General features: G+C 61.4%; 52 protein-coding genes, 1 tRNA gene and 12 pseudogenes (1 of these 65 running past the window's edge). 30 read left to right on the top strand and 35 right to left on the bottom strand.

The genetic code is table 11. The features are described 5' to 3' along the window. The 10 genes and pseudogenes from kdpB to bufA2 form a co-directional block, all read right to left on the bottom strand. On the bottom strand, positions 1–1,829 hold the 5' portion of the coding sequence (gene kdpB / locus BF95_RS10985; protein WP_043151421.1) for a potassium-transporting ATPase subunit KdpB. The gene continues 181 nt to the left of window position 1, outside the view; 1,829 of the gene's 2,010 nt are visible here — the first part of the coding sequence; it begins with the start codon at positions 1,827–1,829; the stop codon falls past the left edge of the window. After that, positions 1,829–1,918 carry a K(+)-transporting ATPase subunit F gene (kdpF, locus tag BF95_RS26370; RefSeq protein ID WP_152542666.1) on the bottom strand — a complete coding sequence of 30 codons (90 nt, stop codon included), beginning with the start codon at positions 1,916–1,918 and terminating at the stop codon, positions 1,829–1,831. Before kdpF ends, kdpB begins: the two co-directional genes overlap by 1 nt. A gap of 254 nt (positions 1,919–2,172) precedes the next feature. Beyond that, complete coding sequence (locus tag BF95_RS10980) at positions 2,173–3,189, bottom strand: metallophosphoesterase (RefSeq protein WP_235209690.1); 1,017 nt, start codon at positions 3,187–3,189, stop codon at positions 2,173–2,175. A 153-nt stretch (positions 3,190–3,342) separates the two neighbouring features. Next, positions 3,343–5,661: a xanthine dehydrogenase family protein molybdopterin-binding subunit gene (locus BF95_RS10975; protein WP_043151418.1), complete on the bottom strand. Its 2,319-nt coding sequence runs from the start codon at positions 5,659–5,661 to the stop codon at positions 3,343–3,345. Then, positions 5,658–6,644, bottom strand: coding sequence for an FAD binding domain-containing protein (locus tag BF95_RS10970; RefSeq protein WP_043151416.1), 987 nt, complete (start codon positions 6,642–6,644; stop codon positions 5,658–5,660). Before BF95_RS10970 ends, BF95_RS10975 begins: the two co-directional genes overlap by 4 nt. A 25-nt stretch (positions 6,645–6,669) precedes the next feature. Continuing rightward, a pseudogene (locus tag BF95_RS10965) lies at positions 6,670–7,146 on the bottom strand (2Fe-2S iron-sulfur cluster-binding protein); the annotation flags it as partial. 70 nt (positions 7,147–7,216) lie between these two features. Continuing rightward, positions 7,217–7,648 carry a MarR family winged helix-turn-helix transcriptional regulator gene (locus tag BF95_RS10960; protein ID WP_043151415.1) on the bottom strand — a complete coding sequence of 144 codons (432 nt, stop codon included), beginning with the start codon at positions 7,646–7,648 and terminating at the stop codon, positions 7,217–7,219. A 225-nt stretch (positions 7,649–7,873) separates the two neighbouring features. Further along, positions 7,874–8,677, bottom strand: a complete 804-nt coding sequence (locus BF95_RS10955) for an HvfC/BufC N-terminal domain-containing protein (protein WP_043151414.1) — start codon at positions 8,675–8,677, stop codon at positions 7,874–7,876. After that, on the bottom strand, positions 8,674–9,510 hold the full coding sequence (bufB, locus tag BF95_RS10950) for an MNIO family bufferin maturase (RefSeq protein WP_043151413.1): 837 nt from the start codon (positions 9,508–9,510) through the stop codon (positions 8,674–8,676). The genes BF95_RS10955 and bufB overlap by 4 nt, the downstream gene beginning before the upstream one ends. 70 nt (positions 9,511–9,580) lie before the next feature. After that, positions 9,581–9,868: a BufA2 family periplasmic bufferin-type metallophore gene (gene bufA2 / locus BF95_RS10945; protein WP_043151411.1), complete on the bottom strand. Its 288-nt coding sequence runs from the start codon at positions 9,866–9,868 to the stop codon at positions 9,581–9,583. Positions 9,869–10,056: 188 nt separating this feature from the next. On the opposite strand from bufA2, the gene BF95_RS10940 reads away from it, so the two are divergent. From BF95_RS10940 to BF95_RS31025, 4 genes and pseudogenes are all read left to right on the top strand, one after another. After that, positions 10,057–10,341, top strand: a complete 285-nt coding sequence (locus BF95_RS10940; protein ID WP_043151410.1) for a BufA1 family periplasmic bufferin-type metallophore — start codon at positions 10,057–10,059, stop codon at positions 10,339–10,341. A gap of 27 nt (positions 10,342–10,368) precedes the next feature. Then, positions 10,369–10,833 carry a DoxX family protein gene (locus BF95_RS10935; protein WP_043151409.1) on the top strand — a complete coding sequence of 155 codons (465 nt, stop codon included), beginning with the start codon at positions 10,369–10,371 and terminating at the stop codon, positions 10,831–10,833. Between the two features lie 25 nt (positions 10,834–10,858). Next, a complete protein-coding gene (locus BF95_RS10930; RefSeq protein ID WP_043151408.1) occupies positions 10,859–11,389 on the top strand; it encodes a sigma-70 family RNA polymerase sigma factor in 531 nt (176 codons plus the stop codon). A gap of 2 nt (positions 11,390–11,391) precedes the next feature. Continuing rightward, positions 11,392–12,032, top strand: a pseudogene (locus tag BF95_RS31025) (NrsF family protein). Positions 12,033–12,331: 299 nt separating this feature from the next. Here the strand turns inward: BF95_RS31025 and BF95_RS27355 are convergent. Next, positions 12,332–12,757, bottom strand: coding sequence for a hypothetical protein (locus BF95_RS27355; RefSeq protein ID WP_152542664.1), 426 nt, complete (start codon positions 12,755–12,757; stop codon positions 12,332–12,334). A gap of 133 nt (positions 12,758–12,890) precedes the next feature. Between BF95_RS27355 and BF95_RS31020 the strand changes: the two are divergent. Continuing rightward, a pseudogene (locus BF95_RS31020) lies at positions 12,891–13,153 on the top strand (DDE-type integrase/transposase/recombinase); the annotation flags it as partial. Here the strand turns inward: BF95_RS31020 and BF95_RS31015 are convergent. Continuing rightward, positions 13,095–13,271, bottom strand: coding sequence for an IS1096 element passenger TnpR family protein (locus tag BF95_RS31015; protein ID WP_443018358.1), 177 nt, complete (start codon positions 13,269–13,271; stop codon positions 13,095–13,097). The pseudogene BF95_RS31020 and the gene BF95_RS31015 sit on opposite strands and share 59 nt — an antisense overlap. A gap of 108 nt (positions 13,272–13,379) precedes the next feature. On the opposite strand from BF95_RS31015, the gene BF95_RS10910 reads away from it, so the two are divergent. From BF95_RS10910 to BF95_RS31010, 4 genes are all read left to right on the top strand, one after another. After that, positions 13,380–14,518, top strand: a protein-coding gene (locus BF95_RS10910) for an IS3 family transposase (RefSeq protein ID WP_152542662.1) whose coding sequence is annotated in 2 segments (ribosomal slippage) — positions 13,380–13,647 and positions 13,647–14,518 — 1,140 coding nt in all. Because the reading frame shifts where the segments join, the coding sequence is not laid out codon by codon here. A gap of 880 nt (positions 14,519–15,398) precedes the next feature. Then, entirely contained in the window at positions 15,399–15,569 is a 171-nt protein-coding gene (locus BF95_RS10905) for a helix-turn-helix domain-containing protein (protein ID WP_043151404.1), read from the top strand. Then, on the top strand, positions 15,566–16,918 hold the full coding sequence (locus BF95_RS10900; RefSeq protein ID WP_235209686.1) for a DUF3631 domain-containing protein: 1,353 nt from the start codon (positions 15,566–15,568) through the stop codon (positions 16,916–16,918). Before BF95_RS10905 ends, BF95_RS10900 begins: the two co-directional genes overlap by 4 nt. 120 nt (positions 16,919–17,038) lie before the next feature. Then, positions 17,039–17,383, top strand: a complete 345-nt coding sequence (locus tag BF95_RS31010; protein ID WP_152542660.1) for an HGGxSTG domain-containing protein — start codon at positions 17,039–17,041, stop codon at positions 17,381–17,383. On the opposite strand, the gene BF95_RS10895 is transcribed toward BF95_RS31010, so the two are convergent. The 5 genes from BF95_RS10895 to BF95_RS27340 form a co-directional block, all read right to left on the bottom strand. Beyond that, on the bottom strand, positions 17,380–17,730 hold the full coding sequence (locus tag BF95_RS10895; RefSeq protein WP_043151403.1) for a hypothetical protein: 351 nt from the start codon (positions 17,728–17,730) through the stop codon (positions 17,380–17,382). The two genes, BF95_RS31010 and BF95_RS10895, sit on opposite strands and share 4 nt — an antisense overlap. Before the next feature lie 609 nt (positions 17,731–18,339). Then, a complete protein-coding gene (drt3b, locus tag BF95_RS26350; RefSeq protein ID WP_081764129.1) occupies positions 18,340–20,313 on the bottom strand; it encodes an antiviral reverse transcriptase Drt3b in 1,974 nt (657 codons plus the stop codon). Continuing rightward, on the bottom strand, positions 20,306–21,070 hold the full coding sequence (drt3a, locus tag BF95_RS31005) for an antiviral reverse transcriptase Drt3a (RefSeq protein WP_081764128.1): 765 nt from the start codon (positions 21,068–21,070) through the stop codon (positions 20,306–20,308). The genes drt3b and drt3a overlap by 8 nt, the downstream gene beginning before the upstream one ends. Next, entirely contained in the window at positions 21,066–21,542 is a 477-nt protein-coding gene (locus tag BF95_RS27345; protein WP_152542658.1) for a hypothetical protein, read from the bottom strand. The genes drt3a and BF95_RS27345 overlap by 5 nt, the downstream gene beginning before the upstream one ends. Positions 21,543–22,091: 549 nt before the next feature. Next, a complete protein-coding gene (locus tag BF95_RS27340; RefSeq protein WP_152542657.1) occupies positions 22,092–22,592 on the bottom strand; it encodes a hypothetical protein in 501 nt (166 codons plus the stop codon). 246 nt (positions 22,593–22,838) lie between these two features. Between BF95_RS27340 and BF95_RS10890 the strand changes: the two genes are divergently transcribed. Then, complete coding sequence (locus BF95_RS10890) at positions 22,839–23,096, top strand: helix-turn-helix domain-containing protein (RefSeq protein WP_235209685.1); 258 nt, start codon at positions 22,839–22,841, stop codon at positions 23,094–23,096. A gap of 36 nt (positions 23,097–23,132) precedes the next feature. On the opposite strand, the gene BF95_RS10885 is transcribed toward BF95_RS10890, so the two are convergent. Both BF95_RS10885 and BF95_RS10880 read right to left on the bottom strand, forming a co-directional pair. After that, a complete protein-coding gene (locus tag BF95_RS10885; protein ID WP_043151440.1) occupies positions 23,133–24,329 on the bottom strand; it encodes a tyrosine-type recombinase/integrase in 1,197 nt (398 codons plus the stop codon). Positions 24,330–24,511: 182 nt separating this feature from the next. Continuing rightward, positions 24,512–24,602 (bottom strand) — tRNA-Ser (locus BF95_RS10880). A gap of 93 nt (positions 24,603–24,695) precedes the next feature. Between BF95_RS10880 and BF95_RS10875 the strand changes: the two genes are divergently transcribed. The 6 genes and pseudogenes from BF95_RS10875 to BF95_RS10850 all read left to right on the top strand — a co-directional run bounded on the left by BF95_RS10875 (position 24,696) and on the right by BF95_RS10850 (position 30,565). Then, on the top strand, positions 24,696–25,586 hold the full coding sequence (locus BF95_RS10875) for a peptidylprolyl isomerase (protein ID WP_043151402.1): 891 nt from the start codon (positions 24,696–24,698) through the stop codon (positions 25,584–25,586). An 84-nt stretch (positions 25,587–25,670) separates the two neighbouring features. Beyond that, positions 25,671–26,788: pseudogene (gene ald / locus BF95_RS10870) on the top strand (alanine dehydrogenase). 229 nt (positions 26,789–27,017) lie between these two features. After that, positions 27,018–27,848, top strand: coding sequence for a sulfite exporter TauE/SafE family protein (locus BF95_RS10865; RefSeq protein WP_043151401.1), 831 nt, complete (start codon positions 27,018–27,020; stop codon positions 27,846–27,848). A 92-nt stretch (positions 27,849–27,940) separates the two neighbouring features. Beyond that, positions 27,941–28,663, top strand: a complete 723-nt coding sequence (locus BF95_RS10860; protein WP_043151400.1) for a response regulator transcription factor — start codon at positions 27,941–27,943, stop codon at positions 28,661–28,663. Continuing rightward, entirely contained in the window at positions 28,656–30,005 is a 1,350-nt protein-coding gene (locus tag BF95_RS10855; protein WP_043151439.1) for a sensor histidine kinase, read from the top strand. The genes BF95_RS10860 and BF95_RS10855 overlap by 8 nt, the downstream gene beginning before the upstream one ends. After that, positions 30,002–30,565, top strand: a complete 564-nt coding sequence (locus BF95_RS10850; protein ID WP_043151399.1) for a hypothetical protein — start codon at positions 30,002–30,004, stop codon at positions 30,563–30,565. Before BF95_RS10855 ends, BF95_RS10850 begins: the two co-directional genes overlap by 4 nt. A 6-nt stretch (positions 30,566–30,571) precedes the next feature. Here BF95_RS10850 and BF95_RS10845 read toward each other — a convergent pair. After that, a pseudogene (locus BF95_RS10845) lies at positions 30,572–31,785 on the bottom strand (phospholipase D-like domain-containing protein). Positions 31,786–31,911: 126 nt separating this feature from the next. Here BF95_RS10845 and rpoZ point away from each other — a divergent pair. Both rpoZ and BF95_RS10835 read left to right on the top strand, forming a co-directional pair. Then, positions 31,912–32,255, top strand: a pseudogene (rpoZ, locus tag BF95_RS10840) (DNA-directed RNA polymerase subunit omega). Positions 32,256–32,385: 130 nt separating this feature from the next. Then, on the top strand, positions 32,386–32,685 hold the full coding sequence (locus tag BF95_RS10835; protein ID WP_043151398.1) for a putative quinol monooxygenase: 300 nt from the start codon (positions 32,386–32,388) through the stop codon (positions 32,683–32,685). 6 nt (positions 32,686–32,691) lie between these two features. Here BF95_RS10835 and BF95_RS10830 read toward each other — a convergent pair whose 3' ends face one another. Together BF95_RS10830 and ung are read right to left on the bottom strand one after the other, a co-directional pair. Next, positions 32,692–32,871 carry a hypothetical protein gene (locus BF95_RS10830; RefSeq protein ID WP_043151397.1) on the bottom strand — a complete coding sequence of 60 codons (180 nt, stop codon included), beginning with the start codon at positions 32,869–32,871 and terminating at the stop codon, positions 32,692–32,694. Beyond that, a pseudogene (ung, locus tag BF95_RS10825) lies at positions 32,868–33,552 on the bottom strand (uracil-DNA glycosylase). Before ung ends, BF95_RS10830 begins: the two are co-directional and overlap by 4 nt. A gap of 94 nt (positions 33,553–33,646) precedes the next feature. Between ung and BF95_RS10820 the strand changes: the two are divergent. The 3 genes from BF95_RS10820 to BF95_RS10810 are packed head-to-tail and all read left to right on the top strand — an operon-like array spanning position 33,647 to position 36,189. Further along, the gene (locus tag BF95_RS10820) at positions 33,647–34,654 is read left to right on the top strand and encodes a serine hydrolase (RefSeq protein ID WP_043151438.1); all 1,008 of its coding nucleotides are present in this window, start codon (positions 33,647–33,649) and stop codon (positions 34,652–34,654) included. A gap of 59 nt (positions 34,655–34,713) precedes the next feature. Then, positions 34,714–35,079 carry a DUF962 domain-containing protein gene (locus BF95_RS10815; RefSeq protein WP_043151396.1) on the top strand — a complete coding sequence of 122 codons (366 nt, stop codon included), beginning with the start codon at positions 34,714–34,716 and terminating at the stop codon, positions 35,077–35,079. A 42-nt stretch (positions 35,080–35,121) separates the two neighbouring features. Next, entirely contained in the window at positions 35,122–36,189 is a 1,068-nt protein-coding gene (locus BF95_RS10810) for a GNAT family N-acetyltransferase (protein ID WP_043151395.1), read from the top strand. Here BF95_RS10810 and BF95_RS10805 read toward each other — a convergent pair. Both BF95_RS10805 and BF95_RS10800 read right to left on the bottom strand, forming a co-directional pair. Further along, positions 36,167–37,036 carry a cupin-like domain-containing protein gene (locus BF95_RS10805; RefSeq protein ID WP_043151394.1) on the bottom strand — a complete coding sequence of 290 codons (870 nt, stop codon included), beginning with the start codon at positions 37,034–37,036 and terminating at the stop codon, positions 36,167–36,169. The two genes, BF95_RS10810 and BF95_RS10805, sit on opposite strands and share 23 nt — an antisense overlap. Then, positions 37,033–38,159, bottom strand: a pseudogene (locus BF95_RS10800) (GNAT family N-acetyltransferase). Before BF95_RS10800 ends, BF95_RS10805 begins: the two are co-directional and overlap by 4 nt. Before the next feature lie 128 nt (positions 38,160–38,287). Between BF95_RS10800 and BF95_RS10795 the strand changes: the two are divergent. The 4 genes and pseudogenes from BF95_RS10795 to BF95_RS10780 all read left to right on the top strand — a co-directional run bounded on the left by BF95_RS10795 (position 38,288) and on the right by BF95_RS10780 (position 41,978). After that, positions 38,288–39,289, top strand: a complete 1,002-nt coding sequence (locus tag BF95_RS10795; protein ID WP_043151393.1) for an NAD-dependent epimerase/dehydratase family protein — start codon at positions 38,288–38,290, stop codon at positions 39,287–39,289. Between the two features lie 341 nt (positions 39,290–39,630). Then, on the top strand, positions 39,631–40,590 hold the full coding sequence (locus tag BF95_RS10790; protein WP_051519968.1) for a KpsF/GutQ family sugar-phosphate isomerase: 960 nt from the start codon (positions 39,631–39,633) through the stop codon (positions 40,588–40,590). A gap of 5 nt (positions 40,591–40,595) precedes the next feature. Further along, a pseudogene (gene kdsB, locus BF95_RS10785) lies at positions 40,596–41,394 on the top strand (3-deoxy-manno-octulosonate cytidylyltransferase). Next, the gene (locus BF95_RS10780; protein ID WP_043151392.1) at positions 41,394–41,978 is read left to right on the top strand and encodes a histidine phosphatase family protein; all 585 of its coding nucleotides are present in this window, start codon (positions 41,394–41,396) and stop codon (positions 41,976–41,978) included. The pseudogene kdsB and the gene BF95_RS10780 overlap by 1 nt, the downstream one beginning before the upstream one ends. Here BF95_RS10780 and BF95_RS10775 read toward each other — a convergent pair. Beyond that, on the bottom strand, positions 41,975–43,012 hold the full coding sequence (locus tag BF95_RS10775; RefSeq protein ID WP_051519963.1) for a S66 peptidase family protein: 1,038 nt from the start codon (positions 43,010–43,012) through the stop codon (positions 41,975–41,977). The two genes, BF95_RS10780 and BF95_RS10775, sit on opposite strands and share 4 nt — an antisense overlap. Positions 43,013–43,014: 2 nt before the next feature. After that, positions 43,015–43,457: pseudogene (locus BF95_RS10770) on the bottom strand (cupin domain-containing protein). A 53-nt stretch (positions 43,458–43,510) separates the two neighbouring features. Between BF95_RS10770 and dapE the strand changes: the two are divergent. Then, positions 43,511–44,653 carry a succinyl-diaminopimelate desuccinylase gene (dapE, locus tag BF95_RS10765; protein ID WP_043151391.1) on the top strand — a complete coding sequence of 381 codons (1,143 nt, stop codon included), beginning with the start codon at positions 43,511–43,513 and terminating at the stop codon, positions 44,651–44,653. A 15-nt stretch (positions 44,654–44,668) separates the two neighbouring features. Here the strand turns inward: dapE and BF95_RS10760 are convergent, their stop codons facing one another. The 4 genes from BF95_RS10760 to BF95_RS10745 all read right to left on the bottom strand — a co-directional run bounded on the left by BF95_RS10760 (position 44,669) and on the right by BF95_RS10745 (position 48,944). Then, entirely contained in the window at positions 44,669–46,381 is a 1,713-nt protein-coding gene (locus BF95_RS10760) for a putative bifunctional diguanylate cyclase/phosphodiesterase (RefSeq protein WP_043151390.1), read from the bottom strand. A 99-nt stretch (positions 46,382–46,480) separates the two neighbouring features. Beyond that, positions 46,481–47,017 (bottom strand): Smr/MutS family protein, encoded by a 537-nt coding sequence (locus BF95_RS10755; RefSeq protein WP_043151388.1) that lies wholly within the window; start codon positions 47,015–47,017, stop codon positions 46,481–46,483. A 12-nt stretch (positions 47,018–47,029) separates the two neighbouring features. Then, complete coding sequence (locus tag BF95_RS10750) at positions 47,030–48,283, bottom strand: murein transglycosylase A (RefSeq protein ID WP_043151387.1); 1,254 nt, start codon at positions 48,281–48,283, stop codon at positions 47,030–47,032. Positions 48,284–48,290: 7 nt separating this feature from the next. Next, positions 48,291–48,944 (bottom strand): Tim44/TimA family putative adaptor protein, encoded by a 654-nt coding sequence (locus BF95_RS10745; protein WP_043151385.1) that lies wholly within the window; start codon positions 48,942–48,944, stop codon positions 48,291–48,293. A gap of 182 nt (positions 48,945–49,126) precedes the next feature. On the opposite strand from BF95_RS10745, the gene secB reads away from it, so the two are divergent. The 4 genes from secB to BF95_RS10725 all read left to right on the top strand — a co-directional run bounded on the left by secB (position 49,127) and on the right by BF95_RS10725 (position 53,174). After that, entirely contained in the window at positions 49,127–49,633 is a 507-nt protein-coding gene (gene secB, locus BF95_RS10740) for a protein-export chaperone SecB (protein WP_043151384.1), read from the top strand. Positions 49,634–49,751: 118 nt separating this feature from the next. Then, complete coding sequence (gene murJ / locus BF95_RS10735) at positions 49,752–51,335, top strand: murein biosynthesis integral membrane protein MurJ (protein WP_043151383.1); 1,584 nt, start codon at positions 49,752–49,754, stop codon at positions 51,333–51,335. 13 nt (positions 51,336–51,348) lie between these two features. Further along, positions 51,349–52,353: a tryptophan--tRNA ligase gene (gene trpS / locus BF95_RS10730; RefSeq protein ID WP_043151382.1), complete on the top strand. Its 1,005-nt coding sequence runs from the start codon at positions 51,349–51,351 to the stop codon at positions 52,351–52,353. 161 nt (positions 52,354–52,514) lie between these two features. Beyond that, positions 52,515–53,174 carry a DUF4136 domain-containing protein gene (locus BF95_RS10725; RefSeq protein ID WP_043151380.1) on the top strand — a complete coding sequence of 220 codons (660 nt, stop codon included), beginning with the start codon at positions 52,515–52,517 and terminating at the stop codon, positions 53,172–53,174. An 87-nt stretch (positions 53,175–53,261) separates the two neighbouring features. Here BF95_RS10725 and BF95_RS10720 read toward each other — a convergent pair whose 3' ends face one another. From BF95_RS10720 to BF95_RS30335, 5 genes and pseudogenes are all read right to left on the bottom strand, one after another. After that, positions 53,262–53,948, bottom strand: coding sequence for a pentapeptide repeat-containing protein (locus BF95_RS10720; protein ID WP_043151379.1), 687 nt, complete (start codon positions 53,946–53,948; stop codon positions 53,262–53,264). Then, positions 53,945–54,495: pseudogene (locus BF95_RS10715) on the bottom strand (LptA/OstA family protein). The gene BF95_RS10720 and the pseudogene BF95_RS10715 overlap by 4 nt, the downstream one beginning before the upstream one ends. Continuing rightward, positions 54,495–55,142: a hypothetical protein gene (locus tag BF95_RS10710; RefSeq protein ID WP_043151377.1), complete on the bottom strand. Its 648-nt coding sequence runs from the start codon at positions 55,140–55,142 to the stop codon at positions 54,495–54,497. Before BF95_RS10710 ends, BF95_RS10715 begins: the two are co-directional and overlap by 1 nt. A gap of 15 nt (positions 55,143–55,157) precedes the next feature. Further along, positions 55,158–55,775: a ribonuclease D gene (locus BF95_RS10705; protein WP_037473566.1), complete on the bottom strand. Its 618-nt coding sequence runs from the start codon at positions 55,773–55,775 to the stop codon at positions 55,158–55,160. Between the two features lie 124 nt (positions 55,776–55,899). After that, a pseudogene (locus tag BF95_RS30335) lies at positions 55,900–56,174 on the bottom strand (hypothetical protein); the annotation flags it as partial.

The raw sequence follows: 56,174 nt of genomic DNA, 5'->3' as shown, positions 1-56,174 counted from the left end.
AAGATGATCGCCGAGAGGATGGCGCTTGACGGGCTGGCCAGCCCCATCAGATTGAGCACGCCAAGCGAGGGGTAGAGCACCACGAAAATGGCGGGCAGGATCGCAAAATATTTGGCGACATCATTGGCGATCGAGAAGGTGGTGAGCGCGCCGCGCGTCATCAACAACTGCTTGCCGATGCCCACCACCTCGATCAGCTTGGTCGGATCGCTGTCCAGGTCGACCATGTTGCCCGCCTCGCGCGCCGCCTGCGTGCCGGTATTCATCGCGACGCCGACATCGGATTGGGCCAGCGCGGGCGCATCATTGGTGCCATCGCCGCACATGGCGACCAGCTTGCCCTCCGCCTGCTCCTTACGGATATAGGCGAGCTTATCCTCCGGCGTCGCTTCGGCCAGGAAGTCATCGACCCCTGCCTCCGCTGCAATGGCGGCCGCCGTCAGTGGATTGTCGCCCGTGATCATGACCGTGCGGATGCCCATGCGCCGCAACTCGCCAAAACGTTCGCGGATGCCCGCTTTGATCACATCCTTGAGGTGCACCGCGCCCAGCAGCCGGTCATTCTCCACGACCGCCAGCGGCGTGCCGCCCGCCTGCGCGATACGGTCGGTAATCTTTCGCAGCGCGCGCACGACATCCTCGGGGAAGTCGCCCAGCTTGAGCACCGCGTCCACCGCGCCCTTGCGGATGCTCCGGCCGGGCAGGTCGATCCCGCTCACCCGCGTTTGCGCGGTAAAGGAGACAGGGACCGCGTCGGCGGATAGGGCGTCGCCGTCCCCCGCCAGCGTCACGATCGACCGACCCTCAGGCGTGGTGTCGGACAGGCTGGCCATCCGCGCGGCGGCAATCAGGTCCGCCTGCGCCACGCCGGGCAGTGGCACGAACTCGCTCGCCTGCCGGTCGCCGATCGTGATCGTGCCGGTCTTGTCGAGCAGCAAGGTGCCGATATCGCCCGCCGCCTCGACAGCCCGGCCCGATTTGGCCAGCACGTTGAAACGGATCAGCCGGTCCATGCCCGCAATGCCGATGGCGGACAGCAGCCCCGATATGGTGGTGGGGATCAGCGCGACGAACAGCGCGATCAGCACCGGCACGGAGAGCACGCCGCCTGCATAAGCGGCAAAGGCCGGGAGTGTCCCGACTGCGACGAGAAAGATCAGCGTCAGTCCCGTGAGCAGGATCGTCAGCGCAATCTCATTGGGCGTCTTCTGACGGCTCGCCCCTTCCACCAGCGCGATCATCCGGTCGAGAAAGCCACTGCCCGGTTCCGCTGTCACCTTGACCCGGATTTCGTCGGACAGGACGGTGGTGCCAGCCGTAACGGCCGACCGGTCGCCGCCTGCCTCGCGGATGACCGGCGCACTTTCGCCCGTGATCGCGGCTTCATTGACGGAGGCGACACCGGCAAAGACTTCGCCATCGGCCGGGATCTGCCTGCCCTGCGTGACCAGCACCACATCGCCTTGCCGCAATTGCGTGGCCGGAACCTCCTCGGTCGCGCCATTTTTCCCGATGCGCAGCGCGACGAGTTGGTCCTTGGTCGCGCGCAAGCTCTGTGCCTGCGCCTTGCCACGCTCCTCTGCCAGCGCTTCGGCGAAATTGCCGAACAACACGGTCAGCCACAACCAGAATATGAGTTGCGCCTCGAACGCCAGATCGCCCGTACCGGCGATCATGTGGCGCAGCAGAATGATGGTCGCGACCATCGCAACGATGGCCGTGGTGAACATCACCGGATTGCGCACGAGCGTCCTGGGATCGAGCTTGATGAACGCATCGCGGACCGCAGGCAGCAGCAGCGCGCGCTCGAACAGCGAGGGGGTGGCCATCAGAAACGCTCCGGCCTGATCAGCACGGCGGTCAGATAGCCCAGCAGGCCCAACGCCACCAGACCAGCAAGGGCAAAGTCGAACGTCATGGAAAGACTCCTTTTCATCGGAGCCGACGATCGTCGCTATGTGCGTGAACTATCGATGGGGGTTTGCACCGCTGGCCATTAAAATGGCGTGAAAAGACTTGATCATGCCGCACTGCCAGAATGACCGATGAATCATTTTCAAGCCATGACGCAGCAGGATCAACAATGGCAGCTTTCGGATGCTGGTTGCAAACAGCGGGTCGAACCTGTTCCTCCAACCGTTTGGGGCTTCCCGCTGCGTTCCATATCGCCGCTCAGATTGTTCGGCGCAGCGTGATCCGTGTCAGTTCGCTGGGACGGCGCAACCGCATGGCAAAGCCGGGCCATATCCCCGTGCCGTTGTTCACATAGAGTACCATGCCATCGACCGTATAGAGGCCCGACACGAACCCGTCATTCCCCAGCGCGACGAGCCGGTCCAACCCAGGCATCAAGCCGCCATGGGTATGCCCGGACAGCTGGAGGGCGACGCCACGCGCGGCCGTCCTTCGCGCCGACCCGGGCTGATGGTCGAGGAGGAGAATGGGCATGGCCTTCGGTGCGTTGGCCAGTGCGGCGGACAAGTCCGGTGGCGGCATACCGGTAGCCGGTGCCGTCACATCCGTCACGCCAGCAAGAAGGACGTGGCTGTGGTCTCGCTCAAGAATAACATGTTTGTTCGCGAGCAGGTGCATGCCCATGGCTGCAAAATGCCGCATCCACTCCTGATAACCGAGGAAATATTCGTGGTTGCCCGGACTCATATAGACCCCGTCGCGTGCGCGCAGGTCGCGCAGCGGCTCGACATCGGCCCGGCGCATGGCGAGGCTGCCGTCGATGACATCGCCGGTGACGACGATCAGGTCGACATTGAGCGCATTGGTGCGATCGACGACGGCACGGGTCCAGGCGGCGGGAAATAGGCGACTGATGTGCAGGTCGGTCAGTTGGACCAGAGTGTAGCCGTCGAACTGCGGCGGTAGCCCTGTAATGCCGATTTCCACATCCTTGAGCGAAGGCACCCGCGTAGCGTTACACACGGCGATGGCGGCAAGGAGAGCGGCGAGCGCAGCCATCATGTAGCGCAGCTCGTCAGCCATCGTTCCTGCTCGCCCTGGAACCAGCCACAGCGCGAACAGGGCGACATCGGCGAGCAACTGCATCAGCGCGAGGAACAGGATGGTCCCGCTCGCCCAGTTGAACAGCAAGATGATGGCGCGGGGGAACTCCGGCGCGAAAACAGAGCCTGACGACAGCTTGCTCCAATATTGGAACTGGGAGGCGGCGAGCATCAGGATGGCAACGACCAGCTTGACCGCCAGCGGCCATGGGAGCGGCCATAGGACATGTGTGATGACCAGGATGGAGGGCAGCGCGAAGATCAGGTGAAAAATGAGGTTGGCTCCAGTGGCGCTGACGAGGATCGGCCTATGTGGCTACGTCCTTCAATCCGGCAACAGTTTGTCCAGCGTGATCGGCAGGTCGCGGATGCGTTTGCCGGTTGCATTGAACACCGCGTTTGCCACCGCTGCAGCGACTCCGGTGATGCCGATCTCGCCGATGCCGCGGGCGCCCAGCGGTGACCGGGGGTCGGGAATGCCGGTCCACATCACGTCGATCTGCGGCACATCGAGATGCGTGGGGATATGATAGTCGGCCAGCGACGCGTTCATGATCCGCCCGCTGCGTTCATCGAACAATGTCTCTTCCGTCAAGGCAAGGCCCAGGCCCATGATCATGCCGCCCCGAAACTGGCTGGCCGCCGTCTTGGGATTGAGGATCGTGCCGCAATCGAAAGAGCCCAACAACCGGTCGACGCGTACCTCCCCGGTGACGTCGCTGACGCGCAGTTCGCAGAATATGGCGGAGGAACTGTGCATGGCGAATTTGAACATTTCCAGCGGCATGCTACCCGCCGCCGTCACTGTCACATCCTCGCGCGCCGCCCGCGTCAGGATGGAGCGATAGCTTTCGCGCCGGGCCGGATCGGCGATGCTGGCGATCCCGCCGTCGGTGAGTTGCACCTCGCCCGCGCGCAGACCCGCAACCGGACTGGCATTTCCCGCCAAGCGCAATAGTTCGCCCGTCAGCTTTTCCGCGCCGGCGATGATTGCCCCGGCAATCGACACAGTCTGCGAGGAACCGCCTGCCATGGGTGCGGCAGGCAAGTCGGAATCGCCCAGTTCGAAATGGATCGCCTCCAGCGGCAGGCCAAGCCGGTCGGCTGCATGTTGCGCCGGAACCGTGGCCGTACCCATGCCCATTTCCTGCGCCGAGCAGGAAATGGTCGCCGATCCGTCGCTGCGCAGCGTGATCCGCACATTGGCACCGGGAATACGCGCATAGGGAAAGCTGCCGGTTGCACAGCCCATGCCGATCCGCCATTCGCCATCGCGCAACTTACCCGGCTCGGCTTGCCGTCGATCCCAACCGAACCGTTCGGCACCATCGGCATAGGCCTGTTTCAGTGCATGCTGGGAAAAGGGCGTGCCGGAGATCGGATGCCGCTGCGCGATGTTGCGCAGACGTAGGTCGAGCGGGTCGATACCCATAGCATGCGCCAGTTCGTCGACTGCGCTCTCGATGGCGAAGGTGCCGATCGCCTCGCCGGGCGCACGCATGAAGGTATTGGGCACGATATCGAGATCGACATGGCGCTGCACGAACTCGAAGCTCTTTGCATCATAGAGCGCGCGCGACCCCAGCGTATATTGTTCGGGGCAGGCACTATAGGGCGGCATCACCGAATAGCCGCTATGGACCAGCGCCGTGAACTTGCCCGCCGCGTCCGCGCCGATGGCCACACGCTGTTCCGACGGTGTGCGACCGCCGATGATACGATAGACACCCTCCCGGCTGAGCGTCAGCCGCACCGGACGACCGATCATCCGGGCCACGGCGATGGCGACAATCTGGTGATCCCACATCCCCTTGCCCCCGAAGCCGCCACCGACGAAGGGGGAGAGGACGCGAACCTGCTCCCTCTTGAGGCCAAACAGCTTGGCGAGCGCCGTGGCGCTCGGCGCGACCATCTGGGTCGTGTCGTGGACCAGCAGGGAACCGCCTTCCCATGCGGCGGTGACGGTATGGAGTTCGATGGCGTTATGATTATGGCCAGGCGTCCGATAGACATTGTCGATGCTGTGGGCCGCGCGCTCCAGTTCGCGCTCGGCATTGCCGACTAAGACATGGTTCTTCTCGATCAGGATCGAAGCGGGTGTCCGGGCGTCTGCTTTGGCTTCCTCCAAGACGGTCTTGGCGGGTTCTTCTGCATAGTCGATCGCGATGAGCGAAGCGGCGTGATCGGCCTGCTCCTGCGTTTCGGCAATCACCGCTGCGACGACCTGCCCATTATAGTGGATCCTTGCGTCCTGCATGATCGGCAGATCGCTGTTCCCGACAGCCGACATATCGGTCATGCCGATGAGGGTCAGCGTCCCGAGGCGTGGCATGGTTTGATGCGTGACTATTTGGATCACGCCTGGTTCTGCCTCCGCCGCGCTGGTATCCAGCCCCGCGATCCGGCCCCGCGTGATGGGACTATGCACCAGCGCGGCATAGGACAGCTGTTCCATGGCGACCTCCGCCGCGAAACGCGCCTCTCCCATGACCTTGAGCGGCCCGTCCAGGCGCGACGCCTGCCGCCCGATCGCGGCGCGGCGTTCGATCAGCGGGTCGGGCGTGCCGCCTGGAAGCCAGCCTGCGGGCACCCAGCCGATGACCGTCCTGACCGAACCGATGACGGCGTTCTGTATCTTGGTCATTGGACGTCTCCCGCCAGGTCTAGGAGCAGGGCGGACAACGTCCGTTTTGCCAGCCCATGTTTGAAGCCATTGCCCGGCAACAGCGCCGCCCCGGCGAACTCCGCCTCGAAGGCCGCCTCAATCGCGGCAGCGGACAACGCCCCGCCGCGCAACGCTGCCTCAATCTGGAAGGCGCGCCATGGCTTGGGGGCGATGCCACCGAACGCGACCCGGATGTCGTCGATGCCGCCCTGATGTATCGTCAACCCCGCAGCGACCGAGACGAGGGCAAAGGCATAGCTCGCCCGGTCCCGCACCTTGCGATAGGTGGATTTGGCAAAAAGCGGGGAAGCCGGAAGCGCGATCGCGACGATGATCTCGGAGGGATCGAGGACCGTTTCGACGTCGGGACGTTCGCCGGGCAGACGGTGCAAGTCGACCAGCGGAACGACACGCGCGCCGTCTGGCCCTGCGATATGGACCTGCGCGTCCAGAGCGGCGAGCGCGACGCACATGTCGGAGGGGTGGGTGGCGATGCAGGCTTCAGACCCCCCCAAGATCGCATGATAGCGGTTGAACCCGCCAATCGCATCGCAGCCGCTGCCCGGCGCCCGCTTGTTGCAGCGCGAGCCGGCGACATCGTTGAAATATAGGCACCGCGTCCGCTGCATCAGGTTGCCGCCGACCGTCGCCATGTTGCGGATCTGCGCAGAAGCACCGGCAAGGATTGCGCGTGCCAGCATCGGATAGTGGCTGCGCACCAGCGGATGCGCGGCGACCGCGCTATTGCTGGCGGCCGCGCCGATCATCAGGCTGCCATCATCCGCCTGCTTGATACTGTCCGACAAGGCGGTGACATCAATTAGTTGCGATGGCTGTTCCACGCCCTTGCGCATCAAATCGACCAGATTGGTGCCGCCACCAAGCAGGCGGGCACCCTGCGCGCCTCCCATCCGCACGGCGTCGCCGACCAACGACGCCCGGGCATAGGTCACAGGGGTCATGGCCGGTGCTCCCCTGCGACGGCATGATCGCATCGATGATCCCGTTGTGGGCGCCGCACCGGCACAGATTGCCGCTCATCCGCTCCTGCACCTCCTCTCGCGTCAGGACGATCCGATCCGTCGCGAGATCCGCCGTTAGGTAGCTTGGGATTCCCCCTGCGGCTTCGTCCAGCATAGCCGCCGCGGCGCAAATCTGGCCCGGGGTGCAATAGCCGCACTGAAAGCCGTCATGTTCGATGAAGGCGGCCTGTAGCGGATGCAAGGAATCCGCTGCGCCCAGCCCCTCGATCGTCGTGACGCACTTCCCATCCGCTTGCACTGCCAGGGTCAGGCAGGCCAACACCCGCTGGCCATCGATCAACACCGTGCAGGCACCACAGGCGCCCTGATTGCAGCCGACCTTAGTGCCAGTCAGGTGCAATTGCTCGCGCAGCAGGTCGGCGAGCGACACCCGCGCATCAAGCGGCACTGGCACTTCATCGCCATTGACCCATATCGTCATTGCGTTTCTCCCGATCCAGCTTCGCCGCTGCGACGTCACTCCCACCAAGATAGAACGAATTTCGTATTATTCAATCATCGTTATATACGATTTTTGCGATCATCGCGATAAACTGGTCCCGCTCGGCGGGCAGCAGCCGGTCCAGCATGAGCCGGTACATGTCGCGGTACATTTGCAGTTGAACTTCGACATAGGCTCGGCCTTCGTCGGACAGCCTTAAAGCCACGGCGCGGCGATCATCCTCCACCCGTTCGCGCTTGAGATAGCCGCGCTTGACCATGCGATCGGTCGCCGAAGAGATTGTCGTGTTTGCCGTGCCAAGGAATCGCGCCACGTCGCTCGGTCCGCAGGCCGGATGCTGGGCGACATAGAATAGGGTCTGTTTGTCGATTTCATTCAGCGGTTTCTCTACGCTAATCGCTTCGGCAAGCTTGTAGCGGCGCGTGAAGGTTTCAAACGCTGCGCCCAATGTGGCGAGTTGGCTATCGGTCGGCTTCGTCATAAGGGGCACATACCGCGCCAAGGCTGGTCCTGGCCAGCCGTCTCTGGAATATCAAAGCGAAGCTGGCGCAAACCAATGGCATAGATTACCCGTCAGCAAGCAGGTCGATCCTCGTTGCGGTGAACGCGAACCTTGACCGAGCCACCGGTTCGTGGCGCGTCAGACTCAACTATGGAGTGGTTGCGCAAAGTCGTCTCTCAGCGCTCTTGATGACGAAAGCGGAAATCACAGTTGATCCTTGCTGGTTGACTGCCGCGAAGAATGTATCCGTCGAACCATCCCGAGTTCGAGCCAGTTCAGCAGCATCGCGCCCGCCTTGGCCGCGGCATCATCAGTTTTGAAATGATTCATAAGAGCGGCGCAAACTTTGCCGAACGTGCCGCCTTGCTGCAGGCCTGCCAATGCTAGCCCTTCTGTTTCGGAAACGAGTCCGAATGTCGGTTGCTCGCCTTCGCGCCACAGTAGCACCCATTTTGGTTCCAGCAGCTTTTCTACTGGCGACGCCAACAATGGATCGGCCAATGCCTCCCACAGCGTAACGAGATCATATGTGATCGGTCGCAAGGCCGTGCCGGGCATAAGTTCGAAGCGAAGTTCATCCCATTGCTCAGCGTCAAAGTCCGCCGTCTCGGCCGCAAAATCAGCTAGCGTCAGAGGCTCTCCATCTGCTGCGGTAAATGCGCAGTGCATTTGCCATTCCAGCCAAGCCACTTCGCCAACGTCGGGATCGTTGGCGAACAGTTGGGCGCAGGTGTGGGGAAATTCCTCACCGGCCAGGTCGATGGTCCAATTTGTGGGCGGATATGTGATAAGATGATGCGTCGCCGCCTGCACGAAGGCATCGTCGCCCACCAGCCGTGCAGTGCGTTCAAATGTGTCGCGCAAGACATCGATCAGCCGCGTTCGATAGGCATTGCGATAGACGGCCATGCCAGATGCTTGCCGGGCATCCCATCCAAATGGCAATGGCGCGTCTTCATCGAGCAGGCAGGCAAGGAAGTCGTTTTGTGTGCGCAAAAGTTGGGTCATACCGCCCACTCAACGCGCGCTGTGGCGGCGATCATGCGTGCACGATCCAGTTCGGTGAGCAGATGCGCCAACGGCGGGATGGCGTCGTCCCGTTCGATCATGACGGCGACCTCTCCCAGCTTGCCAATGGCCGCTTCATAAAGGTGCCAGACGGCGTCGCAGACCGGCCGGTCGTGCGTGTCGATGACGATGTCGCCCGGCGTATGCCCGGCCAGATGCACCTGCCGCACCCGATGGGCCGGAATGCCGGCCAGGTAAGCCACAGGATCGAAACCATGGTTGCAGGCGCTGACGTAGATATTGTTGATGTCGAGCAGCAGATAGCAGCCGGTTCGGCGGCTCATCTCGGCCAGGAATTCCCACTCCGTCATCTCGTCGTCCGGGAATGTCAGATAGCTTGACGGGTTTTCAAACAGCATCGCCCGGCCCAGCGTTTCCTGCGCGCGATCGACGTTGTTGCATACGGCGTCCATCGCCGCGCGGGTTAGCGGTAACGGGAGCAGGTCGTGGCTGTTGTGCGCGCTCGTCCGGGTCCAGCACAGATGATCGGACACCCACAAAGGCTCGATCCGGTCCGCCAATGCCTTGAGCCGGACCAGATGATCGTCATCCAGCCCATGCGCGGAGCCGACGGACAGCGATACGCCATGCAGGATGACTGGAAGTTTGGCGCGCACCTGTTCCAGTACACGCAGCGGTCGTCCACCATCGACCATGAAGTTTTCGGATATGACCTCGACGAAATCGACCGCGACGTCTCCTGTAAGAAAATCCCGGTAGTAATCGCGGCGCAGACCAAGGCCGAACCCGCCGAATGCGGCAACATCTCTCATGGCGAAAGTCTCATGTACCAAAGTTGGTCCGGCAAGCCTGGGGGCGCTGGCCCGCCGGACCAGGGTCGGATCAGCCGAGGTCGCCGATCGTCCCGCCCTTTGTAAGACACTCGCCCGCCTTCAACGCCTTGAAGCCATGACCCTTGCAGGCATTCTGGCCCTTGCATTCATGTTCGGCCGTGGCGCAGTCGGAATTGCCCTTGCAGCTATGCAGGCCATAGCAGTGCACGGTGTCGCTGGTGCCGAGGGCGCGGCCCTTGCTTCCGGTCGGCGCGTCGGCTGCAAAGGCCGAGAATGAGCTGAGCGCGATGGCTGCTGCGGCAGCGGCGATGGATGCGGTGCGGATCTTGGTGGTCATGTCAGCGGCTCCTTGAAAACGATGGTGCGTGATCGCACGCCATGATGTTCGCCTTCGCGTGCTCGCCGGTTACAGCGACAATTATTATTCTCTGCCTGTAACGGGTCCGGCTCGCCCGGCGAAAGAGGGGGCATGCACCGCCCGGACAACCGTTTGGCGCTGCTCCCCCAAAGCTGGAGATTATGTCCATGAAGACCGCCACCATCGCCCGCATCGCCGGGCTTGCCACGACCGCCGCTCTGGCGGCCGGCGTCGCCACCACACCCGTCGCCGCGCAGAAGGCCCCGATGGAGAAATGCTATGGCATCGCCAAGGCGGGACAGAATGATTGCTCCGCTGGGGCTGGCACAAGTTGCGCCGGAACCTCGACCCGCGACTATCAGGGCAACGCTTGGAAGCTGGTCAAGCAGGGCACATGCGTGAAGACATCGACGCCCAAGGGCAATGGCTCGCTCACGCCGCTCAACCGCTGACACGCAGCCATCAGAGGGGGCCAGCACATGCAGCACATCGCCACATTCTATGATCGGATCGTAGCCATTGCCGCCTCGCGCCTGGCCGAGGGCGTTGCGCTGCTGCTGGCCCGGATCGCGCTCGCCGGCATATTCTGGCGATCGGGCCGGAGTAAAGTGACGGAAGGCAGTCTTTTCGAGATCAGCGATTCAACCCGCTATCTGTTCGAAAATGACTATGCCGCCGTTCCGCTGCCAGCCGAGATCGCTGCGCCATTGGCGACGCTGGGCGAGCATCTGTTCCCCGTGCTGCTGGTGATCGGGCTGGCAACCCGGCTCTCGGCGGCAGCGCTGCTCGCAATGACGCTCGTCATCCAGATTTTCGTGTATCCGCAAGCCTGGTGGACGACGCATATGCTGTGGGCCGCGCTGGCTGCGGTGCTAATCGTGCGTGGCGGTGGCGTGCTGTCGCTCGACACGCCGATCGGCTACTGGCGGCACAAGCGCGCGTGAACGGCCACAGGGAGAGGGAACGGCGATGATCGCGGACGAGCCTACCTTTGCTCGGCTCATGATGGCGAGCCAGGGCGGCGACCGGCGCGCCTACACCGTGCTGTTGACCGAGGCGCAGTTCTGGCTCGAACGCTTCTTCCGCCGCCGCGTACCCCCGGCCCAGATTGATGATCTGGTGCAGGACGTGCTGCTTGCCATTCATGCCAAGCGCGCGACCTGGGATCAATCGCGGGCGTTCCTGCCATGGCTCGCGGCCATCGCCCGCTATCGCTGGGTCGATCATTTGCGCCGGGTTTACCGCTCCAGCGAAAGTGAACTCGGCGATCATGATGCTGCCGAGGACAGCGAGGAGGATGCCATATTGGCCCGGATGAGCCTTGACCGGCTGTTCGTGCAACTCTCCCCGGCGCAATGCAGCGCAATCGAACTGGTGAAGATCGAAGGACTTTCGGTTACCGAGGCGGCCAAGCGCACCGGCCAGAGTGAAAGTCTGATCAAAGTGAACATTCATCGCGGCCTCAGGAAACTGTCCGTGCTCGTCGAAGAGGCTGACTGACCATGCCCCCCCGTCCCAATCCCCTAATCGCACAACTCGCAGACGAGCTTGAACCAGTACGCCCATTGCAAATGCGTCATGGCCTGGCGCTGGTAGCGGTTGCAACCGTGCTGACGATCGCCGTGATTGCGCTATGGCAAGGCTTGTGGAGCGGTCCGACGGACGGGCAGGCGACCGCCATCTTCTTCATCGCCAACGGGCTTATCGCGCTGGTCGGGCTCGCCTCAGCGCGGGCGGTAGTGCGCATGGCCGCCCCGCGCGTGGCGTCCGGCAGGATGGGTTGCGCTGGCTGCTGGCGGCGCTTGCGATCCTGCCCGTCACCGCCTTGTTGCTGGCGGCGCTGGAGGGGGCAGTCGGCGGACACGACCACGCGACGGATGGGCTGAACTGCTTCATCGCCGGAACCGCAAGCGGCGTCGGCGTCGCGGCAGCGCTGATCATTTGGCTGCGCCGTGGTGCGCCGGTTGCTCCCAGCCTTGCCGGGTTCTACACCGGCTTAGCGGCAGGGGCGCTGGGCAGTTTTGCCCACGGTCTGTCATGTCCTTTTGATACTATCGGCCACCTGGGTATCTGGCACGTTGCGCCCGTGGCCGTGTCAGCCGCGCTGGGGCGTATTGCCGTACCAGCTTTGATACGATGGTAAGACCTCGCACCCCATGCCGCGCCTCGGACTTCGCCCGATCGCACGGCGGTCAGGATCGCAAAGCGCGGAGCAAGCCGACCGAAGGATTCGCGCTCTGTCAGTTTGGACGAGTTGGCGATAGCAGCACAAATTGGCAGCAACGATATGGTCGAAGTCCTAGAAGGTTTACGTGGGGCATATACGGGTCCGTGCAGTCACAAGCCTATGAAAATAAGTCAGGCTCACACATTACGAATTCTGCTTTCATAGGGCAGATGCCCGCCCATCGACGCTGGTGATGGCGCAGGTCAAATCCAGTATCAGGCTTTCTTACGGATAGAACAGGTTTCTGAATGGGCGAGGAGGGGATAGATTAGATCAACCTCGCGTTTTACTCTTGCACGCATTGCAGACTGGATGGTTTTTGACGCCATACAATACTCTGTCCACCTGGAAGCAATTTCGGGCAAAGACCAAAGGGCGATGTGCTGGATCGATACCAACAGATTTGCCCTCCCTTCGGCCCTAAGCGTCCCGATTGCGGCTTTGATAGTTCCAGAACTGCGTGCAATCAAATCATCATAACTGCTTTCAAGCAGCAACGTCCGCGCTCGGCTCGCGCGAGTGAGAGCGAGCCTAGTAGCAACGAGGCGTCCAACATCTGGTTCGGGAAGCGCAGTTATGTCTTTGATCGCGTCTAAATTTTGTATAATTTCTAAGTGTAACTGACGCAGCTTATCGAGCATTTCCTTCTTCTCCCCTAGCTAAGCCTAGAAGAAGCAAGTTAACAAAAGATACTGGTCCCATTGTTGAAGCCATCGAATGGCTCTGGTAAAGCAAATGCACCAGCTGTTAGGGGGATGGCGATAGGGCGGATCTATGCCCCGCACTCGCACGCCCGCCGGCCCCTTCCGCTATTTCAACTCATCACCGGAGGTATCCTGCTGGTGGTGCTGATGTATGTCCGCTACCCGCTCAGCCGGCGGAACGTAGAAGATCTGCTCTTCGAGCGCGACATCGATATCTGCCATATGAAAGGCTTTTGCCACTGGTGCTGGCACCTTGATGAGATGTACGTCAAGATCAGCGGCGAGATGGTTTACCTCTGGCGCGCCGTTGACCACGAGGGCGAGATACTCGAGAGCTATCACCTACGTCGAACTGGAACAGATGGTAGTTCTCGAACAGCACCGCAGCTTGGATCGCTAGGTGCACCGCCTTTAGGCTGTTTGTTAGAGGCAGTTCTACCCTGCGCCACACAGCAGGATCGCTATCAATAAGGGAGAGGTGGCCTGGGAAATCTGGACATTGAGATGAGTGGATTTTCTGCCTGACGGCGGCCAGGATGGCCGCGTGACAGGAGTAGAAATGAGCAAACGACCACGCCGGAATCACAGCCCGGCTTTCAAGGCGAAGGTAGCATTGGCTGCCGTGAAGGGGGAGAAGACGCTGGCCGAGTTGGCGCAGCAGTTTGACGTGCACCCAAACCAGATCACGACGTGGCGTAGCCAGTTGCTGGAGGGCGCGGCCGGGGTATTTGATTCGGACAATGAGTCGGCAACGGCCGAGCCGGCGATTGACGTGAAGACGCTGCACGCCAAGATCGGCGAGTTGACGCTGGCGAACGATTTTTTGGCCGGCGCGCTCGGGAAGGCCGGTCTGTTGCCGAGCGCAAAGCGATGATCGATCGTTCGCACAGTTTGCCGTTGGCGCGGCAGGCGCGGGAACTGGGGATCAGCCGGGGCAGCGTCTATTACCTGCCCAGACCGGTTTCGGAGGCTGATCTGGCGATCATGCGGCGCATCGACGAGTTGCACCTGGAATTTCCGTTCGCAGGCAGTCGCATGCTGCGCGATCTACTGCGGCAGGAAGGCATGAAGATCGGCCGCCAGCATGTAGCTACGCTGATGAAGAAGATGGCGATCGAGGCGATTTACCGCCGCCCGAACACTTCAAAGCCGACGCCGGGGCACAAGGTATATCCCTATTTGCTGCGCAAGCTGGCGATCGTACGGCCCAATCAGGTATGGGCGACCGACATCAGTTACATTCCGATGGCGAAGGGGTTCGTCTATCTCGTGGCTATCGTCGACTGGTTCAGCCGCAAGGTCCTGGCCTGGCGGGTGTCGATCACGATGGAAGCCGACTTCTGTGTCGAGGCACTGGAGGAAGCTCTGGCGCGCTTCGGCAAACCGGAGATCTTGAACACCGATCAGGGCAGCCAATTTACGAGCATGGCCTTCACCAGCGTGTTGCTCCGCGAAGAAATCGCCATCAGCATGGACGGTCGGGGCGCATGGCGCGACAATGTGATGGTCGAGCGCCTGTGGCGCTCGGTGAAATACGAAGAGGTTTATCTGCACGCCTACGGCGGGGTCAGCGAAGCCCGATCATCGATCGGTCGGTATCTGAGCTTCTACAATAGTAGGAGGCCGCATTCGAGCCTTGCTGCCAAGACGCCGGACCAGACCTATTTTGACAACCTGCCCATGTTGATGGCAGCTTGAATTTGGCCGCCGATATGGGGCGTCACTCTGGTCGGCTACGCCCTCCCGACATGACGCCCCATATCGGCAGTTCGATGAAACCGGCAGACGATCCACTTAACCGTTGCAGATCCCTGTTCAAATCAACCCGGCCACCTCTAGGGTGATGCGAAGGCGGGCAATCTGTTCAGCCATACCGCAGTTTGCCGAGGGGATTAACCTCTGTCCAGCAACAGTGCAAATCGCGATGTGCAGTTCCGATCCGCCGCCTACGACGCACTGGAATCACTTCATCGGCAAAGACCGTCTCACATGTTCCTAAAAAGAATGTGGGGCGAAATGTGGGGTGTCACAAAGGCCGCGCCAGAAAACCCTTTAAAATTATGGGTTTATGAGAGGGCTTGGTGGGGCGGCAGGGAGTATAACTTGCCATCTATGACATTGATATATTTGTATTATTTATAGGGATGAAAATCCCTACCCACATTATTCCCCACACTTTCATGATGTGCGCCCATTTCAGTTTGGAGTGGAAGTGTGGTCAGCGTCGTGGAATGCATCGGCTACTTGGTTCGTCCGGTAAGACTTGACCCCGGTGAACAACGTGCAGCCTCCCCTGATTCGAAAGTCTGCGAAGGCCTTTGGAATGCCATTTTTCCACGCAGTCTGAGACGAAAATAATTTTTTATTATAATTTTTTCGAGGCGGCTGAAAATTCAAAATTTGGAAAATCGCGATTGAGAGGGGATACGTTAAGTGTGTGGGAGTTTTATTGTCATGTTGGTTCTTGAATAAATAGTCATAATTAAGTTGCGTTAAGTATTTGTTATTGAAACATTTTAAATTTTTTGTACATCTCCGGACGCCACCGCATAGGCGTGGTTAATAATGGAGATTTACAATGTTGAGTTCGATTAAGAGTGCGTCGCAAGCTTTGGGAATAGGTAGAACGCTGACCTATAGCCTCATCAAGCAAGGGCGATTGGATACGGTGAAAATCGGCAGCCGAACCTTGGTTAAGGTGGATAGCATAAAAGCGCTAATCGACGGCGCGACTGGCGGTGCCGCATGAACGATGTAACGATAGAAAAAGGGCCAGACGCTGCTGTAACAGCGACCGGCCCGGATGTTGTCATAGCTACGAACCTGACGGCCCTTGATAGTGCAAATATGCATCTGCTGCCAGATGAAAACCTACCTTCTGATGGTGAGTTAATTGATGGAGCGGCCCTGCTGGATCGCATTCATGCTTTTGCTCGTCGGTTCATATGTTACCCCTCCGATATGGCCAGCATTGCGCATGTGTTGTGGATTGCCCACACGCATTTGATGGACGCTTGGTTCTCAACGGGACGCCTAGCCGTCTTGTCGCCGGAGCCGGGAAGCGGGAAATCGAGGGTGTTGGAGATAACGGCGCTGCTGGTGCCTAATGCTCTGTTCTCGGTTAATGCATCTGCTGCATATATCTTGCGGAAAGTTGCCGATCAGGAGAATCGGCCCACTATATTATATGATGAAATTGACACGATCTTTGGTCCTGCGGCTCGTGGAAACGAAGACCTGCGTGGGATGGTCAATGCCGGTTATCGGCGTGGTGCTGTAGTTGGGCGTTGCAATACCGAACGCGGAAAGGTTCAGACAGTCGAACTCGCAACCTATGCCGCTGTCGCCATGGGCGGTCTTGGCAACTTGCCGGATACGATCATGACGCGGTCAGTCATCATCCGTATGCGGAAGAGGGCGGCTGGCGAAAAGGCTGAACCATTCCAGCCGCGTGTTCATGAGCATCAGGCGCTCGCTCTGCAAGATGAATTGGCGGGATGGGCATCCAGCATTTTTAGCATGGCGGAAATGGCTGAACCTGAATTTCCTGACGCCATAGTTGATAGAAATGCTGACGTATGGGGTCCGCTTTTTGTGGTGGCTGATCTGGCGGGCGGTCATTGGCCTCAGTTGGCGAGGCGGGCTGCTATGGATGCTGTCATGTCTGCAAAGGCGAATGAGCGCCCGTCTTTAGGTGTTCAACTGCTGGTCGATATCCGCACATGTTTTGGCACTGCTGACCGCATCACGACGGCCAAACTGATTGAAGGGTTGTTGGCCGATGAGGAGGCACCTTGGGGTGATCTGAAAGGACGGAAAATAGATGCCCGAAAGTTGGGTCAGATGCTCCGTTCCTATGGCATCCGCTCAGTTTCGATCCGTATGCCCGATGGTTCAACGCCGAAAGGCTACAGGCGGGCAGACTTCCTTGATGCATGGGAACGCTATCTGCCTAAGTCGGGATCGAGCGCAACAAACGCAACATCCGCCACAGGTCATGAAAGCCCTGAGAAAACCGGCGGTTCTGGCGTTGCGGATGACATTCCGCTGCCGCCATGTGGCGGTGTGGATCATGGCGTTGCTGATCCAAAAAGTTGAAAAGTGTAGGTAATCCGCCATTGTTGCGCCGTGGCGTTTGTGGCGGACAAGTCAGGAGAGTGGTGAGGGATTTTCAACTTTGCCACTCCCTGATAGCCCAAAGTTGGGACGGAAGTAGAGATGTTGGAAAGTTCAACGGACAATCCCATGCAACCGGAAAATCTGGCTAATGCGCCACGGTGCGGAGCCAAGACACGATCAGGGAAGCCTTGCCAGTCACCTGCCGTAAGAGGACGAAATCGCTGCCGGATGCATGGGGGAACCAATGGTGGTGCGCCCAAAGGCAACCGGAATGCATGGAAGCATGGAAATCGTTCGGCGGAAGCTGAGAGCCAGTTGAAAACCGTGAAGGCCATTGATCGTGATCTTCGATTGTTAGTAAAGATCAGGACGGGGATAAGTCTGCGGTCGGACGAGTTGGATAGACTGATAGAATTATCTATCGGAAAAATTGAATCATATTAAAAAGAATTAGGCGGATTTCTCCGCCTTTTTCTTATCATACTCTTCCAGAAGATCCATTTTCCGTTTGAATGCGGAATTGAATTTTTCGGAATATGAGGGGTTTCTGCAAAGTTGATCGACCTCTTCGAGTAGGTCGCTTCTGCCTTTGCGTTCTGGGTGACAAGTTTCTGACGCCTGTGGTCCTTGTTGATAACTTCGGACTCTTGCAGGTCTTCGAGCCACTGTTCTGCAATGATGTTGAGGCCGGATACGCCTTTGTGAACAAAGTTCACGCTGCCGACGACGGTGGATGAGGATGCAGTGGCGATATTGAGTATGCCGCTAAATGCCTGAGCCATGTTGGCCATGCTGTTCGATCCTTCTGAAATGCCGTGAGGGTATGATGCAGTGAATGCATCCACACGACCGTAAGGTCGTTATCCTTGCTGCCATGGTGGGGGTAGGTGTTTATATATGTTGGGATGACCGGGGGGGGTATGTTTGGATCGCCGGGTGTTGATCCAGTGTTTATCGATGCCGGACATAGTTGGAGCCAGAATGGAAACCTGCCTCCCTTTCGCCTTCGCAACGGCTGCGCTCTGGGCAATGTGTTACGGTAGCGAACATCACGACGAGCAGCCTTGCCGTTGGTCTGGGAAGCGCGACTCCCGCCATGCCATCTAGATATGTGCGCGCATAGGAGCGGACATTCCGCTTATGACGGGGGACCGAGATCTAGCCGACTGACCGCTTCCGATCATTGGTGCGACTTGACTGCTGATGGCCCGCCCCCTGACACGCTTCGCTTCAAAGCAGATACCAGTGCTGTGGGGCTGTCCAACCACATTTGGTGTGTGCACAGAGGCTCATCATCGTCGCCCAACAAACCTCGGCTACGAGGTTAATTTTCGGACGGGAGAATAGAGCAGTAAACTGCTCTCAAGTGGAAGGACAGCGCCCGTAGCCAGATAGTCCTATTAATACACTGCGCTCAACTCTTTTTTTCGCAGAACACTTAGCAAGTCAATTTTATCCCAGCGCACGAACCAAGGGTGGTGCTGAATCTCTTGCACCGTCGATCGAGCATCCACCACCGAAAGCCCGCCTAAGCCGCATCTTGACCGCAAGTTGTTGAACCATGAAGCGCGTCGTTCAATTGTGATGTAGGGGCAGGCTAAAATGTCCAATGCGAGATGAGCCGACTGAGAGTCCACTCGTGGTCCGAGGTCATCTGCTACAATTTGCTTCGCCCGAATAAAGAGCTTTCGGATAAGATCACGGTGTTCCCGCCGCCCCCCTGAAAGAAAGAGAAACGTTACTATTTCAAAATATTCGAATGTTTCAACTGAGTTGCACATGGTAGATATGAGTTCATCTACCAACGGTTCGGTCCGCGCTATCTCCCGCATAGGGATTAAGATGTTCAAAACCTCTACCGGAATTGCCGTTAAATCTTTGTGACGGGAATTTCTGCTGATCGAATTTGCTAAGTCCAGAGTCCATCGTACGATATTTTCCGACAAATAAGGAAGCCTGTCGGAGAAATTTTCTCTAAAAAGTCGCGTCGAAGTGATCGTTGATCGCGCTACATTAAGAGAGGATCTTACCGTTGGATTTACAGTATAGAAAAAGTATATTGTCTCGATAAGAACCATTATCGCTGAAATATACTTCTCATTTTCCGGTCGGTCGCTGTCGCCTAATGCTGCAAACCCGTCGGATAAATCCGTTACGCGTTTGCTACATGCTGCGACAATGTAATCCGATACCGTATCGTATCCAGTACTGTGCAGTAGGCATGTTGCTTTCACAGCACTAACTAACGAACGAATTAAAGAATCCGTTCTCAATACTCGCTTAGGAACAAGTGCAACGTCATCATCAATTGAAACTTCACCAATAAACCGAGCGAAAAATGCTGTGATAGATGCATTTGTATCTGAAATTATTTGGGACTTTTTTGTGAAAAATGGCCTGTAGATCGTCGACATTTTGCTTTCATTGAGGTGAAGATTAAACTCCGCCAGACATGTTTGGGTCGCTGCCGTTACCCGATCTGCTGTTGCTTCATCCTGCGCAAAGACATAGTAATCATCAACATACCGACGAAACTCATAATCTTTGCGAAATATCATATTTTTATCGGCGAGCGTTCGCAATATTCTGCGATCAACCTCAGAAAATATAATCTCCGCAAAGACCCTGCTAATTTCAGGTCCAACACAAATTCCATTCGTCTCATTGTAATTCATCGACTGCATTAAGCGATCAAACTCGTTCGCGAAGCCGGTGGAATTCGTATTGTCCTTTGCAGTTTGAACGTCAGATACCGCCCAAAATAAAGTGTGCGTATATATACTTCCAAAACATTTACTAACATCTAAAGTACGAAATATTTTATATTTTTTCTCCAGATGCAAATATTCGTTGGAATCGAAAAATTCATGTGCACGACTAATTTTGTTATAGGCAAAATATGACGCGGGATTGGATACCGAGTTATCAATTGTTACTGTATCGATACCGCTTCGTCGAAAATGGTTTCGCTGACTGATGGGGCCTCTTACAAAGAAAGTGCTTCCGATTTTCGCCGGTGCGCGCAGAGATGCTTCTGATCGGTTTCCGTAATAGCAGATCAAAGAGTCGTACTTGGAGTAGAAGTGGGCGGTCGCCAGTTGGGCAGATGGGTGGATTAAACTCAAACCCCGCGCCGACTTTGCATCTTTTAGTACGCTGTATCGATACGGCTTTGTGTAAGCCCTTTCTGGGTCGAGAAGAGTCTCGACAAACAGTGCTGCCTGCGCCGACTGTGGGACGCTCTTTGACAAATTGTGATAGAAGCCATCATTCGAGAATATGATTGGAACCTCTTCCGGCAGGGTATCCGTTACGACGGCCCGTAGAAAATCACCACGACGCACATTCCCCTTAGCGATTACTTTTTTACGCATGTGCCCAGCACCCGATGAGATGTTTCAATTGCTCGTCGCTGAAGGTGTAAAATCGGTTCTCGATGAAGCCAGACTTGAAGCCGAAACCAAGCAGCTTGGCCCGTTGCGATTTTGTCAGATCGGGCCGTATTCGGTTGTTTGAATGACGGGATGTGACCACATTAACAAAAAATCGGTCGAGAGAATCTAATTGTGAAGAATTCATCGGATCAATCAGTCCATAATTATAGCGTATCCCTGAATATCGTTGCTGACCTGTTGATTCGTCAATGAATCCGAAATTACTACTCAAAAGCTTAATTCTTCCAAGTAGGTCATTGAATGTTCCGCCATTGTTATATTCAAGCAATGACTTACAAATGCGTCTCTTTAGCTTATAAATTTTAGATTGCGCGATATCGACTTGAACGTTTCTAGTGTATTTGTTGTTCAATCGTATAATTTCACTGATATTCAGGGAGTATCCGAGGAACTGTAACATGTGATCGGTAATGCCAGAGGCTCCACGCGCATATGAGCCAAAGAGACAATGAGTCGTTTTTGAACGATTAAGATTGAGACCGGATGGCAGGATTTTCTCGATAAATGCCTTCAGTTTTGGAAGATCTACCTTGTCTGATGTGACAATTATTCCGTCATCGACATATCTACTATAAAAGCGCACGCCGGGATAATTTGCAACTTCGTAATCAAAAGATCGGAGAACATATTCCGCGAGCGTGGCGCTGAGACCTATTCCTCTTGGTAGTCCTTCAATGCCTTGCGACCGTAAAGACGAAAAAAAATGTGTCTACAAGCGATATTGATTGACGAGAAAACGCTGAATCTCGTTGCAAAGCCTCGATAAGATTATCTGTATTTACGGTCTCGTAGAAAGATTTAATATCGAACTTCAGTACCCCAAACGGAACCCCTTCACTCGTCAGCGCTTTAAGGGATTTTACGATTGATTTTCTGTCAGACTGCTTGACACCTGTTATCCGTCGAAGCCCTTCCGATATATGCCGTGTTAACAGGGCTTCACTTAATGATGAGTGCCGATATACTGGCTTACCTGCGAGAGTATTCCGCCTCAGAGAAATCGCTCCGAAACCGTTGGCCGCAATGCGGACGGCTTCGGCGACGATTTCATCCTTGTCTTCTGCGGAGATTCCCCAAGACCCATCGCGAAAATCGCTTCTACGAAATTGCCTTGATATCGTTTTTGCATGGATTGTGGTGTCCAACAACGAACTGTCTCCGCTCGCTTTTCCAATAGCGTTACGCGAACATAACGGTTTCTGATGCCCCGTGAAGTGCCCGTGGCAATTTTACCAAGGCCAACGGACGTCGGTTCTTTATGCTTTGGTCGGCTAGAAACTGACAGTCTGTTTTCGGCCCGCTTTGACCACCCACAGCGGGAATGCTCTGTGTCCGAAAAATGGTGTCGGCTGTGCGCGCAGTTTGGAAGTAATCGGTCGGTTCCTTCCCACTTCTGTTGTGCAGGCTTCGACCCGTTCGTAACGGAGGCTGCCCAGAGGCCCGCAGCGCAGCGAGGACCGATAGGGCAAAGCGAGAGTGGAGGGCGGGGAAGGAGCCATGGAGCGAAATATAAATTACTCATTAAATTCAAAACATGGTGCTTAGGTGATTCCGAATTTCTTATCTCTGGTTCGGAAGTCGGCTGCTGGCTTGGTTCAAATGTTGACCGGCTGGCTCCATCCTTCTCCACTCCTGCCCCACCGCCTGCGGCGGATGTGTTGGGTGGTCGGTTGGAGCCTGCCAGTCGGATGCTCGATCTACCGGCAGATTATGTTCTGGCCTGCAATCTGGCACTTGGTTCCGTCGGAACCGAGAATGGAGTTTCCTGTCTGACGGTAGGTAACGCCGTTTGAGCCAATGAGGGAATTGCCCACCTGCCGATAGGTAATTCCCTTGGAGTAGCCGTTCGGTGCCAAAGCTGGTGTTTGAGGTATGGAATATTGCTGACTGTTTTGAAGTGCTTGGAATCCAATGTTTCGAGAGTCCTGCCCTACCTGCTGCATCTGCTGAACTGCCATTTGATTTTGCTGCATTCGCCACTGCCACATCTGTAAATCTTGCTGCGACATCGCGCTCCGCAGTTCTGTTTTTCTGCCATTTTTATTAAAACATCGTACCAAAGTTGCTGAAACTGACACTAGTGATTTACAGTTATTATCTCCAGACATGTAATAGCTGCCATTGAATAAATTGGGTATGGCTGTGCTGGCGCAACCGGATATCATAAATGCACTCACGATAGAGAATATGTATTTCATGGTTCCCCTTTCTTTATCTAGATTTGATTTGAAATTTAGTGATGAGTAGAAATAGACTGAGATTTTAGAATTAGTTCTGAATCGTTTCTCAAAAATGGATGGTATTTATATGGCGATACTCTTGTCAGAGCGGTTCTCACATTTGAGTGAATCACACTTAGCGTAATATATACGAAATTTTGACACCTATAAGTGTGACTTGGCAAAAATGCATCGTAAAAGCGTTAATCACACTTATGAGATGTGGTGCTTTTTGGGCGCGGCGACGACGCATCATGCGTGGTTGTCGATCAAGACCTTGTTCCCTTGGGGGAAGCCGTCAGGCGGCTGCGGAAGACGCGTGGTCTGACGCAGGAAGATTTGTCAGGTCTGACTGAACTGCATCGCAATCACATTGGCGGCATTGAGCGTGGTGAACGAAATATCACCATCAAAACCATATTGGCATTGGCTCAGGCATTGGAAATACGGCCAGCGGATTTGCTGGCGGATTATTCATTGTGAGTGTGGGCGGGGAAAATTGATCTCGCCGCCCACATGCTATCCTGCCTGCTTGAACGGCACCACGTTCGCCAAAGTGGTATCATTGGAGCAATAGGCACCCCACGCTTCCATCAGCGTTCGGCGTTTATCGAGTAGGTCGCCGCGTTGATATGCTCGTTCAACTTCATTGGGATTTTGATGGGCCAATGCGGCTTCTGCCACTTCGCCGGGGAAATTAGTTTTCTCCGCTACCCAAGTGCGGAATGATGAACGGAAGCCATGAACTGTCACTGGCTCCTTCATGCGACGGATAACGGCCAGCAATGTCATATCAGACATTGTGCCCCCGTTTGCTCCGGGGAATACGAGGTCCGTTCCTGTCAGTCGGACAGCCGATGCGCTTTGCAATACAGCCAACGCTTCTGGCGAGAGTGGAACAGTGTGTTCCCGCTTCATCTTCATGTGATCGGCTGGAACGGTCCAAAGTGCGGTTTCAAGGTTGAACTCGCCCCAAGTCGCCTTCCGCACTTCCTGCGATCTGGCCGCTGTCAGAATAGCAAATTCCAGAGCCAGCCTTCCCCACACTCCACCTGACGCTTTGAGGCGGGTCAGGAAGATGGGAACATCCGCATACTGCATGGCGGCGTGATGTTTTCCGCGCTGCTGCTTGGGTAGTCCTTTACCTACGGCCAGCGCCTTATGCGGGGCTTCGGTCGCCCGCCAGCCACGCGCATGAGCATAGTCTAATATGGTGCATATCCGCTGCTTCACTCGCCGTCCGGTTTCAGGCGTTTTTGTCCACGCTCCCATGATTGCGTTGATAATCTCGCCTGCGGTGATATCGCCGACTGGTTTTGAACCAAGGGCGGGAAAGGCATAGGTTTCAAGCGTACTCAGCCACTGGCCCTTATGTTTATCGTTGGCCCACTGGTGTTTGTGCGTATCGAGGTAAGTGAGGGTGGCTTCCTTGAAGGTGACAGCCTCCGCTTTCGCCTTACGCTTTTCCGCGACAAGATCGCGTCCGTCTTCACGGATCGCTCTACGGGCTTCTGCTGCCTTGGCTCGCACTCCGGCCAACGTCACCAATTTGGCGCTGCCCAGTCCAATATCCCGGCGTTTGCCATCGTGTTGGACACGCAGGAGCCAACTTGCACCGCCAGTCTTGCTAACTTTTAGAAAAAGGCCGTCGCCGTCGCTGTAGGTTCCGGGCTTTGAAAGTGCAGCCTTAACTTCGTTAGCTGTCAGCTTTCCCATGCTGGTTCTCCATGTGTTGAGGGTGGCCTTCCCCACACTCGGAAATTTCCCCACACTGTTCCCCACATAATAGCGCGATTGCTGGTGAACGCAAACGAACCGCCACGGTCTGAAATGGTCAGATTATCCGCAGAAATCCGCGACTTTGCGCGGTCATGGGTGAACATGTCTGAATGGGGAAATGGCGGAGCGGCAGGGATTCGAACCCTGGATACGCTTTTGGCGTATACTCACTTTCCAGGCGAGCGCCTTCGACCACTCGGCCACCGCTCCGCATTGCACTGGAAGTCGCGCTCCCTATCGTGGCGCGGGCGGCTAGGCAAGGGGATGCTTTACTTTCCTGTGCGGCCGCGCTCTGATTACGGCATGATCCGTTTTTTCGCGCCCGCGCTGTTCGCTTCCCTCCTTGCCTCCACCGCCGTCGCGGCTGATCCGCCGCCGACGCCCGCTGCCGCCGTGGCGGCCGCGCCCGCCGATGCCTGGCGCGCCATTGCGGCCGAAGACCTGCTCGTCATGACGATCGAAGGGGACAAGCGCGTCGTGATCCAGCTCGCCCCCGCCTTCGCGCCGCGCCATGTCGGCAATATCCGCACGCTGGCGCGCGCGCACTGGTGGGATGGAACCAGCATCAACCGGGTGCAGGACAATTATGTCACCCAATGGGGCGACGCGACCGAGAAGAAGCCGATGCCGCCCGGCATGATGCCCACCAGTCCGGCCGACTATGTCCGCTCGCTCGCCAATGTGCGGCTTGCGATTACGCCCTTGTCCTATCCCGATGCCTATGCGCCCGCGACCGGCTATGTCGATGGCTGGCCGATGGCGATGAACGGCGACGCCGCCTGGCTGCCCCATTGCTATGGCTATGTCGGCGTCGGCCGCAACCTGTCGCCCGATGCAGGCACGGGAGCCGAACTCTATACCGTCATCGGCCACGCTCCGCGTCAGCTCGATCGCAATATCGCCGTCGTCGGCCGCGTGATCGATGGTATGGCCCATTTGTCCAGCCTGCCGCGCGGCAGCGGCGAGCTTGGTTTCTACACCGCCACCGAACATCCGGTGCCGATCCTCTCGGTCCGCCTCGCCAGCGACCTGGCTCCGGCGGACCAGCCCCGTTTTCAGGCGATGGACGTCGCCTCGCCCAGTTTTGCCGCTTATTTGCGCCTGCGGGCCAATCGGAAGGATGATTTCTACGATCTGCCTGCGGGCGGCGTCGACATCTGCAATGCGCCGGTGCCGGTCCGTCCCGTGCCCTAAAGGGAACATTCGCGACCGCCGCCGCGCTATGTCATCCTGTAGGAAAGCGGCCCCGTCACGCGCCGCGCCATCAGGAGATACGGCATGATCGTCGGCACCGTCAGGGAAATCAAGAACCATGAATATCGCGTCGGCCTGACCCCCGAAAGCGTCCATGAACTCACCGCGCATGGCCATGACGTGCTGGTCGAAAGCGGGGCAGGGGAGGGGATCGGCGCGCACGACGCCCTGTATGAAAAGGCGGGCGCGCAGATCGTGACCACCGCCGCCGCCATCTTTGCCCGCGCCGAAATGATCGTGAAGGTGAAGGAGCCGCAGGCTGTCGAACGCGCCATGCTGCGGCCCGACCAGATCCTCTACACCTATCTCCACCTCGCCCCCGATCCCGATCAGACGCGCGACCTGATCGCCAGCGGCGCGATCGGCATCGCCTATGAAACCGTGACCGATGCGCATGGTGGCCTGCCCTTGCTCAAGCCGATGAGCCAGGTCGCGGGCCGCATGGCGATCCAGGCGGGCGCGACGGCGCTGGAAAAGGCGCATGGCGGGCGCGGCGTCTTGCTGGGCGGCGTCCCCGGCGTCCTGCCGGCCAAGGTCGCGGTGATCGGCGGCGGCGTCGTTGGCTTCAACGCGGCGCAGATGGCGGCGGGGGCTGGGCGCGGACGTCACCATCCTCGACCGCAGCCCCCGAAGTGCTGGAAAAGCTCGGCATGTATTTCGAGGCGCGGGCCAAGACGCGCTTTTCCAACCGCGCCAACCTCGCCGACTGTGTGGCCGACGCGGACCTGGTGATTGGCGCGGTGCTGATCCCCGGTGCGGCCGCGCCCAAGCTGGTCAGCGCCGCGATGCTCAAGACGATGAAGAAGGGCGCGGTGCTGGTCGATGTCGCGATCGATCAGGGCGGATGTTTTGAAACCAGCCACGCCACCACCCATGCCGACCCCACCTATATCATCGACGGCATCGTCCATTATTGCGTCGCCAACATGCCCGGCGCCGTGGCGCGCACCAGCACCTATGCGCTCAACAATGTGACGCTGCCCCATGCGCTGCGCATCGCCGAACTGGGCTGGAAGGGCGCGCTGCGGGCCGATCCGCATTTGCGCGCGGGCCTTAATGTCGCGCAGGGAAAATTGACCTATCGCGCCGTCGCCGATGCGCTCGACCTGCCCTACACCCCGGCCGAAGATTTGCTCGACTGACCAAGCCTGCCAAAGCAACCTTGTCCGACTTGTGTCGGACAAGGTGCGGATTTGGCGACCTTGTTCGTCTAGCCAGCCAAGGGACCTGTCCTGTCAGCCCCTTGCTCTGGTTCCGCCGAAGAGAGGCATGGTTTTACGACATGGTCGATCTAGTTTCATTCGCCGCCTTGATTGTCCGCGGCACCGACAGCCTGGCCACCGGCCTGACGCCAGCCATGGGAGCGCGCTGATGAACGGCGATGTCATGACCTGGCTGGTGCCGCTCCTCTCCATGTTGGCCGCTGGCCTGTTCGCGGGTTTTGCAGCGGGCATTTTCGGCATTGGCGGCGGCTTCGTCGTCGTGCCTGCGCTGTTCGTCGTTCTGCCGCTGCTGGGCGGCACGCCCGAAGCGATCGCGCATGTCGCGATCGGCACGTCGGCCGCCACCATCATCGTCACCTCGATCCGGTCGCTCCTTTCCCATGCCAAGCGCGGCGCGGTCGAGTTTGAAATCCTCAAATCCTGGGCACCCTGGATCATCCTGGGCGACGGCGTCGGCGTCTTGCTCGCGGGCCATGTCGATGGCCATATCCTGACGATGATCTTTGCAGGCGGCGTCTTCCTGATGTCGCTCAATTTCCTGCTGCCCAAGGTCGGCGACAAGGTGATCAGCCAGGATATGCCATCGGGCATCGCCCGTGTCGGCATTGCCGGTGGGCTTGGCACCTTTTCCGCGCTGCTCGGCATTGGCGGCGGCACGATCGCGATCATGGTGATGACGCTGTGCGGCCGCTCCATTCACCGCGCCATCGCCACCGCATCGGGCGTCGGCACATTGATCGCGATCCCCAGTGCCATCGGCTTCGCGCTCATCGGGCTCAAGGAAAGCGGCCTGCCCTGGGGATCGCTCGGCTATGTCAACGTGCCAGCGACCCTGGCCATAGCCTCCATGTCGGTGCTGACCGCACCGCTCGGCGTGGCGGTCGCCCATGCGCTGCCTGCCAAGCCACTCAAGAAGATCTTCGGTGTCTATCTGATCGTCATCGCCTTCGTCATGTTCCGCAACGCGCTCAAGATCTGACCGGCGCGCCTGATCTGACGCAGCCGTAACAACCCCCATAACAGGCTTTGTAACTGGCGGCTTTTACCGTTATTTGCGAGGCGGGGGGCTGTATGGCGCAACAGGAATCGATCAATGTGCTGGTGGTGGAGGATGATGCCGCAGCGCGCGCCAACATCGCCGCCATCCTCACCGGCGCGGGCATGGTCGTCGATCAGGCGGAGGATGGCCGCATTGGCCTGCATCGCGCGGGCAGCAGCGGTCATGACGTCATCATTCTCGACCGGATGCTCCCGCATCTGACCGGTATCGACATCGTCACTCGCCTGCGCGTCGCCGGCGTGGGTGCGCCCGTCCTGATGCTCTCGGCGCTCGGCCGCAGCGAACATCGGGTCGAAGGGCTCGAAAGCGGCGTCGATGATTATCTTGCCAAGCCGTTCGAACCCGACGAACTGGTCGCCCGCGTCCGCGCGCTCTGGCGCAGGGCCAGCCGCACCACCCATGATCCTGTACTGCTGTTCGGCGACCTCGAATGCCATGTGAAGGCGCGCACCGCCTTTCGTCAGGGTCGCCACCTCGCGCTCTCGCCCAAGGAGTTCGAGCTGTTTCGCTATTTGATGGACCATGCAGGCGAAGTGGTGACGCGCGAAATGCTGCTGCGTCAGGTCTGGAAATTGAGTTTCGATCCCCAGACCAATGTCGTTGACGTCAATGTCGGCCGCCTGCGCCGCAAATTGGAGGAGGGGTTTGACGGTCCCGTTCTCGAAACCGTGTGGGGCACCGGCTATCGCCTGATCGCCGCCGGGCGTCAGGCGAGTGGGTCGCCGGGTGGCTAGACCCGACCTGTTCCGCTCGGTCTTCGGCCGGGTGATGCTTTCGTCCCTGTTCGTCAGCCTGTTGTCGACCCTGGCCCTGTTCCTGGTGGTGCGAAACATCGTGGCGACCGACGGACGGGCGATGCTGGCGCATGAAGTGGATACGGACCTGGCGGGCCTGGCCGACATTCATGTCAGCGGCGGTGCGGACGAACTGCGCGCCCGTATCGCCGATCGGCTGGCGGTGGAGCGCGAGGATGGCGAGCGCGGCTGGTATCTCCTCATCGATGGGGGCGGGCGTCGCCTGGCGGGCAATCTCGACCGCTGGCCCGCCATCGCGCCTGAAGTGTCGGAGGCGCGCTTCGTCGCGCTGCCCAATGGCGAACCGATGTTCGCGCGGGCGACCCGGCTGGACGGCGACACGCGGTTGCTCGTTGGGCGCAGCAATTATCGGGGGCAGGCGCTGCTGGCCCGGCTTGCCATCGCCTTTGCCGGCGCGGGTGCGCTCATCGCGCTGCTCAGTCTTGCCGCCGGGCATTTCGCCGCCCGCCGCCTGCGCCGCCGGGTGGAAGCGGTCAATGCGACCTTCGACGCCATCCGCGCCGGTCGCATCACCGCGCGTGCGCCGGGCGCTGGCAGCAGCGATGAACTGGCCGAACTGGCCGCCAACACCAATGCGATGCTCGACCAGGTCGAACGGCTGATCGAGGCGCAGCGCGCCGTGTCGGACCAGACCGCGCATGAAATTCGCACCCCGTTGATGCATCTCGACACCCGCATCCTCAAAGCCATGCACGGGACGCAGGACGAGGCCTTGCTTCGCACGCTCGAACAATCCCGCGCCGAGATACGCAGCGTCGTGCGCCTGCTCGATTCGCTGCTCGATATTGCGGGGACGCAGGCGATGCGCGGCGACCTGCGCGGCCTTGTCGACACCAATCTCAGCGACATTGCCGACAATCTGGCTGATCTCTATGGCGCCAGCGCGGAGGAGTTGGGGATCGGCTTCCACGCCCGCATCGCGCCGGGCGTCACGCTCCGCGCCGATCCGATGCAGATGACGCGCCTGCTCTCCAACCTGCTCGACAATGCGTTCAAATATGTGCCGAGCGGCGGCACCGTGTCGCTGACGCTGTCGGCCGGGCCGCATATCGTCGTGCAGGATGATGGACCCGGCATCCCGCACACCGACCGGGATCGGGTGTTCGAACGCTATGTCCGGCTCGACGGTGCGCAGGGTGGGGGGCATGGCCTTGGCTTGTCGCTTGCCAGGGCGATCGCGCAGCGGCATGACCTTTCCCTTCATGTGGAGGACGCCGCGCCCGGCGCGCGCTTCGTCGTCCAGCCGGAGGATGACCGATGATCAGGCTGTTGCTGCCCGCCTTGCTTGTAAGCGCTGCACCCGCCGCGCCTGCAGCGGACATGCGGCCTGCCGATCCGGTGTTGCGGACTTTGCTGGAGGGCGACGCCGCCCATGCCAGCGGCAATCACGCGGCGCTTCTAAACAGCGTGCAGGCTTTGAAGGCGCTCGGTGCCACCCCGGCCGAAGGGCAGGAAGATCTCGCCGCCCGCTGGACCAGCGACGCCAAGGCCCATGGCGCGACCCCGTCCACGCTCGCCTTTCGCGGTCGCGCGCTTGGCCCGGCCTATCGGCGCGGGTCGCTGGTGCCGGGCGCCAGCATGACGATGCGTCAGCTATTTCTGGGCGGACAACGCGCCCAAATATCGGTCGCTCCGGCAAGTGGCGATGCGGCAAACCTTTCGATCCGCGTCCATGGCGCGGACGGCAAAACACTCTGTGCCAAGCCCGTCGGTGGGCCGCAGGTTGATTGCGCCTGGCTGCCGATCTTTACCGATCGCTATGACATCGTGATCGAAAATGGCGGCAAGGCGGCAGTTGGATTCTACCTTATCCTGCGTTGAGGCCGGTCAATCCGCGTCGGGATCGCGGAAATTGAGCCGCCGCGTGACCGTATAGTCCAGCACCCCTACCAACAGATAGCTGATCCATTGCTTGATCAGTGTCAGCGGCGTGCGGCTGGCGCGATGCGCCTCCAGCGTAATCGTCCGGCTCTGCGCTGCCTGCCGGTCGATCATGCCGCGCACCGCCGTCGCAAAATCCTGATCCTCGATCCGCAGCATCACCTCCAGATTGAGGAACAGGCTGCGCATGTCGAAATTGGCCGAGCCGATAAAGACGCATCGTCGATGACGAACAGCTTCATATGCAGCTTATGCGGTTGATATTCGGCGATCTCCACGCGGCGTTTGAGCAGCGGGCCATATAATAAGCGGGAAGCGGCGACCGTCGCGCCATTATCCGACCGCGCGGGCACGATGATCCGCGCGCCGCCTCGCTGCGCCGCGCGGCCGATACGCTTGAGCATGCCCCGGCCCGGCGAAAAATAGGCCGCGACCATATCCACCCGCCGCGCCTGTTCCATGTCATGCTTGACCACCTTCGCCCAGGGGCTCAGCCGCCGGGTGGGGCCGCCGATCAGCCAGTGGAACGGATCGTCCGCCTTGCGGTGCAACAATTCCTGCCCGCCGCGCACCATCCGCCGCAACGTGCGGAACCGCTGCTTGCGGGTCGATACCCAGCGCCACAACTGCCCATACCAGCGGGTCATCGCCTCGACCTGATCGCCCTCGATCATCAGCCCCAGGTCGCACCAGCAATCGTCGGCCGGGATGCCGAAATAGCCATCCTCGATATTGAAGCCGCCGATCATCAACCGCCGGTCGTCGGCGATCGCCATCTTCTGGTGATTGCGGATCAGGTAGCGGGTCGACCGCCTTGTGCCAAAGCGTTCAAAATGCGCTCCCGCCGCGACCAACGGCGCGAAGAAGGCGTCGGGCGTCTTGCCCGATCCAAAGCCATCGACCATCAACGTCACGGCGACCCCGCGCCCGCGCGCCGCGACCAGCGCATCGCGGACCAACTGCCCGCTGCCATCCGCGCTAAAAATATAATAATAGAGTTTAAGGCTATTACGCGCACCCTCGATCAGGTCGATCAGCGCCTCGCGCAACGCTGTCCCTTGCGTGATGAGCCGCAGCCGGTTGCCCGCCAGCATCATGCTGATATCGTCCGTTTCGCTGTCCGCCTGGGGCGGTGCCGGGGCTTGCTCGTTGATCGCCATCCGCGTCTCATGCCCCTTTGCCCCATGATTTGCCAAGGCCTTATGCCCTTTTCATTGACTCACGTGGGTCATGCTGCTAGGCGACGAATTCGAAATTTTCCCTTCGCTGTATTCAGGAGGCCCTGTTTGGCCCGCGTCACCGTCGAAGATTGCGTCGACAAAGTTACAAACCGTTTTGACCTCGTCCTTCTCGCCGCTCAGCGCGCGCGGAAATTTCCGGCGGGGCTGAACTGACGGTCGATCGCGACCGCGACAAGAATCCCGTCGTTGCTCTGCGCGAAATCGCGGAAGAGACCGTTATGCCCGACGAACTGCACGACTCGCTTGTCGCGTCGCTGCAAAAGGTGCAGATTGACGATGATGATACACCCGATGAAATTGGCTCGATCGCCCAATCGGCGGAGGCCCTGCGCCTGACCGCCGCCGCGCCGCCGCGCAACCAGAATATCGGCGGCGACTACGACGGCTGATCGCCCTACGAGTTTGGAGAGGGAAAGAGGCCCGGCCTGCGCAAGCAGGACCGGGCCTCGACCTTTTTCAGGCCAAGTTTCCGTCGATTGATCTCTTTCCGATCCTCCCCGGCATCGTTACGCTGCGCTGATGCTGCTGATCGTCGGAACCATTCGCCTGCCTGCCCAAAATCTTGGCGCCGCGCGCCCTGCCATGCAACAGATGGTGGAGGCCAGCCGAGCGGAAAGCGGCTGCGTCGAATATAGCTATGCCGAGGATGTGCTCGATCCGGGCCTCATCCATATCAAGGAACTATGGACCGATCAGGATGCGCTCGATCGGCATTTTACGATGGCCCACATCGCGCAATGGCGGGCCGCCTGGCCTGCACTGGGGATCGGCGATCGTGACCTGCGTGTCTATGATGTGAATGAACCGCGCCGGACATGACGCACGTCACGCCACCGGCCGCGGGATCCGCTTGCCCTTGGTGCGGCTGGTCAGGTGAAACAGCCCGCACCGGTCGCAGCGATAGGGTCGCACTATAATCGCGGCGCGCACCATGGCCTCCCGCGCATCCTCTTCCGACCCATAGCGCCGCTTGCGCGCGCAGATGCTCAGCCGGGTGCGCTTCATAGCGGCGGCAGCGCCCAGTCGATGCCGCCGCGGCCCTGGGCTTCCAGAAACGCATTGGCCTGGGAAAAGGGGCGCGATCCCAGAAAGCCATTATGCGCCGACAGCGGGGAAGGGTGGGCGGATTTCAGGATCAGATGGTGGCTCTGATCGACGAAGCCCGCCTTGCGCTGGGCATAGGCCCCCCACAGCAGGAACACGACCGGCTCGTCCTTCTGCGCCACCACCCGCACGATCGCATCGGTGAAGAGCTCCCAGCCCTTGCCTGATGCGATGCCGCCCGGCCCATCTCGACCGTCAGCACGCTGTTGAGCAGCAGCACCCCCTGCCGCGCCCAATGTTCCAGAAAGCCGTGCCCGGCCCGCGCAACGCCCAAGTCGCTCTCCATCTCCTTATAGATGTTGACCAGCGAAGGCGGCGTCCGCACGCCGGGCTGCACCGAAAAGCACAGGCCATGCGCCTGCCCCTCGCCATGATAGGGGTCTTGCCCCAATATCACGACCTTGACCGCATCCAAAGGGGTGAGGTCGAGCGCGCGGAAATACTCGCTGCCCTTGGGGAAGATGCGTTTCCCCGCCGCCTTCTCCGCCTTCAGAAAGGCTTTCAGCCCCTGCATATGCGGGGCGGCGAACTGGTCGGCCAAGGCTCGCGCCAGCTTTCGTGCAGCTTGATGGTTCCGCTCATGCCGCCTGATGGCCCGGCGCGCAAAGTCCTGTCAATCGCGTCCGACCGGGTAAATGCGCTTGCGCACCACCACCACATCCGCAAAACAGACGCCATGCGCTTCCATCGCCCGATCGCCCTTGCCGCCGCCTTCGGCCTGTTCCTGGCCCCGCTGCCCAGCGCCGACGCCTTCGGCCCCGTCAAATCGAGCGTGCAGCAAACCGCCGAGACCCGCCTGATCGCGCAGTTTCAGCGGTTCGCCACTCTCACTGATGGCACGGTGGGCATCACCGTGCGCGACCTTGCCAGCGGCGAAAGCCTCTCGCTCAACGGCGACACACTCTTCCCGATGGCCAGCGCCTATAAGGTCGCGGTGGCAGGCAAGATCTTCGCCATGATCGACGCCGGACAATTGGCGCTGACGGACATCGTATCGCGCGACGTCGCCACCATGGGGCCGGGCGCCCCGCTGCCGGTGGCGCAATTGCTCGACCTGATGCTGACCCGCAGCGATAACAATGCGACCGACATGCTTGTCGCGCGCGCCGGTGGCCCAAGTGCGGTCAATGCCTGGGTCGCGGGGCTGGGGATCAAGGGGCTGCGCGTCGACAGCAACACCGCCGACCTGCTTTACCGCGCCATGGACCTTGCGCCCCGTCCAGGGAATTTCAACCGCAACGTCGCCGCCGCGCTCGCCGCCGATCCGGCGCTGCGCACCCGAGACATACGCGACCTGCCCAATATCGCCTTCGCCCGCGACCCCCGCGACAGCGCGACGCCGACCGCCATGACCGACCTGATCGCTGCGATCCGCACCGGCAAGGCGCTTTCGCCCGCCAGCACACACGCCTTCATCACCATCATGGAACGCTGCCGCACCGGCAAGGCGCGCCTGTCCGGGATGCTACCACCCGGCACGACGATCGCGCACAAGACCGGCACGATCAACGGCACCGGCAACGATACGGGCGTCGTCACCCTGCCCGATGGGCGGATGTTCGCCATCACCGTCTTCGTCATGCAAGATCATCGCGGCCGGGTGATGCGCGACCGGATCATGGCGGAGGCCGCCCGCGCCGCCTATGATTATTTCCTGTTCGCGCCGGATCGGGCCACGGCCTGACGCATAGGGCTTAACAGCGATCCCGGAAGGCTTTAAAGTCTTTCATCGAGAGGATTGCCATGACCCGCCTGACCCGCTTCCGCGATTTCTGGCCCCATTATCTGCGCGAACATGCGCGCCCCGGCACGCGCGCGCTGCATTATGCGGGGACCAGCCTGGTCGTGCTGCTGGCGGCGGCGGCCCCGGTCGCCGGACGCTGGTGGATGGCGGCGGCGCTGCCGGTCGTCGGCTATGGCTTTGCCTGGGTTGGTCATGGCCTGATCGAACGCAACCGGCCCGCTACCTTCCGTTATCCGCTCTGGTCGCTGCGCGCCGATTTCGTGATGTGGCAGCGGTTCCTGACCGGCCATATCGGCCGTGATCTCGCCCGCGCTGGAGTGCGCCCCGATGGCACGGTCGATCCCGATCGGCGCACGGTAGCCTAGCGGCGGCTTGACCAAGCCGGACGCTCTGCCACAAGGAGCGCGATGGCTCTCACCGCATCCTTTTCGCTGCCCGATCGCGCGGCGCTGGCGACCCGTTGGCAGGCGCTCGAAGCGCGCGCCGATGCTTCCTTCTTCCTCGGCTGGACATGGACCGGAGCGTGGCTCGACAACTATGCCATCCGCCCTGAATTGCTCGCCATCACGGACGATGGCGGCAACGACGTCGCCCTCGCGCTGGTCGGCCACGCCATGCAGTCACGCCTGCTGGGCGGCGTCGCCACGCTTAGCCTCAATCAGTCGGGCGATCCCGCTGCCGACCGCCCCTATGTCGAATATAATGGCCTTCTGGTAGAGGCAGGCTGCGAGGCGGAAGCCGGAACCGCTGCGATCGAAGCGCTCACCCGCCGCCGCGACTGGCGCGCGCTCCGCCTGAGCGGTATCGCGCCGGACTCGCCGCTGCTCAACCTGCCCGCCCGCCGCAAGACGCGCCGTGACGTGTCGCCTGTCTATCAGGTCGATCTCGCCGTCGTGCGCGCGGCAAATGGCGATTATCTGTCGCTGCTCAGCGCCAACACCCGCAGCCAGATCCGCCGCGCGATGAAGGATCATGGCGGCCCGCTGCCCGACGTCGCGGTGGCGGGCCTCGATGATATCACTCCCTGGCTGGACGAGATGGCGGCGCTCAACAGCGGTCGCCATGCCGACAATGCCTGGGACGATGCGGGCTTTCGCGCCTTCGTCGCCACCATCGCTGCGCGCGGCCTGCCCGGCGGCTCCGTCGAACTGCTGCGCTTCACCGATTCAGGCGGGGTGGTCGGCCTGCTCGTCAATTTCATCCATCGCGGCGTGGCGATGAACTATCAGTCCGCCTTCGCCGAGCCGCGCACGGCCAAGGACAAGCCTGGCCTGCTGTGCCATGCCGCCGCCGTCACCCATTATGCCGCACGCGACCTGTCGCTCTATTCGCTGCTCGCGGGCAAGGATCGCTACAAGCAGAGCCTCTCCACCTGCGAAGAAAGCCTGGAATGGTGGATGATCGAACGGTTCAGCCCGCGCCTTGAAGCGGAAGCGCTGCTGCGCCGCGTCCTTAAACGCCCAGCTTCCGCATGACCCGATAGAGGAGGCGGCGCAGCCCCTGCCGTTCCGGCTGGGCGCTGACCGTGCCGGTGGGCAGGCCGCGCTTGCGCAGCAACGCGTTGAAACTGTGCAACTCGCCCTCCGCTACGCTGCGTTCGGATCGCCATGTCACGGACAGGCTGATCGACACGGCTGGGCCGTTCTCGACGAAATGGGGCGCCTTTACCGGCACATGGATCGCTTCGCCCGGTGCGAGCGGAAAGGCGGTGCCGCGCGCTTTGTACCCGTCCTGCCACACCAGATTGCGATGCCCGCCACCGTGGAAATCTTCGCTCTTCTGCGCGGGGACCAGCGCTTCGTCGCGCGCGGGAAAGACGGTCATCACCTTATTGCCCATAATCTGGAGCAGGATATTATGCTCCGGGTCCATATGGAACGGCGTGACGCTGCCCGGAGAGGTCAGGAAGATGAAGGCCTCGCGATGCAGCATCGGCCCGGTCGCGGCACGAACGATCGGCTCCAGATCGGCGAGCGCCGCATCCAGCAGCGCGCCATAGGCCGGGTCGCGCTCGACATTCTTCAGCACCGCCCAGCTGCCATTGGTTTCGATCGTGCGGATCGTCTCGCCCAGCGTCAGCCCGTTGGACGGCGTATCCTCCGGCCGCACGCCGAGCGGCAGCTTGCCCAGATTATATTCCACCGACGATGCAGGCATCCGCTCCGCCAGCGTCGCGAGCGCGTCCAGCGTGAGCAAGCCATGGCCGACCAGATCATGCGTCAGCTTGACCGGCGCATCGGGATAGGCCGCGGCGAAGGTCGCGCGCGCGCTGTCGGGGAAGGTGGCAGCCCTGGCGGTCGCAATCGGGCTATGGGCGGTCATCCCTGTCCTTTCAAAAGTCTGACGGCGCTTTCGACGCCGTTGGCGATGGCAAAGACGGCCGCGCGTTGCCATTGTGCTGCGCCCCGACCGTGAAGCGCGATGCGATATTGGACGATGGTGCGTCGTTCGGCCCACAGGCTGTCGATCATCGGATGGTCGGGTGCCGCGCAACTGTCCATCCAGCCGATTGCCGGATCATCCTGCACCGCATGCAGGTTGGCGATCTCGATCAGGACACCGGGCGAAAAGCGGCCAAATTCCTCGTCGATCGCGATCTTGAAGGAAAAGGCACCCGCCCCATGGCGGAAATTGACCAGCATCGCGATGGGTCGGCCGTCAAGGTCGAGCCGCAGCATGTGCAGCCGCCCAGCATCGAAGCCAGCGGCGCAGGCCGCGCGGAAGAAGGCCGCGTCGGCAGGCTTGCAGTCCAGCGCCGTGCCCTCGCGGCCCTTCCAGCCCGATGCTTCGAGCGCGAGAAACGCGCCGCACCAATGCGCAACGTCGCTCCTATCGGTCAGCAACCGGCTTTCGACTAGGCCAAGGTCCGCCAGCCGCTTTTGCAGGCGGCGCAATTCCTTGCGCTTCTTGGCGCGGACCTGGCTGTCCCAATAGGCGTCTGCGGTCAGGTCCGACCGCAGCATCGCCCGGTCATAGCGATGAATTTCGCGCCGCCCCCGTCGCTGCTCGACGCATACCGCTTCGATGGCGGCGGCATTGGCCCCTGCCGCGTCGAGCGCTTCGAGATGCAGGAAGCCGCGCGCCCAGGGGGCGTCGTCCAGCTGCGTCAGAAAGCTGCGCCATGCGGCCGCCTCCTGTCCTCGCGCAATCATCGGCGCGCCGAAAAAACAATGGTCGTGAATCCAGTTGGCAACGCAGCCGATCGGCAATCGCCCATGGCGTGATCGTATCGTAACGGGCAGCAGGCCGATAAGCCGCTCGCGTCGTGCGCCTCGATCAGGCGGACGTCGCGGTCCGCCGCCAGATGGTCGATCGCCGCAGCCAGCATGTCGGGCGCATAAAAGGCATTGGCCTCCGCCGCATGGACGGCCAGTTCCTCCCAGCGCGCACGCTGCTTCGCCGCCGGATCGGTATAAGGGGGCAGGGGATGGGATGCCATGTCCATATTTTCGCCATTAGAGGGGAAAGATTAGGGAAAGGCTAAATCCTCCCTGCTAGGACGCGACCTGACGGCGCTTTGCATATAAGGGCGGATCGTCGGACATGGATAGCCGATAGGTGTGGAGAAATGGCATGACTATTCTGGTCACCGGGGCTGCGGGCTTCATCGGCATGCATGTCGCTGATCGTCTGATGGCGCAGGGTCATGCCGTGGTCGGCATCGACAATCTCAACGACTATTATCCGGTGTCGCTCAAGCAGGCCCGGCTCGACAGTCTGCGGGCCGCGCATGGCAAGCTGTTCACCTTCCACCAGCTGGATTTCGCAGACATGGATGCGCTCAATGCGACGCTCCATGATCAGGTGATCGAATCGATCGTCCATCTGGGGGCGCAGGCGGGGGTGCGCTATTCGCTCGTCAATCCGCACGCCTATGTCCGCTCCAACCTGGCCGGGCATGTCAACATGCTCGAACTGGCGCGCGAACGGCGGGTGCGGCATCTGGTCTATGCGTCCTCTTCCTCGGTCTATGGCGGCAATGACACGCTGCCCTTCCGTGTTGAGGATCGCGCCGATCATCCCGTATCGCTCTATGCCGCTACCAAGCGCGCCGATGAACTGATGAGCGAGACCTACGCCCATCTTTTCCGTATCCCGATGACGGGCCTACGCTTTTTCACCGTCTATGGTCCCTGGGGCCGCCCCGACATGGCGATGTGGATCTTCACCTCGAAGATACTCGCGGGCCAGCCGATCCCGGTGTTCAACCATGGCCGGATGCAGCGCGACTTCACCTATATCGACGACATCGTCACCGGCATTTTGGGCTGCCTCGATCATCCCCCGGCAGACGATGGCGCGCTCAAGGCTGGCGGCAGCCGCGCGCCGCACCGGCTCTACAATATCGGGAACAACCGCCCCGAAGAATTGATGCATCTGATCGCCGTGCTGGAAGAGGCGATCGGGATGAAGGCGCAGATCGACTTTCAACCGATCCAGCCGGGCGACGTTCATGCCACGTTCGCCGACATCAGCGCCATTGCGGGCGACATCGGTTTCGCGCCCTCGGTCGGTATCGAGTCCGGCGTGCCGCGATTTGTGCAATGGTATCGTGATTACCATGGCGTTACCTAAAGTTGCACGTTTGAGAACGAAAATGGCTGCGCAACTGATCGTGAAAAGGCGTCGTTTCAACGAGTTTAATGCGAAGCAAATGCAGTCTTTTTGTCATATTGATCTTTTCGCAGTCGCAAAAATGATTGCCATAAGTGTCTGAAACGGCGTAGACAGTCGAACTCGATTGGATAAATCGTCCGGTTGTAGGTCGCGGAACAAGGAAAGACAGCACGCCGAAATCGGCGGTTCGTCACCGTCTCCGCCAGTGAGACAAGCTCGCGGCGGAGCGCGGAAAAAAGGGCAAACGCGTGTCAACATCAGCATCCAAGATCGTGCCGTTCGGCTCCGGTGGCCGCATCGTGGAGACGGCGTGCAGAAGCCTCTCCATCGCTGCGACCGGCCTCAACGAACTGGAAGCCCGCTTCAGCCAGCGGGAATTTGCCGCCACGTTCCTCCGCCTCGTCGGCGTCCTGATGCAGGTGCGCGGCCGGGTGATCGTCACTGGCATCGGCAAGAGTGGCATCGTGGCGCGCAAGATGACCGCGACACTGACCTCCACCGGCACACCGGCCATCTTCCTGCATCCCGCCGATGCCGGCCATGGCGACCTTGGCATGGTCACGCCCGACGACGTGGTGCTGATGTTGTCCCATTCGGGTGAATCGACCGAACTTGGTCCCATCATCCAATATTGCAAACGCTTCGCGATTCCACTGCTGGGGATGACCGCCCGGGCGCAGAGCACCGTCGCGCAGGCCGCCGACATCTGCATACTGATGCCCGAAGTGCAGGAATCCTGCCCTAACGCTCTGGCACCGACCACCTCGACCACGGTTCAGATGGCGTTCGGCGATGCCCTGGCGATTTCGCTGATGGAAATGCGCGGTTTTTCCGCCGATGATTTCCACAAATTTCACCCCAATGGCCGACTGGGCGCGCAACTGCTCAAGGTGCGCGAACTGATGTCGAAGGGTGGCGATGTGCCCCAGGTGCGCCAGGACGCCTCGCTGCTCGACGCGACCATCGAAATGACGCGCGCGCGCCTTGGCGGCACGGCAATCACGGATCATGACGGGCATCTGATCGGTGCCTTTACCGATGGCGACCTGCGCCGCGCCGTCACCGCCAAGCAAAATCTGACCGAACCGGTCGGACGCTTCATGACCGTGACGCCCCAGGCAATCACGCCTGACGATCTGGCGCATGAGGCGCTGCATGTGATGCATGAACGCAACATCATGCTGCTGTTCGTCTGCGACAAAGGCCGCCTTGTGGGCGCCGTCCATATGCACGACTTGCTGCACGCCGGGGTCGCCTGACTCACCTGGTCGTCATTCCCGCGCGGGCGGGGTCTTCCCGTCTGCCGCGCAAGCCGCTGCGCCTGATTGCCGGGCGCACCTTGCTGCATCGTACCATCGCCATGGCCCGTGCGGCGATCGGCGATCGGGCGGAGATCGCGCTGACCGTCGCTACCGATGACGTGGAGATTGCGGACCATGCCCGCGCTGTGGGCTGCGACGCGGTGATGACCGACAGCGCAATTGCCACCGGGTCGGGCCGTGCGCTGGCCGCGGCGCTTGCCCAGCCAGTCGCCCCGCGCTTCGTCATCAACCTTCAAGGCGATTCGCCCTTCCAGCCCCGGGGTGCCCTGGGCTCCGTCATCGCCGCGCTGGAAGCGGGCGCACAGGTCGCCACTCCCGTCATCGCACTCGACTGGCCCGCGCTCGACGCCCTGCGCGATCATAAGACCCGCTCGCCCTTCAGCGGCACCACCTGCGCCCGCGCGCCCGACGGCCATGCCTATTGGTTTTCCAAAGCGATCATTCCCGCCATCCGCAACGAAGACAGCCTGCGCGCCACCCTGCCGCGCTCGCCGGTCTGGCGGCATGTCGGCCTCTATGGCTATGCCCTGGACGCATTGCGCCGGTTTGAGGCCTGCCCGCCCACCGCCCTGGAAAATCTCGAAGGCTGGAGCAGCTCCGCCTCCTCGAACTCGGCATCCCGATCATGACCGTCCCGGTCGATCCCCCTTCCTTCGACAGTTCGGGCATCGATACCGAAGCCGATATCAGCCGGGTCGAAGCGCTGATCGCCCAGCATGCGACCCTACGCCCTCGCTCTGATGCGCCGCCTCTTCATCATCCGCCACGGCAACACCTTTGCAAACAGCGCCGATGCCTGCCGCATCGGATCACGCACGGACATCCCCCTGGTCGAGAGCGGCCACGCGCAGGCGCAACGTCTCGGCGCCTGGTTCGCGCAGCAGGCGCTCCCCATCCACCACCTGTTCAGCAGCCCGCTCGTCCGCGCGCGCCAGACCGCCGCTGCGATCACGGACGCCACAGGGCATGATCTGGACGGTACGCGCGACTGGCTCGGCGAGATCGACCATGGCCCGGACGAAGGTCAGCCCGAAGCCGATGTCCTCGCCCGCATCGGCGCGCAAGCCTTGGCGGACTGGGAAGAACGCGGCATTGCACCCGATGGCTGGATCGTCGATGCCGAAGCCCGCATCGCGGCCTGGCGCGCCTTTTTCGCGCAAGCCGGGGAGGGGGCCGACCTGCTCGTCACCTCCAACGGCGCGGCGCGCTTCGCGCTGCTGGCGCTGGGCTTGCCGCCCCGCAAGCTGCGCACCGGGGCGTTCGGCGAACTGGCCACCGGCCCCGACGGCGCGGTCACGCTGGTCCGCTGGGACGAGCGGCCTTAACTTACCGCTGGCTCCAGCAAACGGATCGTCCCCGCGTCGGCATCCATCTCCGCCCGCACGCCCACCGGCAGGCTGAATTGGTTGGCGACATGGCCGAATTGCGCGCCTTGAAAGGCGGGGATGCCGAGCGGCGCAAAATGCTGCTGCAGCACTTCCGACAGGGTGAATCCGCCATAGGATGGCCCGCTTGCCCCGCAATCGGTGCATTGGCCGAACACCACGCCCGCCAGCCGCCCCAGCACGCCGCCGAGCGCCAACTGGGTCAGCATCCGGTCGATGCGATAGGGCGCTTCGCCGATATCCTCGATGAACAAAATCGCGCCGCTGAAATCGGGTAGCCACCCGGTGCCCATCAACGCTGCCAGCACGGTCAGGTTGCCGCCCAGCAATCGCCCGCTCGCCTTGCCGGGATGGAAGGTGCGGATGCGCCCGGCGCGCGGGACCAGCCGGTCCTCATTGCCCATCGGGTTGGCAAAGGTCAGCATCGCCCCGTCGAACGCGACCGCGCGAAATCCATCCCAGGAAAATCGTCCCCAACTGCTCGACGCATTGGGGCCATGGATGGTGGTGAAACCCGCCCGCGCGGCAAAGGCCATGTGCAGCGCCGTAATGTCGGAAAAACCGATCAGCAGCTTGGGATTGGCGCGGATGGTCGTGAAATCGAGCATCGGCAGGATACGCGCGCACCCCCATCCGCCACGCACCGCAAACACCGCGCGCACCTGCGGATCGGCGAACATCGCATTGACGTCGGCGGCGCGGTCCTTGTCGGTCCCGGCCAGATAGCCATAGCGTGTGGCCAGATGTGGCGCAGGCCGGGGCACCAGCCCCATCGCCACGATCGTCTCCTTGACCAGATCCAGGTCGAACGCATCATCGGAGAAACCCGCCGGTTCGATCAGCCCAACCACATCGCCGAGCCGCAGGCGTGGTGGTTTCACCAGCGTCGCAGGCAAGGGCGCAACCGGCGGGGCCTTGGCCGCCACCAGCATCGCGCCCATGCCGGTCATCAGCGCGCGCCGATCCATCCACATCGTCAAAAGCCGCTCCCATCCTTGTGGCGATACGCGCCGCCCGACCATCGCAGGTCTATATCGGCATAATGGCAATCCCCGGCCGGCGGTCGCCCGAAGGCCAGGAAGGCGCAATCGACGTCGCTCTCATTGACCAGGTGATGCCCATTCGGCTCCCCCTTGGGAAAGGCGGCCATGTCGCCCGCGCGCATCGGCGTGCGCCCATCCTCCTCGACCAGAACGGCTTCGCCCGCCAGCATCACGACGAACTCGTCCTCATCCTCATGCCAATGCCGGTGGGACGACGCCGCGCCGGGTTTCAGCACGACATGCTGACGCCGAAATCAGTGAGATCCGTCGCTGACCCGAGCCGCCTGACCCATCGCCCCGCAACGATATCGGCATAGGCCGCGGGATAGCCCGTCGCGTTGGTCTGCGCGATGGTGTCAAGGTTGATCCGGGGCATAGCCTTGTCTCCTCCTGCTGGCCAAGCGGCCCGGCTTTCGCTAACGCCTGGGTATGACCAGCACCAGAGCCAATCATGATGTCGTGGCGCTCGCCGAGCAACTGCTTGCCTGCCCCTCTGTAACACCTGCAACCGGCGCCGTCTTTACCGCGCTGGAGGCTATGCTGCAGCCGCTGGGCTTTACCACTGACCGTTTCGTCACCGGAGAGGCACCGGATGGCCCGGTCGAAAACCTCCTGGCCTGGCGCACCACGGGTGGCGGCCGGCACTTCGCCTTTGCAGGGCATCTTGACGTCGTGCCGCCGGGGCCGGGCTGGACCAGCGATCCCTTCGTGCCCGAACAGCGTGGCGACCTGCTCTATGGACGCGGCGCGGTGGACATGAAGGGGTCGATCGCCGCCTTCGTCGCGGCGCTTCAGGATTTGCCCGACGATCTGCCCGGTACGATCAGCCTGATCATCACTGGCGATGAGGAAGGCCCCGCCATTCATGGCACCTTGGCACTGATGGAGCGCATGGCCGCGCGCGAACTACGCCCCGACCTTTGCCTCGTCGGTGAACCGACATCCTCGGCGCAACTGGGCGATGTGGTCAAGATCGGGCGGCGCGGTTCGGTCAATATGTGGATCAGCGTGACGGGTAGCCAAGGCCATGTCGCCTATCCCCATCTGGCCGACAATCCGATCTCGAAGCTGGTCCGCATCCTGTCCGCCATAGAGGCGGAAAGACTGGACGAAGGCACCGACTGGTTCCAACCCAGCAATATCGAGATCACGGACCTCGACGTCGGCAATCCGGCGCATAATGTCATCCCCGGCCTCGCAACCGCGCGTATCTCGATCCGCTTCAACGACCAGCATAGCGGTGCGTCGCTGATCGAACGGATCACCGCCATCGCCGCGACTGAGGGCGGTACGGTGGAGGCTAAGATCAGCGGCGAACCCTTCCTGACCCCGCCGGGCGCGTTCAGCGATTTGGTCAGCGGCGCGATCCGCGACGTCACGGGCCTTGCCACCGATCTGTCGACAACGGGTGGCACGTCCGACGCCCGCTTCCTGTCGCGCCTTTGTCCGGTGGTGGAATTCGGCCTCAACAATGCGACGATGCACAAGCTAGACGAAGCGGTCGCGGTGCAGGATCTGCGCGACCTCCAGCGCATCTACGGCCTGATCGTGGAACGCGCGCTACAGACCTGACCAGCGTCGGCGCGGTTAGGATTGGCGCAGGAAAAGTAGGTGGCTCTGCCTCTCGGGTCCAACGCTGGTGATCGTCCCGGCAAAACGGTCGAGATAATCCAGCTCCCCCGTCGGCATGGCCAGATGATAGCCCTGAAACTGGGTGCAGCCGATGATGCGCAGCATGTCGATCTGCGCCTCGTTCTCGATGCCCTCAACCACCACTTCCAGGCCTAGCCCCTGGATCAGGCCAACGACCGCCGAACAGATGGTCCGCGCTTCGGCCGATGTCGCAATGTCGCGCACCAGGCTGCGGTCGATCTTGATCCGATCGACAGGCAATTCCTTCAACCGCGACAGGTTGGAATAGCCGGTGCCGAAATCGTCGATCGCCACGCGCACCCCATCGCGCCGCAGCGCGGCCAATTGGTTCAATATGCGCTGCTCCATTTCCATCGCCAGCGACTCGCTGATCTCCAGCTCCAGCATGGCAGGTGGCGTCTTGTGGGTAGCGATGGCGTGACGCAGGCGCAGGAAGAAATCGGCTTGGCCCAGTTCGCGGGTAGAAATATTGATGGCGATGCGTTGCGAAATGCCGATTGCGGCCCAGCGCGCGGCGGTTTCGCACACTTTGTCCATCACCCAGTCGCCCAGCGCGACGATGACGCCGCTTTCCTCCGCGACCGGCACGAAAGATCCGGGCATGATCAGGTCGCGCTCGGGATGTGCCCAGCGCACCAGCGCTTCGGCGGCCACCGCGCTGCCCTTGCCGATGTCGATCTGCGGCTGAAACTCCAGCAAAAATTCGTTGCGTTGCAGCGCCAGCACCAACTCGCGCTCCAGGTCGGCGCGGTCCGCCGCCTCCAGTGCCAGTTGGGCCGTGTACATTTCCGCCCGGCCGCGTCCGTTATGCTTGGCATGATACATGGCAACGTCGGCGGCGCGCAACAAGGCCGTCAGCGTGTCGCCATGATCGGGATAGCAGGCGATGCCGATCGACGCGCCCAGATCGACATGCTGACTGCCCAGGTCAAAGCGTTCGCCCAGGGCGAACTGTATCGCGCGCGCAATGCGCGCTGCGGCGCTCTGGCCGGGCAGGTTGGGGAAGAACATGGTGAATTCGTCGCCTGCCAGCCGCCCGATCACGGCATCGCCTGATCCCGCACTGACTTGCGCCATCACCACTTCGCGCAGCCGACCCGCGACCCGCGCCAGCAACTGATCGCCCGCCGCATGGCCCAGCGTGTCGTTGACGCTCTTGAACCCGTCCAGGTCGATGAAGAACAAGGCCGCCTTGCCCTCTTCGACGCGCTCGGCCAGATGGCGCTCGACCTGTCGACAGAAACTGGTGCGGTTGGCCAGGCCGGTAATCTGATCGAACAGGGCAAGGGTCTGGACATGGTCCAGATTGGTGCGGACCTGACTGAACAGGCTTTCCATCGCCACGGCGAGGTCGGGCAGTTCATGGGCAATGTCGGCGGGCACCGGCGATTGCAGGTCGCCATGCGCAGCGGACAAGAGCCGATCGGTCGCTGTATCGATCGCGGTCGCGGTCGTCGCAACCGTTTGGCGGGCCGAGGCCCAGCTCATCGTGCCGCACAATATGGCGATGATCAAAGCGCGACTGATATGTCCGATATCGTCGGGTTGGTCCGGCGTATATCCCAGCACCAGCGAAAGGATGAAGACGAGCGCGCCTGCCGAACAGGCGAACGCAGTAGCGCGGCTTTTTAATGTCACCCCCCGCATATATGCCCCTGTCCTGATGCTTGCTCCGCATTTGAGCTTCGATGAAAGGGGTATGAAGGACGGTGGTTAAAAAAGGGTCAGCGCGCGGTTGACGATCTGTTATTTTTTGCGCCGCAATATCAAATAGAGCGCGCCGTCGCCGCCATGGCGGGGATGGGCGACCCGGACGCTGGCGATCCGGTCGGCATAGGCGCTGGTTTCCAGCCAATGGCCAATTTCGGCCCGGATCGCGCCGCGCCGCGCTGCGCTGTCCGACAGCGCGCCCTTGGGGGGCTTGCCCGTCACCACCAGGATGACCCGCACCCCCTGCGCCAGCGCCGCGCCCAGCGCCTGATGCAACCGCGCATGCGCCGCCGACAGGCTATGGCCGTGCAGGTCGATACTCATGTCGGGGCTGACCGCGCCATTACGGATGCGCTTTTCCCACCCCGTGTCCAACACGGCGGCGGGTGTGCGGACCGGCGCAGGCGGGATCGGGCGGGCAGGGGGCGGCGTGAACCCCTTCTGCGCTGGCGGGTCGATAGTCACCACGGGCAGAGGGACAGGCGCGCGGCCTTGGGGACGAAGCGGCCGCACCGTCCGGGCGAGCGCGCTCCACAGTGCCTGCTCATCCGTGGAAAGATACCGCCGGGCCATTCCCACCCCCGGTCAGGGTCGGGTGAGGCGGGCGACCGACCCGATCGGCAGCAGAATGAGCGCGCTGCCGCGCGCCGACATGCCCCCTGCAATGCCCCGCGCCCGTGCGCCCGCACCCCAGAAGCTGTCGAAGCGATTGGCGCCCTTGATCGCGCCGCCCGTATCCTGGGCGATCCACATGCCATTGGGCTCGGCCCGGTCGAGCGAGAGCAGCACCGGCGCGCCCAACGGCACATATTTGGGATCTGCGGCGACCGTTCCCTCCGCCGTTACCGGCACACCCAGCGCCCCGATCGGCCCCGCGCCGGTTAACTCGCGGAAAAAGACGAAGCTCTTATTGTCGTTCATGATCGCCGCACCCTCGACCGGGTTGGCGCGCAGATATTGCATGATGTCCTGCATCGACCCGGCCTTGATCAGCCCGCGATCCTTCATCAGCTTGCCGATGCCGGTATAATCGCGACCATTTTGACCGTCATAACCGATGCGCATGACGCTGCCGTCAGGCAGGTTCAGCCGCCCGCTGCCCTGCACCTGCAGGAAGAAGAACTCGACCGGATCGGCCGCATAAGCAAGTTCCAGCCCGCGCCCGTTCAACGCCCCGGCCACGATTTGCTGGCGCTCATCATAGGGCACGAACTTCGTGCCCGCGACCTTGCCACGGATCGTGCGGCCTTTCAGCGCTTCGCTGAACTGGCCGAGATCAACGTCGATCAGGTCGGCCGGACGGCGATAGATCGGCACGTCATAGCCTGGCTGGCGCGTGCGTGATCCCGCGATCTCCGGCTCATAATAGCCCGTAACGAAGGCCGCGCCATCGCCGACCTGGACCGCTTCGAAATAACGGGAGAAAAATTCGCTGGCGCTGGTCTCCGGCCAGCTCGACGCCGCCGCGCAGGCATTGTTCCAATCCGAACCCCTGGTCAGCCCGCTCGCATCAGTGCGCCGCATCAGCGTGGGGCAGGATATGCGAAACGCCTGCAACGCCAGCCGCGATCGCTCACCTGATGGGATCAGGCTGCCGACCTCCGGTCCGCGCGTCACGCCCAAAGCGGCGGCGGTGCCCAGCACCAGCGCCGGGTCGGTCGGCATCTCGACGGGAAGGGTGGGACGTGGCGTTGCCGGGGTAGGGCGGGTAGCGACTTCCCCAGATGGCCCAGGCCGCGACGGCGCAGGACCAGTCGCGGACGGCGGGATCATGCTACCCGAACAGGCCGACAGCAGCAGGGCGGCGGCCAGCGCGCCCGCCCTCGAACGCAGCATCATGCGCCGATCACGCTTCGTCGGTTTCGCTGAGCTTCCAGTTGGGATCGGCACTGCGAATATCGCGGGTGAAGGTCCAGATATCGTTGGTGCCAACCGCATCGGTCATCGATCCGGCGACGACATTGCCGTCCTGGTCGCGCGTAACGGCGGCGATGTCGGCCTCAAACCGCAGCGCGATCTGGGCGACGCCGCCATTGACGGACGCCTCGACGATCTGCGCCTTTTCGATCCGCACCAGGCGATTGTCGAGCACATGGCCCTCAGCCTCGCGCGCGGCGATTGCCGATTCAAAGGACGCGCGCACATCATCGTCGCACAGCCAGGCCAATTCGTCCCGGTCGCCACGCCAGAAGGCTTCCAGCACCATGCGATAGGCGCTCTTGGCCCCATCCACGAATTGCGGCACGTCGAAGCCGCGGTCGGCGGCGATCAGGGCGCGGACGCCATTTTCTGCGCCCGGCGCGATCAGCCCTTCGGCCAGACGCACCGAATCGCCGGAGCCATCCGCCATTTGCCGGGGCTGCAGCACCGTGACCTTGGCCCGATCTTCGGCAGGACGGAGCGCAGGCTCCTGTTCGTGCCCGGTACGTTTACCAAGTACGGAATACAGCCGGAGCGCCAGAAAACCGGCTATCATGGCGAGGATGACGATCACATACACGGAAATCTATACCCTTTGCGCGGGGACAATGTTCCAACCAACATAGGCATGTTTGCGCCCAACTTCAAATAGCCCCTTCGTCCCGGTGCCATTGCCCTGCTCCGCGCCCCCTGCTAAGCGCGCGGGTCACATCGCGGGGGGTTGCGGCCCACCGGACATTATTGACCATATAAGGACGGACCATGGCCGACGAAGCCGATACCAACCCCTATATCAACACCCAGGGCAACGGCGCGGATACCGCACCCCAGATCGCGCTGATCAGCCAATATGTGAAGGACTTGTCCTTCGAAAATCCCAATGCGCCGGCCGTCTATCAGTGGCCCGATCAGCCGCAGATCGATGTTCAGTTCAACATCGGCGCGGATCGCGTCGGTGAAGAAGTGATGGAAATCTCGCTCAAGATCGACGTCAAAGCCGTCGCACCGCAGGGCACCGCCTTCGCCGTCGATCTGCTCTACGCCGCGATCTTCGGCATGCGCAACGTGCCCGAAGATCAGATCCAGCCCTTCATGCTGGCCGAAGCACCCCGCCTCATCTTCCCCTTCGCCCGCCGCGTGCTGGCCGACGCGATCCGCGACGGCGGCTTCCCGCCGCTGCTGCTCGACCCCATCGATTTCGGCGCGCTCTACCTGCAACAGGCCCAGGCGCTGGAACAGACCGCAGGCGAACCGGCCGGCCACGCCTGACACGCAGGATGACCCCTATTCCCGTTCGCCCTGAGCTTGTCGAAGGGCTGCACTTTTCTTTGAAGAGGAAGTGTGGGGCTTCGACAGGCTCAGCCCGAACGGGCACGGGGGTAATGCCATGAAACTCATCCGCGCTCTGGGATCAGTCGGCGGGCTGACGCTCGTCAGCCGCATCCTGGCGCTGGTGCGCGATTCCCTCGCGGCCCGTTACGTCGGCGCAGGATTCGCGTCGGACGCCTTCAACGGCGTCGCCTTCCGCCTCCCCAACATGTTCCGCGCGCTCTTTGCGGAAGGGGCCTTTTCCGCCGCCTTCATCCCGCTGTTCAACAAGAAGGCGGCAGGCGACGGCGGGCTTCCGGCGGGCTATGATTTCGCGCAGCGCGCGCTTGCGGTACTGCTGCCGGTCCTCATCCTCTTCACCCTGGCGCTGATCGCCGCCGCCTGGCCCATCACCTGGGCACTGTCGGGCGGCTTCGCGCGGCAGAACCCGACCCCGGACCAGTTCGCCTTCGCGGTTACGCTCTCGCGCATCACCATTCCCTATCTGGCGCTCATATCCATCGCCTCGCTGCTGGGCGGCATCCTCAATTCGCTCGACAAATTCTGGGTCAACGCCGCCGCGCCGATCCTGCTCAACGTCGCGATGATCAGCGGGCTGTGGTTCTTTCACGGCGCGGACGAATATGAAACCGCGCGGGTGCAGGCAATCTCGGTGACGGTGGGCGGCGCGTTACAACTGCTCTGGCTGATCTGGGCCTGCCGCCGCGCGGGCGTCTCGCTCAAGCTCCAGCGCCCCCGCCTCGACAAGGATGTGCGCGAACTCCTCCGCCTCATCGTGCCCGCAGCAGCCGGGGCCGGGGCGCAGCAGGTCAATCTGCTCGTCTCCACCGCCTTGTCGGGCTGGCTGCTCGCCTCCGGCTCGATCACCTATATTTATTATGCAGACCGGCTGAACCAACTGCCCTTGGGCCTGATCGGCATCGGTCTTGGCACCATCCTGCTCCCCACCATCTCGCGGATGCTGTCAAAGGGGGAGGACGCAGCGGCGATGGAGACGCAGAACCGGGGCATAGAACTTGCCCTGTTCCTGACGCTGCCTGCCACCATCGCCTTCCTGACCGTTGCTGAACCGATCGTGCGCGGGCTGTTCCAATATGGCCGCTTCACGGCCGAAGACGCGATGCGCTGCGGCTGGGCGCTGTCGGCCTTCTCGGTTGGCCTTCCCGCCTATGTTCTCGTCAAGGTGCTGACGCCGGGCTATTATGCGCGCGGCGATACGCGGACGCCGGTGCGCTACGCCATGCTCTCCATCCTGATCAACATCATTGGCAATATCGCGCTCATCCCGACGCTTGGCCATGTCGGGCCGCCGCTTGCCACCGCGCTCGCCTCCACCGTCAATGTGGCGATGCTCTATCACACCTTGGTCAAGCGCGGGCATTTTGCGGCCGATGCGGGGCTGCGCCGTCGCCTGCCGCGTCTCGCGCTGGCCGCCCTCATCATGGGTGGCGCGCTGATCGCGGGGGCCAGCCTGTTTGATCCCTGGCTTACAGGCGCCATGGTCCAACGCTATATCGCGCTCGCCATACTTGTCGGCGCGGGCGTCACGCTCTACGGGCTGGCCTGCTTCGTCACCGGCGCTTACCGGCTGTCCGATATCAAGGCGCTGATGCGTCGGCGCGGCACGACCACAACGCAATAGAACGGATCATCCCATGCGCGTCCTTTCCGGCATCCAGCCCACCGGCAATCTGCACCTTGGCAATTATCTCGGCGCAATCCGCAACTGGGTGAAGATGCAGGACGAGATGGACGCGGATAGCCAGTGCTTCTTCTTTCTCGCCGACATGCACTCCATCACGGTGCATGAAGCGCGCGAACAGCGTATCCGCAACGTGCGCGACATGGCCGCCGCCCTGGTCGCCGCCGGGATCGACCCCGATCGCAGCGTCCTCTTCAACCAGGCCCGCGTCCCCGCCCATGCCGAACTCTGCTGGTTGCTGAACGGCACCGCGCGCATCGGCTGGCTCAATCGCATGACCCAGTTCAAGGACAAGGCGGGCAAGGATCGCGAAGGCGCATCGGTCGGCCTGTTCGTCTATCCCGTGCTGCAGGCCGCCGACATCCTCGCCTATAACGCCACCCATGTGCCCGTGGGCGAGGACCAGAAACAGCATCTGGAACTGGCGCGCGACATCGCCGCCAAGTTCAACAGCGATTTCGGCGTCGATCTCTTCACCCTGCCGGACCCGATCATCCCCAAGGAATCGGCGCGCATCATGTCGCTGCGCGATGGCAGTGCGAAAATGTCCAAATCCGATCCGTCGGACATGAGCCGCATCAACCTGACCGATGATGACGATGCGATCATGGCGAAGGTGAAGAAGGCCAAGAGCGATCAGGAAATGCTGCCCGAAACGGCCGCGAGCCTGACTGATCGGCCAGAGGCGCGCAACCTCGTCGGCATCCTCGCAACGCTGACCGGCCGCACGCCCGATGCCGTCTGTGCCGAATTTGCGGGCCGGGGCTTCGGCGCGTTCAAACCGGCGCTGGGGGAAGTGCTCGTCGAAACGCTGCGCCCGATTCGCCAGCGCTTCCTTGAACTGCGCACAGACGATGCCGCGCTCGACGCGATTCTCGACAAGGGCGCGGCCAAGGCGGCGGCGGCGGCCGAACCGACATTGCGCGCGGCCTATGATGCGATGGGGCTGATGCGCTGATCGGCCTACGGGTTATGATCGGCCGTGGCGTCCTTGGGGTGACAGGACATGCTTTGCGCCCGTTCGGTTTTCTCGTGCGTTCAAATGATGTTCAGTTGCGGCTTGCTAGAACCGGCCTCAATGATGCACAAAGATTCATGCCTGATACAGGACGCAGAAAAATGACCCGTTTCAAAAAGTTCGGTCTGTTCGCAGCGCCTGCCCTAGCGCTGGTTGCGCTGTCGGGCTGCGCGACGCCATTCAAGGCCGATGTCGCCCGTTTCCAGCAGCTCCCGGCCCCCGCAGGCCAGAGCTATACCATCGTCGCCGACAATCCGCAGCTCGCGGGCGGCCTCGAATTTGCCCATTATGCCGACATGGTCGGCCAGCGATTGGCGCAGACCGGCTATGTCGCGGCCAGCGATCCGGCGCGCGCCGACCTCATCGTCCGCGTCGCCTATGATGTTGACAATGGGCGCGAGAAGGTCCGCTCGACGGGCTTTGGTGGTCCCTATGGCGCAGGCTTTGGTGGACCATGGGGCGGCGGCTTTGGCGGTCGCTGGGGTCGCCCTTGGGGCTATGGCTTCTATGATCCCTGGTTGTTCGGTGGCGGCGGCTATAACGACGTGTCCAGCTACACCGTCTATACCAGCGATCTCAGCATGAAGATCGACCGTGCCGCCGATAATCTCCGCCTGTTCGAAGGCAAGGCGAGCGCCCAGTCGCTGTCCAACAAGCTGACCTATTTGGTCCCGAACCTGATCGACGCGATGTTCACCAACTTCCCCGGCCAGAATGGCGAGGATGTGAAGATCACTCTGCCGCCCGAAAAGAAGGGCTGACACAGCACACTCTCGGGTCGGCTCCCAGCCATAGGCCCTAATCCTGCCCGGTGCCTCGAAAGAGCGCCGGGCTTGTTTTTGTGGGGCTTACAGGACTTTGAGCCCCAGCTCGCCCAGCAACTGGCTCGCCTGCGCGCGCGATATCGTCGCGCCGCGAAAACGGCTGGCATCGCCCAGCCGTAATCCACCCAGATCCGCCCCGCGCAAATCCGCGCCATCGAACCTGGCATCGACCAGATGCGCCTCGCGCAGGCTGCAATCCTCGAACCGGGCATCGCGAAAATCGCATTGGCGCAGATCCGCCGCACTGAAATCGATGCGTTGCAGCACTTGCTTGCGAAAGGAAAAGCCAGGCAATTTTGCGTTGATCAGCAGCGTCTCGTCAAAGCGCAGGTCGAACGCCTTGATCTCCGACAGGTCGGCTCCGGTCAGCTTGCACCGTTCGAACAACGCCGCGCCCAACCGCGCCCCGCGCCACTGGCTGTTATTGAGGTCACAGGCGGCAAAGCGCGCTTCATTGAGGTCCGCCCCCACGAAATTCGCGAACGCCCCGCGGCAGGACCGCCACACCGTCCCCTCCAGCCGCGCCCCGGTCCAATCTACGCGCCGCAACTGGCAAGTCTCGAACGTCCAGCCGGGCAGGGCGAGGCCACTCAAGTCCGCACCCTCCAGATCGCAGTCGATAAGGTGCCGGGGCGACGCCCCCGCCAGCAACGCCTCGACCTCTACCCGACCCAGCACCCGGTCGCGCACAGCCCGCTCGGCGGGCGTCAATTCTTCCGCTGCGGCACCGTGAAGGTGCCCGACACGCGCCCGCTCGGGCTGGTCGCCGCACCCGGCACGCCGCCCGAAGACCGCCCGTCCACGGTCGATCGCCCGCTATTGAGGTCCATCACCAGCCGCCCACCGGTCAGCCGGTTGCCGCCCTGCGTCAGCGCGACATCGCCCAACATCGTGATCAGCTTGCTGTTGAGGTCGTAGATGGCGACATTGCCGCGCGCGTCTGGTCACCCTTGGTCACCACGACATTGCCCGATGCGTCGATCCGGTCGATCTCCACGCCACCCGCGCCGCTGCCCGGCTGGTTGCGATAGGCCACCGTCATGCGCGCGGCGTTCAGCGTCATGCCCGCCTGCGTCACTTCGACATTGCCCGACACCACGACGCGGTCGGCGCGGTCCTGCACCTCGATCCGGTCGGCGTTGAAGTTGACGGGCGCATTGCTGTCATGATTTTGCATCACCTGCGCGCCTGCGCCCGCGATCATCATCCCGGCGGTGCCCACAGCGCCGATCGTCAGCAAAAGGAAGGAGCGTGTCATCAATTGCGCCCTTTGAGACCATTTTGTTCGATACGCAAGCGTGCCCGGCCATTCAACGTCACCGTGCGCGCGTTCAGGTCGGCTTCCAGATGGTCGGCGCTGAACGTGCCGATCGGGATGCGCCCGTCGACCCGGCCCGCGCTCTGCATCCGCCGCGATTTGAGGTCGATGCCGACATCGCGCGTGGTCAGCCTGTATCCGCCCGCCGCCTCGAACTGCACTGGCCCTTCGATGCCGACCCGCTCGCTGTCCATATCATAGCGGCCCTTCTGCGCGCTAAGCACGGCCGGGCCATCGGACAGTAGGATGCGCGCCGACATGCTGTTCAAATCCACGATCGGCTCGCGCGAGCTTTTCTGTACCGCCGACCCCGCGCGCAGCGAAAAGGGCTGCCCCTTGCTGTCCTCGCCGCGATAGAGCGCTTCGGTCACCCGCATCCGCTCCTTCGCCACATCGACCTTATTCTTGTCGAGCACGAAGCTCACCTTGTCCCCGCCCGTAAACGGCGCAGTCGCCAGCAGCGCGCTCAGCACGCCCACGGCAACAGGCAGCCAGTTTTTGAGCAGCTTGACCATGCGGTCATGGCTGCCCCCCGGCTGCGCCCATTGGCGGCGCACATCGCGTTGCTGATCGGCCTGGACGGACACGGCGCTTCGACTTCCTCACATATGCGCGAAAATGTCGATCTCCGGCCACCCGGCCAGGTCGAGCGCGGCGCGGTGCGGCAGGAAGTCGAAACAGGCCTGCGCCAATTCCATCCGCCCTTCGCGCACCAGCCTTTTGTCCAGCTCGGCGCGCAACGCATGCAGGTAACGCACGTCGGACGCCGCATAATCCTTCTGCGCGTCGCTCAGTACCGGATTGCCCCAGTCGCTCGACTGCTGCTGCTTGCTGATGTCCTGGCCCAGCAATTCGCGCACCAGTTCCTTCAGCCCATGGCGGTCGGTATAGGTGCGGATCAGCCGCGACGCGATCTTGGTGCAATAGACGGGCGCGGCCACCACGCCCAGATAATGCTGGATCGCGGCGATATCGAACCGCCCGAAATGATAGAGTTTGAGCCGCTCAGGGTCGGCCAGCACCGCGCGCAGGTTCGGCGCGGCATAGTCGCTGCCCGGCTTGAACCGCACCAGATGCTCGTCGCCCTGGCCATCGCTTATCTGGACGACGCACAGGCGGTCGCGCGGGGTGATCAACCCCATGGTTTCGGTATCGACGGCGATCGGGCCGGGGGCAAGCACGCCCGCGGGCAGATCTTCTTCATGGAAATGGACGGTCATACGCCTCCCTCTATGGCTAAAGTGGGCATATCGCAATCGACGCTTTGCGGCGGCGGAAAGAAGGGGAATATTACCCGCAAAGCACAGCCATTTGCGCAAAAGGAACGGAACGGGACCGCTCCTGTTAAAATCGTTCGCGCTCCCTTGAAAATTTGATATAGTGATTCCCAAACCCGCCTTTGCGGTGGATTTTGCATGTCATTCGCCCGACATGCGTGTCCGAATGGTCTTGGGGCGAAGCGAAAGTGACTAACAGGGCATGAGTTTTGACAGAGGTCGCCGCGGCGGGCGCGGCAAGGACAAGCGCGACGGTTTCGGCGACGACAATTTCTACGATCAGGGTGCCGGTGGCGGCGGCGGTGGTCGCGGTGGTTTTGGCGGCGGCTTCGGCGGCGGCGG

Origin of the sequence: Sphingobium sp. Ant17, from assembly GCF_000588875.1 — a bacterium.
In the GTDB taxonomy this organism is placed as follows: Bacteria; Pseudomonadota; Alphaproteobacteria; order Sphingomonadales; family Sphingomonadaceae; genus Sphingobium.
Note: the sequence above shows the minus strand (reverse complement) of the source record. Positions and strands in the feature narration are given on the sequence as shown.

Coding starts and splice junctions, on each gene's coding strand:
- kdpF (WP_152542666.1), bottom strand. CDS start 1,918: ATGACGTTCGACTTTGCCCTTGCTGGTCTGGTGGCGTTGGGCCTGCTG.
- BF95_RS10980 (WP_235209690.1), bottom strand. CDS start 3,189: ATGCTCGCCGCCTCCCAGTTCCAATATTGGAGCAAGCTGTCGTCAGGC.
- BF95_RS10975 (WP_043151418.1), bottom strand. CDS start 5,661: ATGACCAAGATACAGAACGCCGTCATCGGTTCGGTCAGGACGGTCATC.
- BF95_RS10970 (WP_043151416.1), bottom strand. CDS start 6,644: ATGACCCCTGTGACCTATGCCCGGGCGTCGTTGGTCGGCGACGCCGTG.
- BF95_RS10960 (WP_043151415.1), bottom strand. CDS start 7,648: ATGACGAAGCCGACCGATAGCCAACTCGCCACATTGGGCGCAGCGTTT.
- BF95_RS10955 (WP_043151414.1), bottom strand. CDS start 8,677: ATGACCCAACTTTTGCGCACACAAAACGACTTCCTTGCCTGCCTGCTC.
- bufB (WP_043151413.1), bottom strand. CDS start 9,510: ATGAGAGATGTTGCCGCATTCGGCGGGTTCGGCCTTGGTCTGCGCCGC.
- bufA2 (WP_043151411.1), bottom strand. CDS start 9,868: ATGACCACCAAGATCCGCACCGCATCCATCGCCGCTGCCGCAGCAGCC.
- BF95_RS10940 (WP_043151410.1), top strand. CDS start 10,057: ATGAAGACCGCCACCATCGCCCGCATCGCCGGGCTTGCCACGACCGCC.
- BF95_RS10935 (WP_043151409.1), top strand. CDS start 10,369: ATGCAGCACATCGCCACATTCTATGATCGGATCGTAGCCATTGCCGCC.
- BF95_RS10930 (WP_043151408.1), top strand. CDS start 10,859: ATGATCGCGGACGAGCCTACCTTTGCTCGGCTCATGATGGCGAGCCAG.
- BF95_RS27355 (WP_152542664.1), bottom strand. CDS start 12,757: ATGCTCGATAAGCTGCGTCAGTTACACTTAGAAATTATACAAAATTTA.
- BF95_RS10905 (WP_043151404.1), top strand. CDS start 15,399: ATGTTGAGTTCGATTAAGAGTGCGTCGCAAGCTTTGGGAATAGGTAGA.
- BF95_RS10900 (WP_235209686.1), top strand. CDS start 15,566: ATGAACGATGTAACGATAGAAAAAGGGCCAGACGCTGCTGTAACAGCG.
- BF95_RS31010 (WP_152542660.1), top strand. CDS start 17,039: ATGTTGGAAAGTTCAACGGACAATCCCATGCAACCGGAAAATCTGGCT.
- BF95_RS10895 (WP_043151403.1), bottom strand. CDS start 17,730: ATGGCCAACATGGCTCAGGCATTTAGCGGCATACTCAATATCGCCACT.
- drt3b (WP_081764129.1), bottom strand. CDS start 20,313: ATGCGTAAAAAAGTAATCGCTAAGGGGAATGTGCGTCGTGGTGATTTT.
- BF95_RS27340 (WP_152542657.1), bottom strand. CDS start 22,592: ATGAAATACATATTCTCTATCGTGAGTGCATTTATGATATCCGGTTGC.
- BF95_RS10885 (WP_043151440.1), bottom strand. CDS start 24,329: ATGGGAAAGCTGACAGCTAACGAAGTTAAGGCTGCACTTTCAAAGCCC.
- BF95_RS10875 (WP_043151402.1), top strand. CDS start 24,696: ATGATCCGTTTTTTCGCGCCCGCGCTGTTCGCTTCCCTCCTTGCCTCC.
- BF95_RS10865 (WP_043151401.1), top strand. CDS start 27,018: ATGAACGGCGATGTCATGACCTGGCTGGTGCCGCTCCTCTCCATGTTG.
- BF95_RS10860 (WP_043151400.1), top strand. CDS start 27,941: ATGGCGCAACAGGAATCGATCAATGTGCTGGTGGTGGAGGATGATGCC.
- BF95_RS10850 (WP_043151399.1), top strand. CDS start 30,002: ATGATCAGGCTGTTGCTGCCCGCCTTGCTTGTAAGCGCTGCACCCGCC.
- BF95_RS10835 (WP_043151398.1), top strand. CDS start 32,386: ATGCTGCTGATCGTCGGAACCATTCGCCTGCCTGCCCAAAATCTTGGC.
- BF95_RS10830 (WP_043151397.1), bottom strand. CDS start 32,871: ATGAAGCGCACCCGGCTGAGCATCTGCGCGCGCAAGCGGCGCTATGGG.
- BF95_RS10820 (WP_043151438.1), top strand. CDS start 33,647: ATGCGCTTCCATCGCCCGATCGCCCTTGCCGCCGCCTTCGGCCTGTTC.
- BF95_RS10815 (WP_043151396.1), top strand. CDS start 34,714: ATGACCCGCCTGACCCGCTTCCGCGATTTCTGGCCCCATTATCTGCGC.
- BF95_RS10810 (WP_043151395.1), top strand. CDS start 35,122: ATGGCTCTCACCGCATCCTTTTCGCTGCCCGATCGCGCGGCGCTGGCG.
- BF95_RS10805 (WP_043151394.1), bottom strand. CDS start 37,036: ATGACCGCCCATAGCCCGATTGCGACCGCCAGGGCTGCCACCTTCCCC.
- BF95_RS10795 (WP_043151393.1), top strand. CDS start 38,288: ATGACTATTCTGGTCACCGGGGCTGCGGGCTTCATCGGCATGCATGTC.
- BF95_RS10780 (WP_043151392.1), top strand. CDS start 41,394: ATGCGCCGCCTCTTCATCATCCGCCACGGCAACACCTTTGCAAACAGC.
- BF95_RS10775 (WP_051519963.1), bottom strand. CDS start 43,012: ATGTGGATGGATCGGCGCGCGCTGATGACCGGCATGGGCGCGATGCTG.
- dapE (WP_043151391.1), top strand. CDS start 43,511: ATGACCAGCACCAGAGCCAATCATGATGTCGTGGCGCTCGCCGAGCAA.
- BF95_RS10760 (WP_043151390.1), bottom strand. CDS start 46,381: ATGCGGGGGGTGACATTAAAAAGCCGCGCTACTGCGTTCGCCTGTTCG.
- BF95_RS10755 (WP_043151388.1), bottom strand. CDS start 47,017: ATGGCCCGGCGGTATCTTTCCACGGATGAGCAGGCACTGTGGAGCGCG.
- BF95_RS10750 (WP_043151387.1), bottom strand. CDS start 48,283: ATGATGCTGCGTTCGAGGGCGGGCGCGCTGGCCGCCGCCCTGCTGCTG.
- secB (WP_043151384.1), top strand. CDS start 49,127: ATGGCCGACGAAGCCGATACCAACCCCTATATCAACACCCAGGGCAAC.
- murJ (WP_043151383.1), top strand. CDS start 49,752: ATGAAACTCATCCGCGCTCTGGGATCAGTCGGCGGGCTGACGCTCGTC.
- trpS (WP_043151382.1), top strand. CDS start 51,349: ATGCGCGTCCTTTCCGGCATCCAGCCCACCGGCAATCTGCACCTTGGC.
- BF95_RS10725 (WP_043151380.1), top strand. CDS start 52,515: ATGACCCGTTTCAAAAAGTTCGGTCTGTTCGCAGCGCCTGCCCTAGCG.
- BF95_RS10705 (WP_037473566.1), bottom strand. CDS start 55,775: ATGACCGTCCATTTCCATGAAGAAGATCTGCCCGCGGGCGTGCTTGCC.